Below are 45,337 nucleotides of genomic sequence, written 5' to 3'. Positions count from 1 at the left end.
CGATGTCAACGTGATTTTTGTCTTGCAAACGGGATGCGTTCATATAGCATAACATGACTGAACTGGAGCTAAAAGGCTGGCTAATCGAATACTTGACACCCTATTTCCAACGCCATAGTATTCCCATCGGTGAGCATGTTTCTTTCGATAGCTTGGGTCTGGACTCTGCGAGTAGGGTAACACTGATTAGTCAGTTAGAAAAAGTATTGCAGCGAAAGTTGGATCCTATTCTTGGTTATGAATATCCCACTATCCACGCTTTGTCTGAGCATATACTGCAATTGGAGCAGGCATCATGAAAATTGATTGTTTGATCGTTGGTGCTGGGCAAGCGGGATTAACACTGGCTGCTATTCTTAACAAAAAAAGAATCAATACATTGATTCTGGAACGAGACCAGCGTATTGGCGATGTCTGGCGCAGGCGCCCCGACAATATGTTGTTGTTCACTTCTCGCATGATGAGCCAACTTCCTGATTTTCCTTTGCCGGGTTCTCCAGATGGTTACCCTTGCAAGGATGAGATAGCGGATTATCTGGAACGCTACGCACATCATCACAACCTAAATGTATTAACGGGCATGCAGGTTGCCAGTGTTAAACATCAGGATGGATTGTTTACTTTGACAACTCAAAAAGGGGAGCAGTTTTCGGCTCCTTGTTTAGTTAATGCAACTGGTGCTAATCAAACCCCAATTATTCCTGACATGGCAGGCAATTTTTCCCCTTCTGTCCAGCAACTGACGGCTGACCGTTATCTGAACCCAGCGCAATTTCAAGTAGGCTCCCGAATTGCGGTCATCGGTGATGGTGCCAGTGGCCGGCAGATAGCACAGGAGCTTTCTTCTTCCATGAAAGTGACTCTATTTTGCGGTACTCCCCGGCCTCTCGTACCCAATAGGGTGCTGGGCAAAGATCTGTTCTGGTGGCTACATAAGTCAAAGATATTGTATGCAGATGTGTCGAGCTTGGCTGGCAAAATAGTGCAACGACGTAATCCAATCCCATGTGGTGAGCTTAATAACAAACATCTGTCCGCGCTCAATGTGCAAATAGCGCAAAAATTAGTAAAAGCTGAAAATGAAACACTGTATGACCAACAAGGTAAAAAATATCACATTGACGGATTGATTTGGTGTGTAGGGTATAAGGAAGCCACTGATTGGTTAACCTTACCTGGCGTTAGTAATGCGCAAGGTTTCATCTGCGAGAGCGGTCATATGAACGGGGGGAAAACATCTTATCCCGGTTTGTTTGTTGTCGGCAGAAAATGGCTCAGCAGTCGTAGCTCTGAGTTATTACTCGGTGCAGGCAGGGATGCACAACGTGTCGCACAGTGGGTGGAACAAGAGCTGAAATTTTAACCACATCTGATATGCCTGATAACAGTACTCAACCATGTCAGTTAACAACGAAATGGGTTCATACAAAAAGACCATGATTTCACGTAACAAAAAATGACTCCATTACGAGTGATTGCTCTCTACTACGGGGTCATTCCTTCCCTATTTCTTCACCGCAAGCTGATACGCCTTAGTATCACATTTCTGCGTTTCCGGGCACTGCTTGCAGCCTCCGCTGAGGCAGGAGGAAGTATCCACTTCCTCCAGTTTACCCATGATGACAAGCTGCTTGAGCATGGCTTCCACCATTGGCAGCGGTGCTGAAAACTGATGGCTCAATGACCTCGCGTCAGTTCGCCCATTGAGAGCAATAGCATCTCTGACTTTCAGCAGGTTAATCATTTATGGCTCCTCATGGCTCTGGCTAGTGACAGCTATTGTCTGAGCATTCGCAGTTACGGCGAGTCGCGTTGTTAAACGTGACAGTAACCCGGCTGCGGGCGCGGCGTAAGCCAATAATGATCAGAATGTTAAGCAGGATCACGGCGGCAATGGTAATTAGGCTACTTTGTGGATGAGCGGAAAACGTTGTCACTTGATAAAACAGCGCTGACAGAGAATAAGCAACGTTCAATCCCCACAAAATGGAGAATATCATCCAACCACGGCTGGTTTCACGGGCGATGGCTCCCATGACAGAAACACAAGGCACGTACAGCAGGACGAAAATCAGGTAACTGTAAGCGGAAATGGCAGAGCCAAATTTGGCGCTCATCGTTCCCATCGAACTGCGATCCATATTGCCATCACCTTTGCTGGCTTCAATCGGGTTAGAAAGTGCACTCAAGGTAAAGGTTTCTTTCAGGCTATCCCAGGTTTCTGCGACCGCATCTTTGAGTTGATCCAGTAGATGGAACTCATCTGGATTAAATGGCCCTTGCGTAATGTTTTCTGCGGTATAGAGGGTATTTAGGGTGCCCACAACCACTTCTTTTGCCATCGCGCCGGTAATCAGGCCAACGGTTGCTTGCCAGTTATCGGGATGCACACCAATGGGGTGCAAGACAGGAGTGAGCACTTTACTAACGGAAGCCAGCGCCGATTCGTTGATATTATCCACCGTCTTACCGGAGAAAGAAAAACTGTTCAGGGCGCCAATCAACATGCTCGCTGCGACAATCACCTTACCGGCTCGGATCACAAAACCTTTCAGTCTCTGCCATGTCTGGAGCAGCAGGGTTTTGGCATGGGGAACGTGATAGACCGGCAGTTCCATAACAAATGGCGAGGCTTCACCACGCATCAGGGTGTATTTGAGCAGCAGCCCTGTCAGGATAGCGATGACAATCCCCAATATGTACAGAGAGAAAACGATGCTGGCGCCATCTTTGCCGAAGAAAGCCGCAGCAAAGACGGCAAAGATCGCCAACCTTGCCCCGCAGGACATAAACGGAGCCATCATAATGGTAATCAAACGCTCACGAGGGGCATCCAGTGTCCTTGAACCCATCACGGCAGGGACGTTACAACCAAAGCCAACAATCAAAGGTACAAAAGATTTACCCGGCAATCCGATTGCCTGCATCAGCCTGTCCATGACAAATGCCGCTCTCGCCATGTAGCCTGAGTCTTCCAGAAAGGAAAGGAACAGGTACATCATGCCAATTTGGGGAACCAACGGCAGTGCCGTGTTAATGCCTCCACCCATTCCCTGGGCAAGGAATACCGTCAGCCAATTCGGGAAATGGAGTGTATGGCCGAGCCATTGCATTCCATCGATGAAAATGGCGGAGGAAGCGCCGTCAAAGATAGGCTGTAAGGCGCCACCAATATTGATGGCCAGCACAAACATCAGGTACATGACAAACAGGAAGACAGGCAGACCCAACCAGCGATTCAGGACAACGGTATCTAACACTTGGGTCAGTTTGTTTGGTATGGCTGTGCAGGTATCAATGACCGCCAGACAAATTTCACTGATGGTCTGATAGCGTGAACCTGCAATGGCGAGATCAGTCTCTTCAATTTGTTGTTTTTGCAGTCGTTCTTTGCTTTCTGTTAGTTGGGTGTGCGTCAGGCCGGCGACCTCACGGCCGTAAATATCCCCTTCCAGAATTTGCAAAGCCAGCCAGCGGCGCTGTTGTGACGTGAATTTCTCTGTGATTTGGCCGGAAAGGAGAGAAATTTCCTGCAATAACGTCTCAGGATAATCAACCTGTACAGGGTGAGTATGCTGCGGGTAATGGTCGATGGTTTTTTTCAGTGCATCTATACCTGTGGCACGGGTTGAAACCAGCGGGATAACCGGACAGCCAAGGCGTTTTTCCAGTGCGGGTATATCAATATTGATACGTTGACTTTGGGCAATATCTAGCATATTCAGCGCAATAATGCAGGGAATGCCCAGTTCAATCAATTGCAGTGAGAGATAAAGGTTACGTTCCAGATTCGACGCATCAACAACATTGATCAACATATCTGCCTCACCACTGAGGATATAGTGGCAGGCAATCTGCTCATCAATAGAAGTTTGCTCAGAAATAGTAGTAAGAGAATACGTTCCAGGCAGGTCGACAAGATCGACTTGATGGTCATGGGTAGTAAAGTGGCCAGTTTTGCGTTCTACCGTAACGCCAGCCCAGTTTCCCACTCGTTGGCGGGAGCCTGTGAGCTGATTAAAGAGTGTTGTTTTGCCAGCATTGGGATTACCAATCAGGCCAATGGTTAATTGTTTCATCATACTTTCTGCCAATCAGGAAAGCGAATTTCGTACCTTAGTGAATACTTTAGTACTCTGGTTATAAACGTGTCTGAACGAGGGTTATTTTGCTCCCAATTGATTTAGGATTTTGTTAGTTCAGATCTTCATGCAACATAAGAAATGCCAGGTCTTGTTTACGCAGAGTCAGGTTGACTCTGCGTGTCTCGATTTGTATTGGATCGCCCAATGGAGCGAAGCGAATAACCTGAAATGTTGAGCCAGGTAACAGGCCAAGTGACAATAATTTTTGTCGGTAAGCCGGGCTAATCTCTGGAGAAAATCCCAGAATTTTGTATCTACGTTCTGGAATAAGAACCATATAAATCTCCATTCTAAGTGAAAAAATAAGTGATTATAAGAATTATTATCCTCAATAAAGGGAGAACCACAAGAAAAAAGTACGGTAATTTCTCTGAATTCTAATTGCTAATGATAATAATACGCAACTGCGATGTCAGCTATTTATACCGGATAATAAGGGAATGAATTGATATTAATCAAATTAATGATGATTTAATTGCAAATAACGCATTATCAAGACGGATTAATACGTGGAGAAATGTCTTTATTAATAAGGCCTATTAATAAACAGGACTTATTGATTTTTATTTTTTTATTAAATTAGCCAATGATTGATGGGCGTTATATTCGCTTTTTGTATTAGGATATTATTAATAGGTGATGTTATGCACTAACTACCTATTATAACGTAGGTTATTGTGGATGGTTGACAGGTGACATGAATAAAAATATGCAGATGTTATCACTTATTCAAATTGATCACGTCAGCAATAAATAGCAACATCATGATGAAAATCATCGCTTTTTTATCTTTCCCGAACTGGCGTCATTGGCCAGTTCGGGAACTCATTTAATAAGCTAACATTTTTGCTAAATTAACGTTTGTTACCAAAAGCAGCAGCCAGTGCATCACTCATGGCGCTGTTGGCCAAGGGTGCAGAACCCGAACGCGAAGTTTGGCGATTCCTGCCATTATCATTGCGGTTATTACGGCCTTGGTCATTTTGACGGTTACCACCTTGAGAAGTACGGCGTGCTTGGGTTTCACCCGGTTGCTCATCAAGGCGCATGGTCAGTGCAATACGCTTGCGGTTGAGATCCACATCCATCACCTTCACTTTCACAATATCGCCTGTTTTGACGACGGTATGTGGATTCTCGACAAAGCGATCAGAGAGCGAGGAGATATGAACCAGACCATCCTGATGGACACCGATGTCCACAAATGCACCGAAATTGGTGACGTTAGTGACAGTACCTTCCAAAATCATGCCCGTTTGCAGGTCGTTCATGGTTTCAACGCCATCGGCAAATGTGGCTGTTTTGAATTCAGGACGTGGATCGCGTCCCGGTTTTTCCAGTTCTTTCAGAATGTCAGTAATGGTTGGAATACCGAATTTTTCTGTCGTGAAATCCAGAGCGTTCAAATGACGCAGATTAGCCGAATTGCCCATCAGTTCAGACAGGGTCTGCTCGGTCGTTGCCAAGATCTTCTCAACCACGGGATAGGCTTCCGGGTGAACGGTTGAAGCGTCCAGCGGGTTATCACCCTGATTGATACGCAGAAAGCCCGCACATTGCAGGAAGGCTTTTGGCCCCAGACGGCTCACTTTCAATAATTGATTACGGTTGTCAAAACGACCATTTTCATCGCGCCAGTTAACGATATTTTGGGCGACAGAGCGAGTCAGGCCAGCAACGCGAGTCAGCAAGCCGACAGAAGCGGTATTCAGGTCAACGCCGACGCTGTTTACACAGTCTTCAACGACGTTATCCAGTTTTTTAGCCAGTTGAGTCTGGCTGACATCATGCTGGTATTGACCAACACCGATAGATTTAGGTTCGATTTTCACCAGTTCAGCCAGCGGATCTTGCAGGCGGCGGGCGATGGAAACGGCGCCCCGTAGGGAAACATCCAGATCAGGAAATTCTTGTGCAGCCAATTCAGAAGCCGAATAGACGGAGGCGCCCGCTTCGCTGACCACCACTTTCTGTGCGGTGACGTCAGGATACTGTTTCTGAACGTTGGCAAAGAAACGCTCTGTTTCACGGGAGGCAGTACCATTGCCAATCGCAACCAGTTCCACTTGATGTTTGGTACACAGGGCGGCGACGATTGCCGCGGCTTTATTTTCCTGTCCGGTGTGCGGATAAATGGTATCGGTGGCAATCAGTTTGCCCGTCGCGTCAACAACGGCGACTTTTACCCCGGTGCGCAGGCCTGGGTCAAGACCCATTGTTGCGCGCATCCCCGCAGGTGCTGCCATCAGCAGGTCATTTAGGTTACGGGCGAAAACGTTGATGGCTTCGTCTTCGGCTTTTTCGCGCAGCGTGCCCATCAGTTCGGTTTCCAGATGCAGCAGCACTTTGATGCGCCATGTCCAGTTCACCACGGCTTTGCGCCAATTGTCAGCCGGTGCATTATTCAGGCGCAGGTTAAGGTGATCGGTAATAATTTGTTCGCAGTAGCTCTCTTTTACGGCTTCCTCAAATTGTGGATCAGCATTTAAAGAGAGTTGCAGGATGCCTTCATTACGTCCACGGAACATGGCAAGAGCACGGTGGGAAGGCACAGTCGCGATGGCTTCGTGGTGATCGAAATAATCGCTGAATTTCGCCCCCTCTTGCTCTTTGCCCTCGACAACGTTGGCGACCAAATGGGCATTTTTCCACAAGTATTCACGGACTTTTGCCAACAGCGTCGCATCTTCGGCGAAACGCTCCATCAGGATATAACGTGCGCCATCCAATGCCGCTTTGGTATCCGCAACCCCTTTGTCAGCATCAACATAAGCGGCTGCCGCCTGTTCAGGTTCTTGTTGCGGATCTTGCCATAACAGATCGGCCAGAGGCTCCAGGCCGGCTTCAATCGCGGTTTGTCCGCGGGTACGACGTTTAGGTTTATAGGGCAGGTACAGATCTTCCAACTCGGTCTTGCTTAACGTAGTGTTAATCGCTTCTGCAAGCTCAACGGTTAACTTTCCCTGTTCCTCAATCGATTTCAGAATAGTTTGGCGGCGGCTGGAGAGTTCGCGCAGATAACCGAGACGGTTTTCGAGTTGGCGAAGCTGTGTATCATCCAGACCACCGGTGGCCTCTTTACGGTAACGGGCGATAAAGGGAACGGTATTGCCCTCATCGAGCAGGGTAATGGCTGCTTGGACTTGCTGTGGCTGAGCCTGTAGCTCACCGGCAATGATTCGACTTAAAGATTCATTCATGGTCTGTTTTCTTCAACTTTCACTTTCTTAGCGTCTGTAGATATCCTGAGACATCATCAGACAGAACCGGATCAGATCAAATTTTATCTGAGACAGTATCGGCATGGTTCAAACTGGCTCCATTTATACGTGCTGAACGCAATAATTTCCAGTTTAGCGCGATATTTCGGTCACGTAGCGACAAAATTCCGCGAATATCTGCTGGATTGAGATTGAGTTGATGAGCGTTGAGAATTGATGAGATATAAGAATTGATGAGATATAGTACTGCGCCATTAATCATCTTTTCTCAAGTGAGTTTTTCATGACCAAAAGTCACTATATTACCCGCGAAGGTTGGCATGCGCTTGATCAGGAATTGAAATATCTCTGGAAAGTTGAACGTCCCAAAGTTACTCAAGCGGTATCAGATGCCGCTGCATTGGGGGATCGTTCAGAGAATGCAGAGTACATTTATGGTAAAAAAAGATTAAGAGAAATTGACCGTCGTGTACGCTTTTTGTCCAAGCGTTTGGATGTACTGCAAATTGTTGACCCTGACCCGCGACAGGAAGGAAAAGTCTTTTTTGGCGCATGGGTAAAAGTTGAAAATGAGCATGAGGAAGAGCACATTTTTCGGTTGGTCGGGCCGGATGAATTCGATCCCGCCAAGAAGTGGATCTCCATTGATTCCCCGGTGGCAAGGGCGTTACTGGGTAAGCAGATTGATGATGAAGTTACGGTGATGACACCGAACGGCAAGGTGACTTACTGGATACTGGCAATCAGCTATCAGCCTTTGGCATAAACCACAGTGGTTGTTCAGCGGAAATATAATTTGACGGAAATAGGGAGAACAAGGAGAGAAAACCAAAGCATAAGCAATGATTGCTAATGCCATTAGTGGCCTTAAAATACGTGAGGTTAAGTCTCTATTGGAATTATGGGTTTTCTAGTGATGGATGTTGCGGGCATGGAGCATCTTGGGAGCTGAAACATGCAAGAGAGTTATAAGATCCTTGTTGTTGATGATGATATGCGTTTGCGGGCACTATTGGAACGCTATTTATCCGAGCAGGGGTTTCAAGTGCGTAGTGCAGCAAATGCAGAGCAGATGGATCGTTTATTAACCAGAGAATCCATTCAATTGATTGTCCTGGATTTAATGTTGCCAGGCGAAGATGGATTGTCTATCTGTCGAAGGCTGAGAAGTCAGCATCATTCGATCCCAATCATCATGGTATCCGCGAAAGGGGAAGAGGTTGATCGGATTGTGGGGCTTGAAATTGGCGCTGATGATTACCTTGCCAAGCCGTTTAACCCGCGTGAACTGTTGGCACGTATGCGGGCAGTCTTGCGGCGACAGACCAATGAATTGCCGGGAGCGCCGACGCCGGATGATGCGGTGATTAAGTTTGGCAGATTTACACTTGATCTTGGAACACGTGAAATGTTTCATCAAGATGAGTTGTTATCTTTGACCAGTGGGGAATTTTCCGTGCTGAAGGTGTTGGTGACTCACCCCCGTGAACCATTATCACGGGACAAATTAATGAGTTTAGCCAAGGGACGAGAGTACGGGGCGATGGAGCGTTCCATTGATGTTCAAATTTCTCGCTTGCGTCGCCTGATTGAAGAAGAACCTAGCCATCCTCGCTATATCCAGACGGTTTGGGGGTTGGGATACGTTTTTGTTCCTGATGGAAGTAAGGTATGAAAAAGCGCAATGTGAAAAAATGTTGGTTTGCGCTGCGTACGTTGTTTTCTTATGCCCTGTATTTAATACTGGGCAGCTTGCTGTTCAGTGCCCTGGTCACCTTGCTGCTGGTGGTGCCGGAAGCACTTCCTTTTAATGCGGTATTTCCTTATCTCTTTATCAGTGTTTTTGTGGTGGCACTATTCGCATCTGCTGTGTTCTGGCGATATTTCGCTATCCAAAGACAGTCATTGCAGGCGATGCAAAAAGCAGTCACCGACATGGGAAAAGGCACAAAAGTATCACCATTGCCTGAAATGGGCGCTCCCGCCATCCGTTCTGTGAGCAGCGCGCTTAACCAGTTGTCGGTAGAGCTGAAATCACAGGAAAGTGAGCGAGCCGTATTGATGGCGGGCGTGAGCCATGACTTGCGTACTCCGCTTGCCCGTATTCGTCTGGCGATGGAAATGATGGAGGGAAAAGATGATTTTCTGATGGAATCTATCCATCAGGACATTGAAGAGTGCAACGCCATGATTGATCAGTTCATTGTTTATCAGCGGGCGGGACAGGATATGCCGATGACATGTTGTGAATTGAATGGGTTGCTTGGAGAGGTGATTGAGGCAGAACAACGTTGTGCGGCCGATGTCGATATTGAAAATCGCCTGTCTGCGGACTCGATTTTTATTTCAGCCCATCCCTTTTCCATCAAGCGAGTCTTGGTCAATATGTTCACCAATGCCCGACGTTACGGTAATGGATGGATTCGCATCAGTAGTGGCGCAACAGAACACTTTGGCTGGTTTCAGGTTGAGGACAACGGCAGCGGAATGACGCAAGAAGAAGCCGCGGTTTTATTCCAGCCGTTTACGCAGGGTGTTCGGGCAGGCTTGAATAACGGCGTGGGGCTGGGGCTGGCGATCATTCGCCGTATCATCGATAGCCACGCGGGGGATATTCAGGTAGCCAGTAGTGAAAAACAGGGGCTATCCATTCGTGTATCTATTCCATTGAGCGCAAAAAAATAAGTCACTGCTGAAACTGCCCATCATCAACCTGTCATAAAAATGTCATAATTCATACATTTTATTGTCATTGAATTCATCTATTTTTCTTCTCGATCTACTTTTTATTTTAAAAAACAAACTGTCAGTGATATCTGACATTTTTGTAATTGATGATGAGTATCACAGTCGGAGAGAGAGTATGAAATCAATGCGTACCACCGTGGCGAACATCATGGTCACTGTATTTGCCATGACATCCCTGTCTTCACTTGCTGCGACCAGCCTGACGGGAGCCGGTGCAACATTTCCAGCACCGGTCTATACCCAATGGGCGGATTCTTATCAGAAAGAAACCGGAAACAAAATCAATTATCAAGGCATCGGATCTTCGGGCGGCGTCAAACAGATTATTGCCAATACGGTTGATTTTGGTGCCTCTGATGCGCCCCTTTCTGATGAAAAGCTCGTGGCTGATGGCCTGTTCCAATTCCCAACGGTCATTGGGGGGATTGTGCTGGCCGTGAACATTTCCGGTATTAAAGCGGGTCAGTTGATTCTGGATGGTAACACTCTGGGTGATATTTATCTGGGTCATATCAAAAAATGGAATGATCCGGCGATTGCAAAGCTAAATCCAAATCTCAAATTGCCAGATCAAAACATTGCTGTGGTTCGTCGGGCTGACGGATCAGGCACTTCTTACGTCTTCACTCGCTACCTGTCCAAAGTTAATCAAGACTGGAAACAGAAAGTGGGCGCGGGTTCGACCGTCAAATGGCCAACCGGATTGGGCGGCAAAGGCAATGACGGGATTGCGGCCTTTGTCCAGCGTCTGCCCGGCTCGATTGGTTATGTCGAATATGCCTATGCCAAGCAGAATCATCTGGCTTATACCAAACTGGTTTCCGCGGAGGGTAATGTGCTGGCACCTACCGAAGAGAACTTCAGTGCCGCAGCGCAAGGGGCGGATTGGCACCGCAGCTTTGCTCAGGATCTGACAAACCAGAAAGGCGGTAATGCGTGGCCGATTACTTCCACCACCTTTATTCTCATCCACCAACAACCGGCAAATGCGGCGAAGGGTGCCGAGGTGCTGAAATTCTTCGATTGGGCTTACGACAAAGGTAAAAAACAGGCGAAAGATCTGGATTATGCCGCGCTGCCGGAAGAAGTGGTCAGTCAGGTGCGTGCAGCATGGAAGAGCAATATTAAAGACCGCGATGGCAAACCGCTATATAACGCAAAATGAGAATTAAACGTATGGCCGAACGTCAAACGGCAGAACGTAAAACGGTATTGAAAGCACCAGGCAAAAATGGCGATATTATTTTCAGCACGCTGGTCAGATTGGCGGCGTTGCTGACTTTATTGTTGTTGGGCGGTATTATCATTTCGCTGATCATTGCGTCCTGGCCGAGTATACAAGCATTTGGCTTTGCTTTCTTATGGCACAAAGATTGGGATGCACCCGCAGGGGTGTTTGGCGCATTGATACCGATTTATGGCACCTTGATGACGTCACTCATCGCCCTGATCATTGCAGTTCCGGTGAGTTTTGGTATCGCCCTGTTTCTGACGGAATTGGCACCGAACTGGCTGAAACGTCCGTTGGGGGTGGCGATTGAGCTATTGGCGGCGATCCCCAGCATTGTTTACGGCATGTGGGGTTTGTTTGTCTTTGCGCCGCTGTTTGCCACTTATTTTCAGCAACCCGTTGGCGATGCGCTCTCAAGCATTCCCATCGTGGGAGAATTGTTTTCTGGTCCTGCCTTTGGTATTGGCATTCTGGCGGCGGGTGTCATTCTTGCCATCATGATTATCCCCTATATCGCCTCTGTCATGCGTGATGTGTTTGAACAGACCCCCGTGATGATGAAAGAATCTGCCTACGGCATCGGTTGTACAACATGGGAAGTGATTTGGCATATCGTCTTGCCTTATACCAAGAATGGGGTGATTGGTGGCGTTATGTTGGGGCTGGGTCGGGCATTGGGAGAAACCATGGCGGTCACCTTTATTATCGGCAATACCTACCAACTTGACAGTTTGTCGCTGTACATGCCGGGGAACAGCATCACGTCTGCGCTGGCGAATGAATTTGCGGAGGCCGATTCAGGTCTGCATACCGCCGCATTGATGGAACTGGGGCTGATTTTGTTTGTCATCACTTTTATTGTGTTGGCGTTGTCGAGATTGATGATTATGCGTCTGGCAAAAAATGAGGGGCGCTGAGATGACAATCCCCGATAATCAAGCGTCACGTTCAGGCAATACAGTCAGCGCCGTGGACATGAAAAACCGCCTCCGCCGGCAGTCATGGCGTCGCCAGAAAAATCGGCTGGCGTTGATGCTCTCCGTGGCAACAATGGCATTTGGTTTATTCTGGCTGGGCTGGATTTTAATCTCCACCGTTACTAAAGGCATTGATGGGATGTCGCTGGCGTTGTTTACTGACATGACGCCACCACCCAATACCGAGGGCGGCGGGCTGGCAAATGCCATTGTCGGCAGTGGCTTGCTTCTCTTCTGGGCGACAGTGTTTGGAACGCCATTGGGAATTCTGGCGGGCATTTATCTGGCGGAATATGGTCACCGTTCATGGCTGGCAGAAATTATCCGCTTTATTAACGACATCTTGCTTTCAGCCCCTTCGATTGTGGTCGGATTATTTGTCTACACGGTGGTGGTCGTGAGGATGCAACACTTTTCGGGTTGGGCTGGCGTCATGGCACTGGCACTGTTGCAGATCCCCATTGTTATTCGCACCACGGAAAACATGCTGAAACTGGTGCCGGATAGCTTGCGTGAAGCGGCTTATGCACTGGGAACACCGAAATGGAAAATGATCTCGGCCATTACCTTAAAGGCGTCGATATCCGGCATTATGACGGGGGTATTGCTGGCGATTGCCCGTATCGCGGGTGAAACAGCGCCCTTGTTGTTCACTTCTCTTTCCAACCAGTTTTGGAGTACGGATCTTAACCAGCCGATTGCAAACTTACCTGTCACGATTTTCAAGTTTGCCTTAAGTCCATTTTCTGACTGGCAGCAGTTGGCATGGGCGGGAGTATTGCTGATTACGCTGTGTGTATTGTTAATTAACATTGTGGCGCGTGTGCTGTTTGCGAAGAAAAAACACTAATATTTTTTCAAAATTAACAGGCTATTCGTTGATGGAAAGTGATTAAAGAGACAAGTGCTGATGAATAAGGCTAATGACATCGCAGGAAGTAAAATTCAGGTACGTGATCTGAACTTCTATTACGGCAAATTTCATGCGTTGAAAAATATTACGCTGAATATCGCACAAAATAAGGTGACCGCCTTTATCGGGCCATCGGGCTGTGGTAAATCAACGTTACTGCGTACTTTCAACAAAATGTATGAATTGTACGGCGAGCAGCGGGCTGAAGGTGAAATGATTCTGGATGGCACGAATATCCTGACAGACAAACAAGACATTGCCTTGCTGCGTGCCAAAGTTGGGATGGTCTTTCAGAAGCCGACCCCTTTCCCGATGTCCATTTATGACAATATTGCTTTCGGGGTGCGGCTGTTTGAAAAACTGCCCAGAGCTGAGATGGATGAACGTGTCCAATGGGCGTTGACAAAAGCCGCGCTATGGAACGAAACCAAAGACAAATTGCACCAGAGTGGGCATAGCCTTTCCGGTGGTCAGCAGCAGCGTCTGTGCATTGCCCGTGGTATTGCTATCCGTCCAGAGGTTTTGTTGCTGGATGAACCCTGTTCGGCACTTGATCCTATCTCGACAGGGCGCATTGAAGAATTAATCAGCGAATTAAAATCGGAATATACCGTCGTGATCGTCACCCACAACATGCAGCAGGCGGCGCGTTGTTCGGATTACACGGCATTTATGTATCTTGGTGAACTGATTGAATTTAGCGATACCGATAGATTATTTACCACACCGAAGATGAAACAGACTGAAGATTACATTACTGGCCGTTATGGTTGATATCGGGCAGAGACAAGGCATAACGGTACGGGGTATAGGCGGCGCATAAACGGGGTATAACATAATATGGACAATCTGAATCTGAGCAAACACATCTCTGGTCAGTTCACGGCTGAACTGGAACATATTCGTACCGAATTGATGACCATGGGCGGGCTGGTGGAAGAACAGCTCAGTAAAGCCATTCTGGCGATGCACAACCAGGATGAAGTATTGGCACGGCAAGTCATTGAAGATGACCAGAAGGTGAATATGATGGAAGTGGCGGTTGATGAGGCGTGTGTCCGCATCATTGCAAAGCGCCAACCGACGGCCAGTGACCTGCGCTTGATCATGGTGATTTCCAAGACCATTGCTGAACTGGAGCGTATCGGCGATGTTGCCGATAAGATCTGCCAGACCGCGCTTGAAAGATTTTCACATCAACAGCAATCCTTGCTGGTCAGTCTGGAATCACTGGGGCGCCATACGATCCAAATGCTGCATGATGTGTTGGATGCTTTTGCCCGTATGGATCTGGAAGAGGCCATCCGTATCTACCGTGAAGATAAAAAGGTGGATCAGGAATACGAAAGTATTGTCCGCCAGCTCATGACTTACATGATGGAAGATCCCAGAACGATTCCGAGTGTCATGACCGCACTCTTTTGTGCCCGCTCTATTGGGCGCATTGGTGACCGCTGCCAGAATATTTGTGAATTTATCTTCTACTACGTTAAAGGACAGGACTTCCGCCACATTGGCGGTGATCAGCTGGAAAAATTACTGACCCAAAAAGAGTAGTTTATATATTCCAAGAGGGAATAAATATAGTTTTTTATATTATTTCAAGTGCTATAGCGAAATTGATAGCTTTTGTTGGTCTATAAAAAATGAATAACCAACAGGGGTGTACAATGAAGATTGGCAATAAATCTCGCGTCGCGGTGACGGCGCTGCTGACCAGCTTGGCATTAGTTTCAGGGGTGGCAAAAGCAGATAAACTGGATGACATTAAAAAAGCGGGTACGGTGCGCATTGCGGTATTTGACAGTAACCCCCCTTTTGGTTTTATCGATCCCCAAACGAAAAAGCTGGCCGGCTATGATGTGGACATCGCCAATGCGATTGCCAATGATTTAGGCGTGAAACTGGAACTGCGTCCAACGAACCCAGCAAACCGCATCCCTCTGCTCTCTTCCAAAAAAATTGACTTAATTGCTGCTAACTTCACGATTACGGATGAACGCGCAAAACAGGTTAATTTTTCCATTCCATATTTTGCGACCGGCCAGAAATTCATTGCCCGCAAAGGCGTTCTGACCAAGCCGGACGATATTGCCAAACTGCGTATTGGTGCAGATAAGGGCACGGTACAGGAAATTACCCTGCGTGAGCGTTATCCAACCGCAAAAGTGATCTCTTATGATGATACACCGCTGGCATTTGCGGCGCTGAGAAATGGCAATGTTCAGGCGATTACGCAGGATGATGCGAAACTGGTTGGCCTGCTGGCGAATGTCCCCGAAGCCCAGAAAGCCGATTTTGAAATCTCTCCTTTCAGCATTACCCGCGAATATCAGGCAGTAGCCGCTTATAAAGGAGAGCAACGCCTGGTTGATGAGGTTAACCAGACCTTGCTGAAACTGGAAAAAGAGGGTGAAGCTGAAAAAATCTATAACCGTTGGTTTGGCCCAGAAACCAAATCCGCCCAGCCGCGTGGTGATTTTAAATTCGCGCCATTGGAGAGTCAGGCAAAATAGCGAGTCAGGCAAGAGTGTCACTCAGAAAACAAAAACGAATTTAAAAGCAAAGACTGAAATTAGCCCCATCATCCTGGGGCTTTGTTGCTTGTTTATGCGGTGCGTATTTATGCGGTGAATGATATGTTCGAGCAATTTATTACCGAGCGCTTACTGGCGCCTGAATATCTGCAATGGCTTTGGCAGGGGTTTCTGATCACCTTGTGGCTCTCCGCCTGTGCCATTGCCTCCTCGACTTTACTGGGCTTTGTGGTTGCCGCGGCTCGGGATAGCCAACTTAAGCCACTGCGTTGGCTGGTCATGGCTTATACGACCGTATTCCGTAACACGCCTTTGTTAGTGCAACTGTTTTTCTGGTATTTCGCATCTGGGCAAATTCTGCCGCAACAGGCGATGATATGGTTGAATACGCCTCACGACACCCTAATTTTCGGTCTGACACTGGCATGGCCATCCTTTGAATTTTTGGCGGGATTTATCGGCTTGACCCTCTATTCAGCGCCGTTTGTGGCGGAAGAATTACGCGCGGGCATTCAAGGCGTCGGGCGCGGGCAGAAATATGCCGCTCATGCGTTAGGTTTAACGCCCTGGCAGGCCATGCGCCACATTGTATTGCCACAGGCACTGAAAATCGCCATGCCGCCCTTGTTGGGGCAATACATGAACATCGTCAAAAATTCATCATTAACGATGGCAATTGGTGTGGCTGAACTGTCCTATGCTTCTCGTCAGGTAGAAACTCAATCCTTACAAACCTTTGAAGCATTTGGCGTTGCGACGGTACTCTACATCGCCATGATTGCTGTGATGGAAGCCTGGGGACAATGGCGCCAGCAGAGAATATTGGCAAGAGGGTATTGATATGGATTTTACGGTTATTGCAGAAAACTGGCGTTATTTGCTATTAGGCACCTTTCCCGATGGGCCATTGGCAGGGGCAGCATTGACGCTGGTCATCAGCATCATGGCAGGGACTATCTCTATCGTATTGGGCACGTTAGGGGGAATTGCGCTGGCGATGCTGCGGGGCTTTTGGGTCAACCTATTGGCGGCTGTGCTGGGTTTTTTCCGCGCGATTCCGGTGATTATGCTGATTTTCTGGACCTATTTCTTGTTGCCGGTGGTATTAGGGATGGAAATTCCTGAAATGACGACCGTTGTCTGTGCACTGGCATTGATTACTTCGGCGTATTTGGCGCATGGCGTCAAAGCGGGGATTTTGGCGATAGGTGATGGTCAATGGCGGGCTGGGTTATCACTGGGTTTCAATCGTTGGGAAGTGCTGTGGCATATCGTCTTGCCGCAGGCACTGCGCATGATGGTGCCTTCCTTTATCAATCAATGGATTGCCTTAATTAAGGATACGTCATTGGCTTATATCGTCGGCGTGGCAGAATTGTCATTTTTGGCGACCCAAGTCAATAACCGCAGCATGGTTTATCCGATGGAAGTCTTTTTATTCGTTGCGCTGGTTTATTTCGTCATGTGTTTATCACTGGAGTTGATGGCCAATTCTATTGCCCGCCGCTTCTCGGTGAAACGCGAAAAAACTGCAATCTTCAGATTCTGGCGTAAAAAAACGTTGACTGGGGTTCCTCAAAATTAATATCTGGCACCTGGCAGATATTTTCGCTGTTATATTCATTCCCTACTTTGTGCGGTAGGGAATTTTTTTATCATTTACAGGCCAGTGAGAGTTATTGGTGTTGCTTTTTTACGAACCAGGCGAGCATGGCAGAAGTCAACAATAGCAATGTCCCTGCTGCGATCAATACCGACAAGAATGAGTGATTGAAAGCCTGTTGTGCAGCATGGATCAGCGAGAGTGCGGCTTCTCCCTTTAACCCTTCTGCGGCGATAAGTGCCTCATCAATACTGTTTCGCGCTATCTCTGGGATGCCTATATCAGCCGGAAGGGTGAATGAGGCAGAATAGACGGCTACCATCAGGCTGCCGAGCACCGCTATCCCGATTAAACTTCCCAGCTCATAGGCCACTTCCTCGATAGACGCGGCGGTGCCCGCCTTGCTTTCCGGCGCATTAAGCATAATGGCCGTGGAAGCGGCTGTCATTGCTGCGCCAGTGCCAAACCCAATGATGCTTAACGACACCATTTGCACCCACATGCCGGATTGCAAACCGATAAGATAACCAAAAATACCCAGTCCGGCGAGGGCGAGAGAAAGCCACGTGATCCGCCTGGAACCCAGTTTAGGTATGGCAAGTCCGGCCAAGGGGCCGGCAACAAAAGCAGCAACCGGAATAGGTAAGATAGCGAGTCCTGCTTGCAGGGGAGAAAATCCCATCGCAAGTTGGAAGTTTTGGCTGAGGGCGAGTTCTATGCCCACAATAGCGGCGGTGGAAACAAAAGCGGCGATAATTCCTGCCGTGAAGGAGCGATTGCGGAAAAGATGGAAATCGATCATGGGCGTTGATGAACGCTGCTGCCGACGAACAAAAATGATCGTGAAAATAATCCCAATAATGCCCGCTATCGCTGCGGTTTCCAATGACGGGGCTTGTTTACTGATTTCCTTAATTGCATAGGTAATACCGAACAACCCAAGCATAATTTGCCCGGAAGCAATCAGGTCAAAGGAGTGGCTTGGATTGTTCGGGCTTTTGGAAATAACGACCAGAGCAAAGCCAAACGCAACGAGGACAATCGGGACATTGATAAGGAAAACCGAGCCCCACCAGTAATATTCGAGCAGGAACCCGCCGATAACAGGGCCAAGTGCAGCCCCGCCCGAAGCAACGGCAGACCAGATGCCAATGGCAAGCGCCCTTTCGTTGGGATCTTCAAATGCTTGCCGGACTATTGCGAGTGTTGCCGGCATCATCATCGCCGCACCAAAAGCAAGAACCACACGGGCAGCAATCAGAATGGCAGGCGTGGGGGAAAATGCGGCCATCAGCGATGCAGCGCCGAAAATGGCCAGCCCGTGAGTAAACAGTTTCTTTGCCCCAAAACGGTCACTCAATGCCCCCATAGCGGGAAGTAAGCCTGCGATGGTCAACGTATAGGCATTCATGATCCACAGTTTTTCAGAGGCAGAAGCACGCAAATCATGTGTCAGCCGTGGCAAAGCGGTATAGAGAACAGTCATATCAACGACAACTAAGAAAAGTGCACTGGAAATAATAGCGAGTACAAGCCAACGGATATTTGATTTCATAAGCAAATTCACCAATATGGTTCGCGACCTTACCGAATCTTGACTGAATTGTTGGCGAACATTATAAATACATACGTATTTAATGAAAAGGAGGTTCTTATGGGACGACGCAAGAAAATTGATCGAGAAGTTCTGCTGGATGCCGCAGAGCAAATTGTCACAACACATGGCGCTGCGGCTCTCACCATTGATGCACTGGCGAAGGCGGTAGGTATTACCAAAGGTGGAGTACAATACAGTTTTAGCACAAAAGAGGGTCTTATTGATGCGATGTTTGAGCGTTGGGGGGCGAGTTATGACGAACAGTTTCATGAAATGGCCGGAGATAATCCACACCCCCTGACAGCAGTACGTGCACATATTGAAGCGACCAGGCGATCTGATGAAGCATCAACGGCAAAGGCGGCGGGTTTGTTGGCTGCGTTATTACAGACACCTGAACATCTCGAATCAACCCGAATTTGGTATCGACAACGCATAGCAGGTTTGGATACAGCGACGGAAGAGGGTCGGCAGGCGCGTTTGGCGTTTTTAGCGACAGAGGGAGCATTTGTTCTGCGTTTTTTCGGCTTAATGGATGTCACACAGGATGAGTGGGGAGATATCTTAAATGACATTCTGGCTGCCATGCCATCCCCTGATTCTTCTGTAAATACAACATCAGAAGCAGAGAAATCGAATAAAATATCGTCTGACAATGAATGTCCTCAAAAATCATAATGTTATTTAACCTATTGATTACACACACCGCAAACGTTTTCTTTTTTTATCGTTTCAGGGTAACGATTTGTAGGGGTTTCCTGTAGGATAGGCCGAAAACTTCGCTTTTTTGGGGAAACAATATTACATGAGCACAATCACTTCTGGCTCTGCTAATCGTCAGGGCTTGCTTCAGCGTGTGTTTAAATTACAGGAACATGGTACGACGGCGCGTACCGAAATGATCGCCGGGCTGACCACCTTTCTCACGATGGTGTATATCGTCTTTGTTAACCCGCAAATTCTGGCAGTGGCAGGTATGGATATTAAAGCGGTATTTGTCACCACCTGTTTAATCGCCGCTGTTGGCAGCATTATGATGGGATTGGTGGCGAATCTGCCCGTTGCCGTTGCACCTGCGATGGGGTTGAATGCGTTTTTTGCCTTTGTTGTGGTCGGCGCGATGGGCATTTCATGGCAGGTGGCGATGGGAGCGATTTTTTGGGGTGCGGTGGGGTTGTTTATATTGACGCTCTTTCGTATTCGTTACTGGATGATCGCCAATATTCCATTGAGCCTGCGTGTGGGCATTACCAGTGGCATCGGCCTGTTTATTGCGATGATGGGGCTGAAAAATGCCGGCATTATCGTGCCTAATCCCGACACGATTGTCTCAATGGGTAACTTTGCTGCCCATAATGTCCTGTTGGGGGCATTGGGCTTTTTTATCATTGCTATTCTGGCGGCACGTAATTTCCATGCCGCGGTGTTGATTTCGATCATCGTGACAACGGGCATCGGTTGGATGATGGGCTATGTGGAATATCACGGTATTTTTGATCTGCCGCCGAGTGTAATGAGCGTAGTGGGTAATGTCGATATCAAAGGCGCGCTGGATATCGCGCTGGCCGGCGTGATTTTCTCATTTATGCTGGTGAACTTGTTTGATTCTTCCGGCACATTGATTGGTGTGACGGATAAAGCGGGGATTGCTGACAGTAAGGGTAAATTTCCACGCATGAAACAAGCCTTGTACGTGGACAGTATCAGTTCGGTGGCTGGCTCCTATATTGGGACGTCTTCAGTGACCGCCTATATTGAAAGCTCTTCGGGCGTGTCTGTTGGCGGCCGCACGGGTTTGACTGCGATTGTCGTTGGTATCCTGTTCCTGCTGGTGATGTTTATCTCGCCACTGGCAAGCATGGTGCCCGCCTATGCTACAGCGGGAGCTTTGGTTTATGTGGGTGTCCTGATGACATCCAGCCTGACACGGGTGCAATGGCACGATCTGACCGAAGCTGTCCCGGCTTTTATCACCGCCGTGATGATGCCGTTTAGCTTCTCCATTACCGAAGGCATCGCGCTGGGCTTTATCGCCTACTGTGCCATGAAATTGGGCACCGGCAAATGGCGTGAAGTCGGCTCGTGTGTGCTTGTCGTGACGCTACTGTTTGTGCTGAAAATGGTATTTGTGGATGCCCATTAAGCACGATTGAAATAGTGATGAAAAAGCCTGACATCGTGATGCTGTCAGGCTTTGGGAGTAAAAAATGACCAAAGACAATATAGAAGAATTAATGCAAGAAAGTGGCTTTACTGCTAAGGAAATAAAATCATTAACATCCATAAATAAAAAATATAACACTACATTATTAGATGAGATGATTAATCTGGAAAGCCGTTTTTATAGGTTGGTATTTGTTATTCCCTTGTCATTTTTAGTTTTAGCGTTTTTCTTTCTAATAGCTGGTGAAGCCAATATCATAGGGTTTGTTATATCTGTTATTATTTTAATGCCGCCTGCTTTATTTATGCTGTCATTTAGATTATCTTATAGAGCGTTTATATTTATGAGAAGATATAAAAACGAATAAGTGTTATTTATGTAATTATGTGGTGTTTTGATAAAAATCAGAGGTAAATAACTATGGAAAAAACAACCGAAACATTAATGATGGAACATGGTTTTACATTAAGTGAAATAAATAAAATAAAGTCTGCTTCTCAGAGATCTGGTTACGATATAAAAAAAGAAATTTTGATTTTAAGTCATGGTTTTTATGGTGTAGTAATGGCTTTTGTTGTTATTTTACTTTGTTTTCTTGCTATTGTTTTTTTTGTTCCAAACGTTGAATATTTTAGTGTTACATTGACCTTTTTTATTGCTATTTTTATCTTTTTGTTTTTTTGCTCTCCTAAATTAAGGTATAAATCCTTTATGTTTATAAGAAAACATAAAGGATAGGTTTTTCTATATTCTTTATGTTTTATTGTAATTTGGGTCATTGTATATATCATAGGCCGATTTTATCGTAATCCCATCGGCCATTATTTCAAAGCCTAATGCATATCCATGCATAAGCTGGTAACTACGAACATAATCTTGGTTTATATAATGGAATAATCTCCATGCTTCTGGTTTTAATGTGCTTCTGAATAATCCATAACCTGAAAGCATTAAATCAACTCCACCATAAACTAGGCTTCCTGTTTTTCTACTATAACCTAAAAATTCAGCAGCATATTCATATCGTAAATAACCTTTGAAATTAGCATCATTTTCAATAATAGCTCCAAGATTTTCTTGAATGTTACCTATGCCATGAACTATGAGCGCAGCACCGGCTATGTTGCCAACAACTGAAGCTGCTACACTGGCATCTCCTGCGCTCATGATAGTTATTCCTGCACTGATTTGAGTTCCTCCTACAATAATACCAATTCCTTTTAGTATATAATCAGAAAAATCGAGTTTTTTTCTGATTTCAATAGTGGCATATTGTTTGTAAAAATTATATTTTAACAAATTCTCTTGGCGGATTAAATTTTCTGCTTCTGAATTAAGTGCACTTAATGCTTCTTGTTTTAAATCAAAGTATGATGATCCTCTATGCATATCAAGATAGTATTGTGAATATTTTCTTACTTCGTTTAAAAATTGGTTTTTTATATTTTCGTTTCTAATAAATCTAGATGAAGATAAAGCTATTTCATTAAGGCGTCTTGCAGATAATGGTATCTGTGTTGCATAATGATAATCTAATGGTTTTGTTCGGTAAAACATTTTAGTAAACCCTATCATCCCAAATACTGTATCCACTAGTTCCGGCTATATGATGTTGCCACGTTATGCTTTTATACTTTAAGGAAATGATTTCTTGTGGTTGAACATCATTATGGGTTAGCGAGTTAGGGCAAATAATATCGATGTTGTTTATGGTGGCATTTGTGATTTTTATTGTGAAGTAAAGTGCTATGCCACCATTACTTTCAGTTCTGTACACATCAAATATACATTCTAATTCCTCATTGTTTGATATTGCCACTCCTAATAATGGAGTGGATTTATCTAATGGTTTTTTGATTGTAATTGGAAAGTGATTTACATTTTGCTCTCTGGATAATGCGTGGCTTAATTCATAAATATATATTTGGTCTTCATGACCACGTTGATGAAGGTTACCAATTGAATCTTCTGACGAGCAACCAGCAGATATTAAACCTTGTTTTTTTCCTTTGATTGTTAAATAAATAATATTGGCCATTTTATTTTTTCCTTGATTTGTTTTTGTTCGCAATAAAAATACAAGGTAATACACTGATTTGTAAATAATATTTCTCGCCTATAAAGAAAAATTAATTACCTGTTAATGTGTGAATTTTTAGTTGTTTATATTGCGTTATGTGATTTTTGAATGATGATATTTTTACGAATAACGGATGTTGTTTTTATTTTATATGTGGCGATTTTTAATAATGAAGATTAATATTAATTGTTAGTCATGTGATATTTTATATCTGATATATTACACGAATGAAAACAGATGTACGCAAACTCACGATTGAAATCGTGATGAAAAAGCCTGACAGGACAGTTATGTCAGGCTTTGTTATTGGAGTGTAAATCGATTATTGAATCCCCTCCGGTGCCACAAAGCCAATGCAAACCGTGTCCCACTCTGCACTGGGCTGGGCCTGGAAGGCGAACTCTTCTTTATGGCTGAGGACTAAGGATGGCCATTCTGCCAGCGTATGCCGGAAATTTTCCTCCTCACAGCTCTTTCCCCGCTCTCCCACCAACAAGGCACCATATTCCACGATATTGCTCTCTTTGATATGGCGGTTATAGATATTGGGAGGCGCACCATTATCTAATTCCCAAGGTTGGATAGTTTCTGGACGATAGTGACTGTAAAATGTCAGCCATTGGTGCAGATATTCACCGCCAACATAACGTAATGGTGTTGGATACAGCTCGTTCCAACGTTGATCAAGTTGGCTGGCAAAGGTTTTGATTCCCACGAATTTTTGCCCGGCATCTCGGACATTCGCCATCATCACCCCGATGTAACCGATCAACACTAATACAGCAAATACGGTTAATCCCAATAATGTGCTGCGCAAGGATTTGTTGGGAAATACCGTGATCGATCCCACCAACAAGGCCGGCGAAACGACCATAAAAGGTTGTATCCACTCGGTTATGCGTCCGCCCTGATTGAAGGAAAACCAGCCGTAAATAATCAGCAAAGGCAGCAGAAGCACGATATTCGCCAGCGCATTGGATAGCTGCCTGGGCCAGCCAATCCGGCCATCCAGCAGATAAATAATGGCACTGACAATCAGTAACGGGTAGAACACAGAAAGTACCGCGCGGGTGGTACGTAGATTAAACCCTTGCTGAATTTGGGAATCCACCCACTTAAACGCAGCGAAGTCGTTATGCACCAGCCACCAAACGTTCGGTAACACCAGCGCGAACCAGATAACAATGGCGAGATAAAACAGCGGCTGCCGATAGTTGCGGCGTACTTTGGGCACGAACAGAGAGAGCAAAAAGACGGAGCCGACCAGAGCCAGCGAAGAATATTTTCCCATCGTTGCCAGCCCGGTAGTGATGGCGAATGCCAGCCACCATTTAGGATGATCGTCAATGGCACGCAGGAAAAACAGCAATGACCACGGCCAGAGCATGACCAAAAGGTAATTATCGTTATAAGGAATAATATCAAAATTGATGATACCGGATAGATTCAGGGTCAGCATGGCAAGCCATGCCAGTACAACTTTACCCGTCAGCCGAAAAGCCAGATGCCAAACTCCAAGCATACCGATGGCAATGGCAACAAAGTGGGTGAAATACCAATAAAAACTGAGAGAGATAGAGCTGACAGATATAGCGGGGAGCATGACGGCGCCCACTAACCACGGATTTTTGGGCGATCCCCATTCCCCATTCATGCCCCAGTTCAAAGCTTCTACGGCATCATAAGGAACGGTGGGATCGAGAGAGTAGCTTGCTATTATCCACAAAATCGCATAACCCGTGACCCAAAGATACAAGGGCATGCGATAAGAAGAGGTATCAAAAAAGCGCATGGTAGCTGATGATCATATTATTTAAGTTAAAATTACTTAGAATAGTAGCCGAACTTTCAAGGATAAGTGAATGTCATTGGATGTTAAAGGTCGTTTCTGTTAGATTCCGCCGAAAATATCTTGATAAAAATGAGTTGAGCCACAAGCTATGAGTCCGTTAAAGAAGAAATCACCAGTGAAGCCTTCCGCTGGTAAGCAAAAAAGAAAAAGTCGCGCAGAGCTGGATGCAGAAGGGCGCGAGCGTAAACGCCAGAAAAAACGCCGTGGTAATGGTAATGCGACAGGCAGCCGCCAGAGCGGGAATGACAGCAATAAAAAGCGTTCAGTCGCCAAGCAGGAAAAAGATCCCCGTATTGGCAGTAAGGTTTCGGTTCCTCTGATCGTGGGTGAGAAAGCAACGGCAGTGAAACCCGCGGTCAAACCGGCAGCAGAGCAACAGAAACCTCGCCTGTCACCGCAGGAAGAGCTGGCAATGCTGGAAAATGATGAGCGATTGGATGACTTGTTGGCACGTCTTGAGCAGGGTGAAAAACTGTCTCAGGAAGACAACGATTATGTCGATAATATGCTCGACCGCATTGATACCCTGATGGAAAAGTTGGGCATCAATCTGGAAGAAGAGGACAGCGAAGAAGAACGGCAGGAAGATATCATGCAGTTGTTGAAGGGTAAGTAATTCCTTCTCAATAGATTGCCATTGTAAAAGGCGGGTTCATTCTGATAACCACACTATTAGTATGTTATTTATCAGGGTTATTGGGTAAACTGTGGTGGTTGCGTTTTGATGGGCGAAAACAGCGGAAGGAATAAGCATGTCAGAGCAAGCCATTGTTTGGGATCTGCCTTTGATCCAAAAATACAACTCTTCAGGGCCTCGTTATACCTCATATCCGACAGCACTGGAGTTTAACCAACAGTACGATGTGGTTGCTTTTGCACAGGCCGCTGCCCGTTATCCTGATCGCCCGCTTTCCCTTTATCTCCATATCCCGTTCTGCCATAAACTGTGTTATTTCTGTGGTTGCAATAAGCTGGTCACGCGGCAAAAGCACAAAGCTGATGACTATCTGAATACGTTGGAAAAAGAGATTGCTGCCCGTGCTAAATTATTTTCCCGGCGGAAAGTCAGCCAGATGCACTGGGGAGGGGGCACGCCCACTTATCTGGATAAAACGCAGATCAGCCGATTGATGTCGATGCTGCGAAGCCATTTCCATTTTCTGCCCGATGCTGAACTTTCCATTGAAATTGATCCGCGCGAAATTGAACTCGATGTCATTGATCACCTGCGGCATGAAGGTTTTAACCGCCTGAGTATGGGCGTGCAGGATTTCAATAAAGAGGTGCAGCGTTTGGTCAATCGCGAGCAGGATGAAGCGTTTATTTTTGAACTGGTTAATCGCGCCCGTGAAACAGGTTTTACCTCCACCAGCATTGATTTGATTTATGGACTGCCGAAACAGACCCCTGAGAGTTTTGCCTTTACATTGCAGCGCGTGTTGGCATTGTCACCGGATCGCTTGAGTGTCTTCAATTATGCTCACTTACCGAATCTATTTGCGGCGCAGCGCAAGATTAAGGAGCAGGATCTACCCAGTGCGACACAGAAGCTGGATATTTTGCAGGAAACGATTTCGACCCTGACAGGCAACGGTTATCAGTTTATTGGTATGGATCACTTTGCCCGCCCGGATGATGAATTGGCGATTGCCCAGCGGGAAGGCATTTTGCACCGCAATTTTCAGGGATATACCACGCAGGGGGAATGTGATCTGCTGGGTATGGGCGTCTCGGCCATCAGTATGCTGGGGGATAGCTATGCCCAGAACCAGAAAGATCTCAAAACCTACTATGCGGCGGTAGAAGCTCAAGGCCATGCTTTGTGGCGGGGTTTAGCGTTGACACCGGATGATTGCATTCGCCGTGACGTGATCAAGGATTTGATTTGTAACTTCCGGCTGAACTTTGCGGATATTGAGCAACGTTATGGGTTGAATTTTGCGGATTACTTTGCCGAAGACCTGCAACTGTTGGCACCCTTGGCAGAAGATGGGTTGGTTGAAGTGAGCGAGTCTCAGATCCAAGTCTCCCCAAAAGGGCGGCTGCTGATCCGTAATATCTGTATGTGTTTTGATAGTTATCTGCGTAACCAGATGCGCCAGCGGCAGTTTTCGCGGGTGATATAAGAGCTTAATTTTCCATTCAGCCATTTATATAGGTTAACATTCACCAAATAATTGGTTAAAATTAATGCAGTGATTCTCGACTAACTAAGTATGGGGGATTTAATAACCTTATGGCACAGAGACCAGTTGGTGTGTTAGCCAAACCTAAAAAAACATTAAGGCCGATCGGTGTTTTGCTTGGGAAATTATCCGTACCCACAGAAGAAGAGTTTGCTAAATATGATAGTGAAATCCTTTCGATGTTTGAGGGGAGAGATCAGAACTAATGCGCTATTTGTTAGATACTCATATTTTGCTTTGGTATTTGGCTGCCCCCTCTAAGCTGAAAGAAGAGATCAATGAATTACTAAGAGATACAGATAATGAAATTTATTTCAGTGCTGTCAGTATTTAGGAAATCGCAATAAAAAGCCGACTGGATAAAAGTGATTATTTTTTTGAACCGAGAATTATCACCGATGTGGCACAAAATGAAGTAGGCTTTTTACCACTATCAGTAAAAATTGAACATGCTTTCAGTTATTACGAGTTACCAAAAGTAAAACATCGAGATCCTTTTGATCTTATGCTTATGGCCCAAGCAATATGTGAAAGCATGGTATTAGTCACAAACGATGAAGCGATATTAACTCAATTCGTTGATCTCTCAGAGTATTTGCTCAGTAATAGGTAATAGTTTGTAGTAGTATGTTGAACAGATTAGCGGGAACAGGGTTGTGTATATTGCTGCTTTGTACTAGAATTGAGCAGTATTCAGCATGAGCTGCAACTACAGATAGTAGGCTGTTATTTAAGTCATACTTGCTGAAGTAGTGCTGGTATGCCGCCAATGTTAATTGGTCTCTCGACGGGGTTATTTTTTTAACCTGACGGTCACTTGGGATAGCAAAGCGATTTGTGAAGAGGTGCAGCAGTTGAGTTTAGTATGTTTGTGTTAAAGCCCAGCTATTAGCTGGGCTTTAACACATCTATGGTTTAATCAAATAGTTCCAGTCATTTTTCAACATATCTCCTAATATCAACATAAATCTCCGTGATTCCTTTTTTAATTGGGCATTAATAGGCTCATTGTTTCTGTAATGTGCTGTTTCAACATATAAAAATAATTCTTCTTTTTTTACCTTGAGTTTCATGATGATATAGATTCCTCTGTGCGGATTATTCCTATCTTTTTCTTCTAACCTAATTATTTTTCCTTTTAATCTACTTTCTCTGCATATTTTATATGAAATATTTACTATAACCTCTAATAAAATAAAAGTATATTTATACCTCACGTTATCGAAAGTACGATATTCCTTAATTATTCCATTTTCATATTCTGTTATTAAAATTGTACTCTCCTCATCCTCTTGTATGGTTTTGGTATAACAATGATGACTAAATATAACTTTGACTTGTGATTCGCCTTTTACCTTATGCTTTAGACTATCGTTATATTCATATTTAATTTTGATTATCTTTGGTGCCATATGGGAGAGTTCAAATGACTCTTTTGTTTCAGGATGAATATAAGTTCTATTGTAATAGACTTGTTCATTCCACTTATAGGTTTTATGAATAAATAGTATAATCCTCATTCGTTTTTGTTTTTTTGAATATAATTAATTTTATTTTTATATTCAAATTATTTGTATTTTCTATTATTTATTAAAACGAATGGGTTATTTAAAATCGTAGCTTGTTATCTCAATTGTAATTTATTTTTCAATTTTACATTTTCTATATTAAATATCGTTTCAAAATGATAGGAGTAAATCTTGTCCCGCGCGCCGCGCGGGACAAGATTGCATGCTCTCACTATATTATGAGATTTCTTTACTCCTCGCGTCACAAGGAGTAAAGACGTGATCTACGATTTTGAAATGACATTGACTACAACCCCAACTCCTTTAATTTCCGTGTTATCGTATTCCTTCCCCAGCCGAGCAAACGGGCGGCTTCCTGTTTATGCCCATGGGTATATTCCAGCGCGCAATTAAGCAGCGTGCGTTCCAATAGTGGCAGCGCATCGGAAAGGAGATCAGTTTTTCCCTCTTTTAACGCATGTTGCGCCCATTCTGCGAGCAGTTGTGACCAACTATTTTCAGACGGCAGCGCGGAGCGTGAAAGAGGGGAATTTCCCGCTTGCTCTGTGGGTGGGTTGCCAAGCAGGTCAGCGGGCAGATCTTGTACCAGTATTTCCTTGCTTGCCGCCATCACCGTCAGCCAGCGGCAGACGTTTTCCAGTTGGCGGACATTGCCTGACCACGGCAGCCGCATCAGGGCAAGCTCAGAATCAGGATGCAGCACCTTGGCTTCAACGCCCAGCTCTTTGGCGGTTTGTTGCAGGAAATGGTGTGCCAGACGAGGAATATCCTCCACTCTGTCCCGCAAAGGCGGTAACTGAACACGGATCACATTCAGGCGATGGTAGAGATCTTCCCTGAATTTACCTTCTGCAACACGTTGCTCAAGGTTCTGGTGCGTGGCGGCGATGATACGGACATCCACCTTCACCGGGGCATAGCCGCCGACGCGATAGAATTGCCCTTCGGCCAGCACCCGCAGCAAGCGAGTCTGGATATCCAGTGGCATATCACCGATTTCATCCAAAAACAGCGAACCGCCATTGGCCTGCTCAAAACGCCCGTGGCGCACTTGATTCGCGCCGGTAAAAGCGCCTTTTTCATGGCCAAACAGTTCAGATTCAATCAAATCTTTCGGGATTGCTGCCATATTCAGCGCAATAAAGGGTGCCAAAGCGCGTGGACTATGGCGGTGAAGCGCATGGGCAACCAGCTCTTTTCCCGTGCCGGATTCCCCATTGATTAACACGCTGATAGAAGAGCGGGAAAGACGGCCGATAATTCGGTACACCGCCTGCATGGCAGGGGCTTCTCCGATCATATCTGAAACGGATACCGGCAATTGCGGATTGGCAGCGGATTGGTGTTGTTCCCGATAGTGACTTCGTGCCCGCTCAACCAGCGCCACCGTTTCATCAATATCGAAAGGCTTGGGCAGATAATCAAAGGCACCGTGTTGGTAAGCACTGACGGCGGCATCCAGATCCGAATGCGCCGTCATAATGATGACCGGAAGCTGTGGGTGACTCTGTTTTATCTGGTTGAGTAAAGTCAGCCCATCCAGTCCGGGCATGCGGATATCGGACAGAATAACTTCCGGATTACCCTGTGCGGCATGATCCTGTGACAGCGCGGCTAATACGGCATCGGCATTTTCAAAACTGATGCACTCTATCCCCGCGCTACTCAGCGCCCGTTCAAGTACCCAGCGGATAGAACTGTCATCATCAACGATCCAGACTTTTCCTCGTTGCATAGTCACCCTCTCCTTCTTGCTCAGTGGTTCCCTGATCGGTTATTTCTTGATAGGCAGGTAAATGGAAAACTCCGTATGCCCGGGCCAACTGGTAAATTCAATTTTGCCGGCATGTTGGTCGATAAGATTACGTGCGATGGATAAGCCGAGTCCAGTTCCACCTTCATAGCCACTGATCATGGGATAAAAAAGCGTATCCTGAATAGGGGGAGGAATACCCGGCCCGTCATCTTTAATATCAATGCGGGCTGCCAACCGGTAGCGTTCACCCTGTAAGGTAATCTGGAACGCGGTTCGCGTTCTCAGGGTGATGGTTCCTCCTTTCTGACCCAGCGCCTGTAGCGCATTGCGGGTGATATTCAGTAACACTTGCTCAATTTGGTCAGGATAATGAGCCAGTTCTGGCAAACTGGGATCATAATCTTTAATCAGCGTGACATTCTCCGGCATTTCCAGTGAGACTAACTGATAGACCCGCTCGACCACATGATGAATGCTCTGGCGGGTTTGGGCGCCCGGATGCTGCGGCCCCAGCAAGCGATCAACCAGATTGCGCAGCCTGTCTGCCTGCTCAATAATTACTTGGGTATACTCCCTCAAAGCGGGATCGGGCAGTGCCTTGGCAAGCAACTGCGCGGCTCCCCGCAGCCCGCCAAGGGGATTTTTGATTTCATGTGCCAGCCCCCGAACCAGTTCCCGCGCAGCCGCCTGCTGGGCTTGTTGTACCTGCTCTTGGCTTAACCGGCGTTGACTGTCCATAGATGCCAGTTCCAGCAGAATAAGCTGTTCGGAAATTGGTTGGGCACTGAGCGACATCACATGAGCGTGATTATTGATCACCAGGATGACTTCGTTATCGGTAAAGCCCTGACCGTTGATCAAACTGGAACGCATCAGTTCGGTATCCAGCGAAATATAGCTAAACAGGATAGGCAGAGGCGTACCGAATAATTTACGTGAACTTTGTGCCAGAAGTTGCATAGCAGAATGATTGGCGTAGCGAATAATCAAGTCATTATCCAGCACCAAGACGTTGTTAATCTGTGAGTCGAGAATATGTTCTGCTTTGGGCAAACTAACCATTGTCATTCCGTTCCTGCACTTTTTTGGTGCATTGTAGCTTATTTAACCATAATTAATGAACCCTTCCGCTCAAACTCTTATCGGGATGTGTATGTAAGGGAAAAGAGCCCATCCAAAGATGGGCCAAAAGTTTCACGGCAACAAAAAAATCACAGTCACGCCATCCGGCACGTGATAAGGCATGACCGAATAAGGTTACACACTGTAATACAGTTCAAACTCCAGAGGATGGGGTGTCATACGGACACGTTCAATTTCCCCCTGCAACAAATTGATATAAGCATCAATCGTATCATCAGTGAAAACACCGCCGCGTGTCAGGAATTCGCGGTCTGCATCCAGCGCAGCCAAGGCATCTTCCAAAGAAGAGGCCACAGTTGGGATCTCTTGTGCTTCTTCTGCGGGCAGGTCATACAAGTTTTTATCCATGGCATCACCGGGGTGAATTTTGTTGATGATGCCGTCGAGACCGGCCATCAACAGCGCAGAGAAGGCCAGATAAGGGTTCGCGGCGGGATCGGGGAAACGCACTTCAATACGGCGAGCTTTGGTGCTGGCAACCACCGGAATACGGATAGACGCGGAACGGTTACGGGCAGAATAAGCCAGCATTACCGGCGCTTCAAAGCCGGGCACCAGACGCTTGTACGAGTTAGTTGTTGGGTTAGTAAAGGCATTCAATGCGCGGGCATGTTTGATAATACCGCCGATATAGTACAGGGCCATTTCGGACAAGCCACCGTATTTGTCACCCGCAAACAGGTTAGTGCCATTTTTGGACAGCGACATATGGCAGTGCATACCTGAACCGTTATCACCCACCAGCGGTTTTGGCATAAACGTCGCGGTCTTGCCAAATTTATGGGCAACGTTATGCACCACATACTTATAAATCTGGGTCTCATCCGCTTTTTTGGTCATGGTATTAAAGCGGGTGGCGACTTCGTTTTGCCCGGCCGTGGCGACTTCATGGTGATGGGCTTCAACGACCAACCCCATTTTTTCCATTGTCAGGCACATGGCTGAACGCAGGTCTTGCGAAGAATCCACCGGCGGAACCGGGAAATAGCCGCCTTTAATACCGGGACGATGGCCTTTGTTACCGCCTTCATAGCGCGTACCGCTGTTCCATGCAGCTTCGGTATCATCGATATGATAATAAGAACCAGAGATGGAACTGCCAAACCGGATATCATCGAACAGGAAGAATTCGGGTTCTGGTCCAAATAAAACGGTATCAGCCAGATCGCTGGCACGCAGGAAATCTTCTGCGCGTTTTGCAATGGAGCGAGGGTCGCGGCTATAACCTTGCATGGTACCGGGTTCAAGGACATCGCAACGCAGGATCAGGGTGGCATCATGAAAGAAGGGGTCGATCATCGCGGTGCTTGGATCGGGCATCAGCACCATATCGGATTCATTGATCCCTTTCCAGCCACCGATAGACGAACCGTCAAACATTTTGCCATCTTCAAAGAAGTCTTCATCAACTTGGTGGGCAGGGATGGTGATATGTTGCTCTTTACCTTTGGTGTCAGTAAAACGTAAGTCAATAAACTTCACCTGATGTTCTTCAATCATGGACAACACATGTTCAACGGACATACTGGCCTCTCCTGGAAAAATTAAGGGCGATTATCGATCTCTTAGGGTCAATCTTTATGAAATCGCGATTGTTTGGGTAAATGCGAAAAGCGTGCCAGTTTTTTAAAATGTTTTAATATCAATGTTCGGAGAGACCGGAGACAAAAAATGAATCAGGGAAAAGCACAGTTTTAAATCGATTTGCACCGAATTTGGGAGTGATAACAACTCAAATGCACCATAATAGTGCACTTGAGGGCTGCCAATGATTATTGGTAGCCAAAATTATTCGTAATAACTAATGTTGCCATCAAGATACTGTTGTACAGAGCTGCTATTTCCGCCTCCGGCATAATCTCCCCAAGTAATGACTTTATTATCTTGTGTCAGAGCAGCAAATGCTTTCCCGGTCGCGTAGATAGCTCTTACATTTTTAAGCTGATTCTGCACTGCGGAAGAGTCACCGCCATATTCAGGTGATCCCCAAGTGGTGACAGTACCATCTTTGTGCAATGCGGCGGAGGCTTTTGCTGAACATGTCACTTGAACGACATTTTCTAATCCATCTATAACGACCATGCTGACTTGGAGTACGGAGTTGATTTCTCCGACAGTACCATCCATCAATCTTGACTCAAGAGTCGTTCTATTACCTGATATATCTGAAACAGATGAGTATGGAGACCCCTCTGCAAGGAAGGAGCTTTCAAAAATCGATAGAGTTATATCAGAGGGGTTGCGGTAACCGATGCCTGTACGAGGCGTCCTGTAATCCCATCCTATGGCAGGGACAATTTGTGCGATCTGAGCTACCCCGTCTACGTATTGCGGTTGGCCAACTATTGTTGAGGGTAGCCAGGGCCAATAATTTGTCGTTCCATCTTGCTTTATAATGATAAAAGTGTCTAAGACAGGGATAATGCCACGGAGATTTCTGTAGGATTCATCTTCTTGTCTCTCCATCCAACCCACCATGTTATTATGTCTGGTTGCTTGGGCTGGTCTGCTAACTATCAAGGATGACATCGCAGTTTCAGTATTAAAAGCAAGGACAGCAATATCATTTCCGAGAAGGAGAGTCTTCTCAGGGGGGCCTAATCTGGGAACAATATAGGGGCCAAAAGGCAATGCATCACCGGGTATCCAAGGGTTTCCCCAGGTACAGCCAGTTCCATCAGACCTTAGCGCGATAAAACAGGTGTTTCCCGCCGCAATATCAACGTAATCCGCGCCAGGGCAATAAGATGCGTAAATCGTATCATTTTCTGGTACTCCCCAAAGTGACAGGCTTCCATTATTTTTCAGGGCCAGGTAGCCGTATCCAGAGGCGAAAACTTTTTTTACGTCATTATCAACATGACCAGAATTTGCCGGATTCATATTTCCCCAAGTGACAAGGCTATTGTCATTGAGCAATGCCGCAAAACTAGAGGAAAAACTTTCCGGGGCACAAAACGGGGGTTGCCAATCATATAAGTGTGGTTTTATGTAGACAGAATCAGATGTTCCGCCATTACCAAAGATATTAAGGGGTTGAATTACGCGATGATATTTTTTATCAAGAGAGTAAACGGATATTTTGATACTTGGTGAAGTATCATAAAAAGTCGAGCTTTGAATAACACCAAAATTACCATTGGTATATTGCCAACTGATATCGACTTTGGGCGGTTCCATATATTCCCACAAGACTTCAACGGGTTCCAAGGTTTCCTTATCCAAGGCAACCAGGCACTGCGGCCCGTAGAGAGCGTTAGCCGTACTATAAAGTGTGGTGCGTGCCCCCATGACAATAAAGGCACTGTCATCTGTGGGGGGTATGACGGGGGGTTTAGTTGATGCTTGGTCAACAACGGTGATATTAATCTTAGGGGAGTATAATAGGTTACCGTATGTCTCCTCTATATAATAAACAGAATATTGCCCGACGGGGATTTTGTTTTTTGGAATGTTAATCGTGAAATAAGATGAATTTAAATCACTGCCTTTAACAACATAAGGGTCAATCTTAATTTGATTGAAATAAATAGTGAGTTCATCATTGATAGAGACATTAGGATAGGTATCGATTTCAACAACAATATAATCACCATTCAATTTTTCCAAATCTAACGTATTGTTAGTGGATTGTGGTAACCTTGGGCTGGATAATTTATTATTTATATCAGACATATTTTCCTCTCTAGTTATTATGTTCTTCGTCACAATCATCTGCACCATTCGCAGAAGTCACTATTCTTCCTGTCCAAGTACTAGAAGAAGAGCCAGCAGCTTGATAACTAAACTGAATAAGACCAGCATGACAATTTTGATATTCGTGGCACCCTGAAACATAATGTTTAGGTATTTCTATGGTAAGAATTGCTGTTTGACCATCGCCATTAGGGTCAGGTTTATCAGGCATCTTTTTACTAAGCACCTGATTGACATGCCTGGGGTTCGATTTGATAAGCAAAGTGAGTTTCACCTGACTACCTAATGGAGGTTTTGTTTTATCAGTAACATCATTCGTTCCTGTAATTTGAACAAATAGTGCGGCATCATTAGCATTATTCTTATGCTGAGATATTGCCGGGCAATTAACAATATTATTTGGATCTATGTTTTCACAATTATCAGGGGCAGCTTCTTGTATAATATTATTGGGTGAGTTTGTTCCAAAGCTAGAATAAACCACGCATTTATCATAATACGTCGGTTTAGGCCAGGATTCTCCCGTGTATGTCAATTTTAGTGAATTTGAATATAACGTTTCTCCACTTGAGAGAAAAACCAAATAGGAAAACTCAGAGGCCACGCCTATTTGAAACATATTATAAGGCAAAGATATGCTTGAATAATTACCAAGCTCATTTAATCCTACAAGAATATGATCGTATATTGTGGTCTTTCCATCAATACAGAATTTAATAATATCCCCAACTTGTGCATCAGAATAAAGAGGCACATTAACCAGAAAATTGGTTTGATTATGAGTGGTTAATTCTCCTCCATTTTCAAATCCATCAATCGCGGGGGCAGGGAGATAATTACCTGAACTTACGGGTTTATTGTTGACAATATGCAGTGGGCTATCCGCTATTACCTCGCTTGTTATGCCAAAGACTTGTGTGTATAACTCAAGAGTGACTGGTTGCATCTCTTTAGCATAAACATAAAAAATTAAATTACCAGATTGATTTGAAGATAATAAAACTCCCTCCCTGTATTGATATTTTTCGATATCAATTTTAGTGCTGTTATCATTTCCATATAAATCTATTTTTTCTATATCGTTAGGCGATGATGCAGAGATAAAAACAAAAAGGCGGGGTATGGGATTACTATGTTGATCTTTAATTCTCGCCATAACGCGAGTTCTGGATTCGCCATTGTTTCCATCAGGGGGTAAATTAGGTTGGCTAGGAACATCTAAATAAGATTTGTCATAATAAAGCCTTAACGAATCGTTATTTAATGTCCTTGCCGTATACTCGACACTTTGTGGGGGGAAAGTGATATTACCTGAGATGGAAAAACCAAATCTGACATAATCCCCATCAGTCATATTTGATGACATTTCCAAATAAAGGATGAATAATTCAGGGGATTCATCAGAATGGGTCGTGTCTAATAATGTGACATTATGAGTGTTGTCCAGATAGACAGTGGTATCAGGTGATATTTTATCATTAGATTTTAAAGTAACATGAAGTACTAATCTTTGCCCAATGATAACACTAGAACCCGAAGGAATAGAGACCTCAATTTGGTTGCTCATTATATTACCTTATTCAGAGTACATTTTATATATACCTTATAAGCTTCAAGTTGCAACTTGAAATCGAAAGCAGATTATTATCTCCCCGCAGCGCTGGGAGATAATAAATGCATCTTGAAGTGTGAAGAGTATAAGTCAATTTAACTTCACTCAATATCTGGGGTGTCTATATACCCTTCCCATATATTGCCATATGTGACACCATTATCAGAATCTTTCCCTATTTGATAATCAAAATAAATATCCCCGCCTCTGTTTGGATAAGATAAACAATGGGTTAAAAGATGATGAGGTATATTAAATATCACTTTAGCCGTATTATCACTGCTGTCGGGAATAAAAGGCATGGTTTTTTCAAAGGTATGAGTCACGGTTCTTGACTTGGAGTTAATATATAAATTTAAATATATAGTTGATCCCAGCGGTACTTTCCCTTTACCTGCTGCATCTTTTTCGCCTGTAATTTGGACAAATAACCCCGCATTATCTGGAGGGTTATTCCGATAATTAGATATTTCAGTACTGTTAACATAACTCCATTGTTCTAAAATATTTTCATCAGAAACGCCTACGCTGTTATATACTATACACGTATCATATGTTCTATCAACGTCAGTCCAGGGTTTATTGTATGGGTTTCCGTGATAAATTAAATCCTTCACTTGGGATGCAGCCATATACCCTGACCGGATGATGGAATAAGAAAATCTTGAAAGCTCATTCTTATTAAAGATACAGTAAGGTAAATCAATAGCAGTTAAGTCATCTTCGTTTTCAACTTGAATGGAAATTTTGGTATAAATGTCATTGACAAAGAATAAGATATGATCCCCAGGTTTAAAATCTGCATATCTTACTATTCCTATCGTAAATTTACTTTTTCCATTCGATTTTAGATCTTCGCCGTGAAAATTAAATATTTCAGGCACTATTAAGTCTTTAGGGAGACTCTCTAATGCGTGATTAGCGCAATATATCGTGTATTTTGCATCAATCGTATCGGTAGATCCTATGACTTGAGCGGTCAGATTGATGATTAATGATTCTGCCATAATAGGGTAGATATAAAACTTGATGTTGCCATCTTGATCGGTCGTGATATCAAATCCATTACTTCCCTTTTCAATAATAATTTCTTTATTATCAGCATCATAAATTTTTGCTTTTTGTAAGTTATCTATTAAATCATCTGATATATGTACTTTAAGATCAGGTAGCGGCGTCCCACTGACATTTCTCACCTTGGATGTTACTGTGGCGTATTGTCCTTTTTTCTGGCTACCCGATTGATCGGGGAATTCCAGAAATGGGTTATCAATATCCAATTCCAGTGTCCTAATATCGATGTCTTCTTTTTTCAGATAAGAGTTCATAAAGTTTTCCTTGTGAAAATGCAAATAATTTGATTCAAGATTATATGTTATAAATCAATTTCATTATTTCCAATCGGGATACCTACTCTAACCGTATCTATCTCTGCCGCCCAAACATGACCATAACCAATATCATTACTATCCTTTGATGTGAAACTATAATCAAATTTAATATCGCCGGAATCGATATCGACAAGATCATCATAGTTAATATTGAACTGTAAAATGCCATTTTTTGGCATCGTATCTTTCATAGATTGAATTGGCGGATTTTTATTATGCGAACGAATATAGATATTCAATGTGACTTCGGCACCTAAAGGCACTTTGGTATTATTATTCCCGGTATTACCCGAAATCTCGACAATTAAGCCAGTGATATTGGCAGGAGGGTATGAACGGATATAATCGTAATTAATCATGCTATCAGCGGGTATAATGGTTTTGGCACTGGTCATAACAATGCTGGCATCATATTTTCTGGTCACATTTGGATCGGGTTCATAGATGACTCCTCCCTTGTAAGTTAAACGTAACACATTAGATGGGATCATATCTCCTGCATGGTGCCTAATGACGACATAAGAAAATCGCGATAATTCGTTTTCTTTGAAGATACTATAAGGTAACTTAATGAAATAACTGCCTAGTTGTTTTGGGTTTTTAAGTGTTTTATAAATGCCTGTAAAATTAAGATTGACAAAGAATAGAATATTATCACCAATTTCTGGATTGATATAGGGGTTTATTCTGACGGAAAATAGAGGCGAACCATCTGAGATTAAATTGTCACGATTAAAACCTAAAATTCTGGGTTGTTGTAAAGGAGATTCAACCACGAATGGATCACTGTTAACAACGTAATAAGTATCGTTGGCAACGGTTTGATGAGTTACTCCTATGATCTGAGCGTATAGATTAAGAATAAGTGATAATCCCTCAATGGGATAAATATAAAATATAATCCCCCCATCCTTGTCTGAAAGTAATGTAAACCCATCATTGCCTGATGGCATTTTTGTGTCTATTTTTTGTGTATCTTTGTTCGTATCAAGATAGATATTAACTTTTTCAAAGGTGCCATTTGTATCATTAGTGATAAAGACCGGCACCCCCGACAATGCTTTTCCGTCTAAATCTTTGATGGTGGTATAGACTTTTGTTCGTGTGCCGTTAGGCGGCTTATTATCTGCCACCGGCATCGTTTGAAAAGGGTGTTCTACATTAAAAGCCAGTGATTTTGGATCAATGCTTCTTGCTAAGTACTGTACCTTTTTGGAAAAAACCTGCTGAGGATTATTGGTATCAGTTGCTTGTATTGTAAAGGTTATTGGCGTATTTTCAGTGATTTGATCTGATACTTTAAGCGCTATAGTGGCACTGTATTGATTATTTCCGCCATCAGAAGTTGCGAGCATAGTGATAGCATTTGTCGGTACATTAATATGCGTGGCAGAGTTAAAGGAAAGAATTATATTGCCAATTGCTGTCGTATCTAACGCTAAAGTGACAGTCAGCTCAAACCGTTGACCTATTATCAAGTCAGAATTATCGGGTACTGAAATACTCAATGCACTATTCATCTCATTACCTTGTTTTATTATTATGGTATGTATTTATTATCTCCCCGCAGCACGGGGAGATAATAAGCGGCTGTCTTCTTGCAACTTGAAGTTTATAGGTTCTATTTATCAGAATTAAATTAGTCCACTATATTATTGATATTAGTTATCATCACTTCCAATTGGAACCCCGAGTCGTACCGTATCAATTCTACCCTCCCAAATATTGCCATAACCATTAATGGATGCACCATGCGGGCCGGTATTTGATGTAAATTGATAATCGAATTCAATACTACCGGCTGCGCCATTATCGTATGCATCGATATCAATAAGATCATGGTAGTCAATATTAAAAAATAAAGAGCCGCTTGCAGGCATCGGTTGTGATAGGGATTTACGCGGTGGATTTTTGTTATAAGAACGTATATACATATTTAACGTGACCATAGCACCGATAGGCACTTTCTTTTTATCCTGACCAGTGGTATCGCCTAATATTTCGATAAATAATCCTCTTTTCCCTTGACTATTTGGATAACTTTTTATTGCATCATAGTTAATGACACTATTCTGAGGTAGCGTCGTTTTTACACTAGTCATAACGGTGCAGGTATCATAATCTCTTTGTATATACGGAAGAGGTTTATATATTACACCGCCCTTATAAGTTAAAGGCAATTCCTCAGAGGGTAAAATACTGCCATCATAGGCACTAATAACAACATAAGAAAAAGTGGATGGTTGATTTTCTTTGCCATTAAATATGCTATAAGGCAGGCTAATGGTATAGGAATTTAATTGTTTTTTATTTTTAAGGGTTATTTGTTGATTAGTATATTGTCCGTTGACATAAAATAATATATTGTCACCAGCCGTTGCGTTAAGATATTTTTCTATCTCTACCAGAAAGGTGAAGGAACCATCCGAGACAAAATCACCTTGCAAAAATCCCAAAATTTTAGGTAATCTCAAAGGATACATTATCTTATTTGGATTAGGATCAATAATATAACAGGTGGTATTAGCATGAGTTTGGTAAGTGGATCCCGTTATTTGGGAATATAAGTTAATTGCGAGTGATAATCCTTTAATTGGATAAAGATAGAATGTAATTATTCCGCTGCTATCTGAAAGTAAGGTAAATCCATCACTTCCTGATGGCAGTGTGGTATTTATTTTTTGAGCGCTTGCGGTATTGCTATCATAAATATTAACTTGTGAGAAATCACCATCATGGTCACTTGTTATAAACACAGGAACACCGGATAATGTAGCACCACTGAGGCTTTTAATGGTTGTCGATATTTGAGTATGTGAACCCTTCGGCGGACTATTCTCTGCCTTCGGCGTATCTTGAATAGGCTTGTTGATTGTGAGGACCAATGATGCCGGATCGATAATATGTGCGGTGTATGGCACGGTTTTTTGTATTTTTCCACCCGGAAAAGCGGCGTTATTTGCCTGCAAGTCAAGCGTAATCGGGGTATTATCGGGTGTTGTATCCGGTATAGTTAAATTCAGCGTTGCCGCATATTCGTTTCCTTGGCCAGCTTGCATAGTAATGGGGCTTGATGGACCCTGAATATTTATATTTGTAGAAGAAGGCAGAAATGAAAGCGTGACATCGGTAGCTAATTTCTGCCCTGCATCTAAAATCACAGTCAGTTCAAAAAGTTGGCCTGCTATCAAATCAGAATTTTCTGGTACTGACAATTTCCATAAGTTATTCATTTTACCACCTTATCGCTTAGGTATGTGTTTTATTATGGCATGTATTTATTATCTCCCCGCAACACGGGGAGATAATAATCGGCTGTCGTCTTGCAACTTGAAATTTATAAGGTCTGTTTATCAGGGTTAAATTAATTAAAAAATAATCATTCACTATGTTATTGATATTAGTTATCATCACTGCCAATGGGAACCCCGATTCGTACCGTATCAATTCCTGCCTCCCAAATTTTGCCATAACCATTAATGGCTTCACCATGCGGGCCGGTATTTGATGTAAATTGATAATCGAATTCAATACTACCGGCAGCACCGTTATCGTATGGAGCAATATCAACAACATCATGGTAGTCAATATTAAATAATAAAGAGCCGCTTGCCGGCATGGGTTGTGATAGGGATTTACGTGGTGGATTTTTGTTAGCAGAACTGATGTACATATTTAACGTGACCATAGCACCGATAGGCACTTTACCTTTTTCATGACCACTTTTATCGCCTAAAATTTCGATAAATAATCCCCTGTCTTTACTATTTGGATAACTTCTTATTGCCACATAGTTAATGACACTGTTCTGAGGCAGAGTTGTTTTTGCGCTAGTCATAACGGTGCAGGTATCATAATCTCTTTGTATATACGGAACAGGTTCATATATTACCCCCCCTTTATAAGTTAAGGGCAATTCATCAGAGGGTAAAATACTGCCATCATAGGAGCTAATAACAACATAAGAAAAAATGGATTGTTGATTTTCTTTACCGTTAAATATACTGTAAGGCAGACTAATGGTATAAGAACCCAATTGTTTTTTATTTTTAAGTTTTATTTGTTGCTTGGTATATTGTCCGTTGACATAAAATAATATATTATCACCAGCCGTCGCGTTAAGATATTTGTCTATCCTTACAAGAAATGTAAGGGAACCATCTGAGACGAGATCGCCATCATCTGAAAGTATTAGGATTTTTGGCAATCTTAAAGGATACATTATCTTGTTTGGATTAGGATCAATAATATAACAAGTGGAGTTGGCTTTAGTTTTATAAGTGGCTCCTATTATTTGGGAATATAATTTTATTGCGAGTGATAATCCTTTAATTGGATAAATATAAAATGCAATCATTCCGTTGCTATCTGAAAGTAAGGTAAATCCATCACTTCCTGACGGCAGTGTGGTATTTATTTTTTGAGCGCTCGCGGTATTGTTATCATAAATATTAACTTGTGAGAAATCACCATCGTTATCATTTGTTATAAACACAGGCACACCGGATAATTTGGTACCACTGAGGCTTTTAAGGGTTGTCGATACTTGAGTAGATGAACCACTCGGCGGAATATTCTCTGCCTTCGGCGTATCCTGAATAGGGTCAGCGATGGTGAGGACCAATGATGCCGGATCAATGATATGTGCCGTGTATTTCACGGTTTTTTGTATTTTTCCACCCGGAAAAGCGGCGTTATTTGCCTGCAAGTCAAGCGTAATCGGGGTATTATCGGGTGTTGTATCCGGTATAGTTAAATTCAGCGTTGCCGCATATTCGTTTCCTTGGCCAGATTGCATAAGTATGGGGGTTGATGGACCCTGAATCTTTATATTTGTAGAAGAAGGCAGAAATGAAAGCGTGACACCGGTAGGTAACTTCCCACCTGCATCTAAAGTCACAGTCAGTTCAAAAAGTTGGCCTGCTATTAAATCAGAATTTTCTGGTACTGACAATTTCCAAGAAGTACTCATTTTATCACCCTATCGCTTAGATATGTTATTGTTGAAATCTGTGTTTTCTCATGATTGCGTTATTTTTTCTATACCAGAATTTGATATCTGGAACCAAATTTTAGTTAGAATAAAACAGGCAATAATATCTTTTAAATAATTTATGGGGTAATGATGATATATAGCCACCATCACAATACAGAATAAAATGGTTTCCTATGTTATGCCCTGCTTTCTTGCCCTCTACCATAGTCGGTTTTTTTATTTGTATAATGAGAAAAGGTTATCAGGTGATAACTTTTTCCTATCGATTATCTGCATCAAGTTTTAAATGCTAAAAATAAACCATTAGTGGATTTGTTTAGAGAGAAACGGGTGGGGAGCGTTCGTTTTTTTGGTTTTATATTCTAGTGGCTATATCCAAAAATAGATATAGCCTACTAAGTTTTGTTAGGGTTGATTGTTAATAATAAGTTTGACTAATAAAACACCATGGTTAAGGTGTTTTATTGTAACGGTGTTTAATTATATTTACAAACTAATACACCTTTACTGTAAGGATCTGTATCAATAGTATCGGTAATAACATCATAGATAACATAATTATTTCTTGCTCGTGTATCTTTGGCTTTAATTTTAGCTTTATTTTGGGGTATTGGCTTGATCGCATCAAATAACCCCCATGCATAAAGATTGTTAAATTCGCTACTGAACGTTGTTGGTCCGTAAGAAATTTTAAGATCTTGTATGTTAATATCATGGTAAATCGCATCACCTGCATTTGGCTGATAATTATCACAATTAGTGCCACTGTTAACAGTCTGATATGGATCATTTAAGTTAACATAACTATAACCATCAACATAGCTTCGAATATTTAAATTATATTCGTATAATAAGTGTCTTCCATCTGACTTTTTAATATTGGCTTCTATCGTTACTTTTCCTAGTCCTCTTGCCACTATAGGGCCTTTGTTATTGACACCATATCTAATAAACCCAAGATAGTCCGTGACCGGTGGTGCTTTAGAAGAATAAGTGATTTCGTTTTTATCAAACGATTTTTTTGAGTTTGGATCTCTTAATTCAGCGTATAGGCTGGAGAAATAATTATATGGACCGGGTTCAGAAAAAGTTTTATTAACACTTGGATTAAATTGATTATAGACATACAGCACTGCTGGTTGAGAAACAGCAGCAAAAGTCACTGAATTATCCTTATTTGTCTTCTGAATCTCATTCCCTCCTTTTTGAGTCGGTATTGTTAATGTCACGTTAATCTCTTTATAAACCCCAACATGACTGTCTAATGTTGCATATAAATAGCCTTTATCATCTGTTTTCAATGAAACAGGTTTAGGTTCAGGTAAATCTGTTGTGTTAATCTGGCTCTCACGAGTCCATTGCACCTTATTGAATGGATATTTATCAAGTATCTTTGTGCTGCCTTTATGCGAAATCTTCGCCCTATATATATATCTACCTTTCCCTTTCTCATCACCAGTCAATGGATTGCTCGGATCAAACTTTTCCAGAGGGTCTTTAGGGTCTTTCCATGTCCCGTTTCTGTCAACGCCATAAACCTCAACACTGTTGATTTCAAAATCCACTGGCGGAGAGGTAAAATCTACCGTGGTCTCCTGAGCGCCAACCCCATCCACGGAGGCTTGTACAGTCACTTTCTGAACCTGAGTACTGGTTAATTTTGTGACCGCTTCACCATTCGTGTTGCTGGTACTCGTTACCGGATCAAGCGTTACCGCCTCCTTATGGGGAGCATCGATTATCGTCCAGTTAACTGTCTTACCCAGTTCCAATTTTTGACCAGTAGCATCCTTGACAGTGACGGTAAGGGTATAAGATTCATTTACCAATATCGATTTTGTTGGTTGAACGTTTATTGGCGATATCTGTTCCGGTTTGAAATCTACGGGTTTTGCCTGAACGGACTTGTGGCTTCCCACCGTCAGTGAAACCAAAACCCCGTTAAATGCCTTATTACTGG

At 43.9% G+C, this 45,337-nt stretch carries 39 protein-coding genes; 20 read left to right on the top strand and 19 right to left on the bottom strand.

The window, feature by feature from the left end; translation table 11 throughout:
* Window positions 1-53 precede the first annotated feature (53 nt).
* Entirely contained in the window at window positions 54-299 is a 246-nt protein-coding gene (locus tag PSI15_RS09320; protein ID WP_273583296.1) for an acyl carrier protein, read from the top strand.
* A complete protein-coding gene (locus PSI15_RS09315; protein WP_273583295.1) occupies window positions 296-1,363 on the top strand; it encodes a flavin-containing monooxygenase in 1,068 nt (355 codons plus the stop codon). Before PSI15_RS09320 ends, PSI15_RS09315 begins: the two co-directional genes overlap by 4 nt.
* 141 nt (window positions 1,364-1,504) lie before the next feature.
* Here the strand turns inward: PSI15_RS09315 and PSI15_RS09310 are convergent, their stop codons facing one another.
* From PSI15_RS09310 to PSI15_RS09295, 4 genes are all read right to left on the bottom strand, one after another.
* Entirely contained in the window at window positions 1,505-1,744 is a 240-nt protein-coding gene (locus PSI15_RS09310; protein ID WP_273583294.1) for a FeoC-like transcriptional regulator, read from the bottom strand.
* A 22-nt stretch (window positions 1,745-1,766) separates the two neighbouring features.
* Window positions 1,767-4,079 carry a Fe(2+) transporter permease subunit FeoB gene (feoB, locus tag PSI15_RS09305; protein WP_273583298.1) on the bottom strand — a complete coding sequence of 771 codons (2,313 nt, stop codon included), beginning with the start codon at window positions 4,077-4,079 and terminating at the stop codon, window positions 1,767-1,769.
* 115 nt (window positions 4,080-4,194) lie between these two features.
* Complete coding sequence (gene feoA / locus PSI15_RS09300) at window positions 4,195-4,422, bottom strand: ferrous iron transporter A (protein WP_273583293.1); 228 nt, start codon at window positions 4,420-4,422, stop codon at window positions 4,195-4,197.
* A gap of 577 nt (window positions 4,423-4,999) precedes the next feature.
* Entirely contained in the window at window positions 5,000-7,345 is a 2,346-nt protein-coding gene (locus tag PSI15_RS09295; protein WP_273583292.1) for a Tex family protein, read from the bottom strand.
* Between the two features lie 304 nt (window positions 7,346-7,649).
* On the opposite strand from PSI15_RS09295, the gene greB reads away from it, so the two are divergent.
* From greB to PSI15_RS09240, 11 genes are all read left to right on the top strand, one after another.
* A complete protein-coding gene (gene greB / locus PSI15_RS09290) occupies window positions 7,650-8,132 on the top strand; it encodes a transcription elongation factor GreB (RefSeq protein ID WP_273583291.1) in 483 nt (160 codons plus the stop codon).
* Window positions 8,133-8,321: 189 nt separating this feature from the next.
* The gene (gene ompR, locus PSI15_RS09285; protein ID WP_273583290.1) at window positions 8,322-9,041 is read left to right on the top strand and encodes an osmolarity response regulator transcription factor OmpR; all 720 of its coding nucleotides are present in this window, start codon (window positions 8,322-8,324) and stop codon (window positions 9,039-9,041) included.
* Window positions 9,038-10,051, top strand: a complete 1,014-nt coding sequence (locus PSI15_RS09280; RefSeq protein ID WP_273583289.1) for an ATP-binding protein — start codon at window positions 9,038-9,040, stop codon at window positions 10,049-10,051. Before ompR ends, PSI15_RS09280 begins: the two co-directional genes overlap by 4 nt.
* Before the next feature lie 178 nt (window positions 10,052-10,229).
* Entirely contained in the window at window positions 10,230-11,279 is a 1,050-nt protein-coding gene (gene pstS, locus PSI15_RS09275; protein ID WP_273583288.1) for a phosphate ABC transporter substrate-binding protein PstS, read from the top strand.
* Window positions 11,276-12,262 (top strand): phosphate ABC transporter permease PstC, encoded by a 987-nt coding sequence (pstC, locus tag PSI15_RS09270; protein ID WP_273583287.1) that lies wholly within the window; start codon window positions 11,276-11,278, stop codon window positions 12,260-12,262. The genes pstS and pstC overlap by 4 nt, the downstream gene beginning before the upstream one ends.
* Before the next feature lie 58 nt (window positions 12,263-12,320).
* Window positions 12,321-13,172 carry a phosphate ABC transporter permease PstA gene (pstA, locus tag PSI15_RS09265; RefSeq protein WP_273583297.1) on the top strand — a complete coding sequence of 284 codons (852 nt, stop codon included), beginning with the start codon at window positions 12,321-12,323 and terminating at the stop codon, window positions 13,170-13,172.
* 60 nt (window positions 13,173-13,232) lie between these two features.
* Window positions 13,233-14,009, top strand: coding sequence for a phosphate ABC transporter ATP-binding protein PstB (pstB, locus tag PSI15_RS09260; protein WP_273583286.1), 777 nt, complete (start codon window positions 13,233-13,235; stop codon window positions 14,007-14,009).
* Window positions 14,010-14,075: 66 nt separating this feature from the next.
* The gene (gene phoU, locus PSI15_RS09255) at window positions 14,076-14,792 is read left to right on the top strand and encodes a phosphate signaling complex protein PhoU (protein ID WP_273583285.1); all 717 of its coding nucleotides are present in this window, start codon (window positions 14,076-14,078) and stop codon (window positions 14,790-14,792) included.
* A gap of 113 nt (window positions 14,793-14,905) precedes the next feature.
* Window positions 14,906-15,751 (top strand): ABC transporter substrate-binding protein, encoded by an 846-nt coding sequence (locus PSI15_RS09250; protein WP_273583284.1) that lies wholly within the window; start codon window positions 14,906-14,908, stop codon window positions 15,749-15,751.
* A gap of 123 nt (window positions 15,752-15,874) precedes the next feature.
* Entirely contained in the window at window positions 15,875-16,612 is a 738-nt protein-coding gene (locus tag PSI15_RS09245; RefSeq protein ID WP_273583283.1) for an amino acid ABC transporter permease, read from the top strand.
* A gap of 1 nt (window position 16,613) precedes the next feature.
* On the top strand, window positions 16,614-17,357 hold the full coding sequence (locus PSI15_RS09240) for an amino acid ABC transporter permease (protein ID WP_273583282.1): 744 nt from the start codon (window positions 16,614-16,616) through the stop codon (window positions 17,355-17,357).
* Window positions 17,358-17,448: 91 nt separating this feature from the next.
* On the opposite strand, the gene PSI15_RS09235 is transcribed toward PSI15_RS09240, so the two are convergent.
* Window positions 17,449-18,930 carry an MFS transporter gene (locus PSI15_RS09235; RefSeq protein WP_273583281.1) on the bottom strand — a complete coding sequence of 494 codons (1,482 nt, stop codon included), beginning with the start codon at window positions 18,928-18,930 and terminating at the stop codon, window positions 17,449-17,451.
* Window positions 18,931-19,029: 99 nt separating this feature from the next.
* On the opposite strand from PSI15_RS09235, the gene PSI15_RS09230 reads away from it, so the two are divergent.
* The 4 genes from PSI15_RS09230 to PSI15_RS09215 all read left to right on the top strand — a co-directional run bounded on the left by PSI15_RS09230 (window position 19,030) and on the right by PSI15_RS09215 (window position 21,874).
* Window positions 19,030-19,650: a TetR/AcrR family transcriptional regulator gene (locus tag PSI15_RS09230; protein ID WP_273583280.1), complete on the top strand. Its 621-nt coding sequence runs from the start codon at window positions 19,030-19,032 to the stop codon at window positions 19,648-19,650.
* Window positions 19,651-19,777: 127 nt separating this feature from the next.
* On the top strand, window positions 19,778-21,115 hold the full coding sequence (locus PSI15_RS09225; protein ID WP_273583279.1) for an NCS2 family permease: 1,338 nt from the start codon (window positions 19,778-19,780) through the stop codon (window positions 21,113-21,115).
* A 64-nt stretch (window positions 21,116-21,179) separates the two neighbouring features.
* Complete coding sequence (locus tag PSI15_RS09220; protein ID WP_273583278.1) at window positions 21,180-21,503, top strand: hypothetical protein; 324 nt, start codon at window positions 21,180-21,182, stop codon at window positions 21,501-21,503.
* Window positions 21,504-21,556: 53 nt separating this feature from the next.
* Window positions 21,557-21,874, top strand: a complete 318-nt coding sequence (locus PSI15_RS09215; protein WP_273583277.1) for a hypothetical protein — start codon at window positions 21,557-21,559, stop codon at window positions 21,872-21,874.
* 15 nt (window positions 21,875-21,889) lie between these two features.
* On the opposite strand, the gene PSI15_RS09210 is transcribed toward PSI15_RS09215, so the two are convergent.
* The 3 genes from PSI15_RS09210 to PSI15_RS09200 form a co-directional block, all read right to left on the bottom strand.
* Complete coding sequence (locus PSI15_RS09210) at window positions 21,890-22,693, bottom strand: DUF4225 domain-containing protein (protein WP_273583276.1); 804 nt, start codon at window positions 22,691-22,693, stop codon at window positions 21,890-21,892.
* Window position 22,694: 1 nt separating this feature from the next.
* Complete coding sequence (locus PSI15_RS09205) at window positions 22,695-23,174, bottom strand: Hcp family type VI secretion system effector (protein WP_273583275.1); 480 nt, start codon at window positions 23,172-23,174, stop codon at window positions 22,695-22,697.
* A gap of 364 nt (window positions 23,175-23,538) precedes the next feature.
* Window positions 23,539-25,008 (bottom strand): glycosyltransferase family 39 protein, encoded by a 1,470-nt coding sequence (locus PSI15_RS09200; RefSeq protein ID WP_273583274.1) that lies wholly within the window; start codon window positions 25,006-25,008, stop codon window positions 23,539-23,541.
* 148 nt (window positions 25,009-25,156) lie between these two features.
* Between PSI15_RS09200 and yihI the strand changes: the two genes are divergently transcribed.
* The 3 genes from yihI (at window position 25,157) to PSI15_RS09185 (ending at window position 27,460) form a co-directional block, all read left to right on the top strand.
* Window positions 25,157-25,684: a Der GTPase-activating protein YihI gene (gene yihI, locus PSI15_RS09195; protein WP_045973161.1), complete on the top strand. Its 528-nt coding sequence runs from the start codon at window positions 25,157-25,159 to the stop codon at window positions 25,682-25,684.
* A gap of 136 nt (window positions 25,685-25,820) precedes the next feature.
* Window positions 25,821-27,194 (top strand): oxygen-independent coproporphyrinogen III oxidase, encoded by a 1,374-nt coding sequence (hemN, locus tag PSI15_RS09190; protein ID WP_273583273.1) that lies wholly within the window; start codon window positions 25,821-25,823, stop codon window positions 27,192-27,194.
* Between the two features lie 110 nt (window positions 27,195-27,304).
* Window positions 27,305-27,460: a hypothetical protein gene (locus PSI15_RS09185; protein ID WP_273583272.1), complete on the top strand. Its 156-nt coding sequence runs from the start codon at window positions 27,305-27,307 to the stop codon at window positions 27,458-27,460.
* 702 nt (window positions 27,461-28,162) lie between these two features.
* Here the strand turns inward: PSI15_RS09185 and PSI15_RS09180 are convergent.
* The 11 genes from PSI15_RS09180 to PSI15_RS09130 form a co-directional block, all read right to left on the bottom strand.
* On the bottom strand, window positions 28,163-28,666 hold the full coding sequence (locus PSI15_RS09180) for a hypothetical protein (protein ID WP_273583271.1): 504 nt from the start codon (window positions 28,664-28,666) through the stop codon (window positions 28,163-28,165).
* Window positions 28,667-29,069: 403 nt separating this feature from the next.
* Window positions 29,070-30,518 (bottom strand): nitrogen regulation protein NR(I), encoded by a 1,449-nt coding sequence (gene glnG / locus PSI15_RS09175; RefSeq protein ID WP_273583270.1) that lies wholly within the window; start codon window positions 30,516-30,518, stop codon window positions 29,070-29,072.
* Window positions 30,519-30,557: 39 nt separating this feature from the next.
* Window positions 30,558-31,607 (bottom strand): nitrogen regulation protein NR(II), encoded by a 1,050-nt coding sequence (gene glnL / locus PSI15_RS09170; RefSeq protein ID WP_273583269.1) that lies wholly within the window; start codon window positions 31,605-31,607, stop codon window positions 30,558-30,560.
* A 189-nt stretch (window positions 31,608-31,796) separates the two neighbouring features.
* On the bottom strand, window positions 31,797-33,206 hold the full coding sequence (gene glnA / locus PSI15_RS09165; protein WP_045973155.1) for a glutamate--ammonia ligase: 1,410 nt from the start codon (window positions 33,204-33,206) through the stop codon (window positions 31,797-31,799).
* A 264-nt stretch (window positions 33,207-33,470) separates the two neighbouring features.
* Window positions 33,471-35,405 (bottom strand): hypothetical protein, encoded by a 1,935-nt coding sequence (locus tag PSI15_RS09160; RefSeq protein WP_273583268.1) that lies wholly within the window; start codon window positions 35,403-35,405, stop codon window positions 33,471-33,473.
* Window positions 35,368-36,945, bottom strand: a complete 1,578-nt coding sequence (locus PSI15_RS09155) for a hypothetical protein (protein WP_273583267.1) — start codon at window positions 36,943-36,945, stop codon at window positions 35,368-35,370. Before PSI15_RS09155 ends, PSI15_RS09160 begins: the two co-directional genes overlap by 38 nt.
* Window positions 36,946-37,091: 146 nt before the next feature.
* Window positions 37,092-38,318 (bottom strand): hypothetical protein, encoded by a 1,227-nt coding sequence (locus tag PSI15_RS09150; RefSeq protein WP_273583266.1) that lies wholly within the window; start codon window positions 38,316-38,318, stop codon window positions 37,092-37,094.
* A 47-nt stretch (window positions 38,319-38,365) separates the two neighbouring features.
* A complete protein-coding gene (locus tag PSI15_RS09145; RefSeq protein ID WP_273583265.1) occupies window positions 38,366-39,901 on the bottom strand; it encodes a hypothetical protein in 1,536 nt (511 codons plus the stop codon).
* Window positions 39,902-40,042: 141 nt separating this feature from the next.
* The gene (locus PSI15_RS09140; protein ID WP_273583264.1) at window positions 40,043-41,614 is read right to left on the bottom strand and encodes a hypothetical protein; all 1,572 of its coding nucleotides are present in this window, start codon (window positions 41,612-41,614) and stop codon (window positions 40,043-40,045) included.
* 167 nt (window positions 41,615-41,781) lie between these two features.
* Entirely contained in the window at window positions 41,782-43,353 is a 1,572-nt protein-coding gene (locus PSI15_RS09135) for a hypothetical protein (protein WP_273583263.1), read from the bottom strand.
* Between the two features lie 500 nt (window positions 43,354-43,853).
* The coding region (locus PSI15_RS09130) for an Ig-like domain-containing protein (RefSeq protein ID WP_273583262.1) at window positions 43,854-45,337 on the bottom strand (1,484 nt) is incomplete at its 5' end.

The sequence above is a fragment of the Xenorhabdus sp. PR6a genome, from assembly GCF_028599065.1.
In the GTDB taxonomy this organism is placed as follows: domain Bacteria; phylum Pseudomonadota; class Gammaproteobacteria; order Enterobacterales; family Enterobacteriaceae; genus Xenorhabdus; species Xenorhabdus doucetiae.
This window is presented reverse-complemented; position numbering and strand designations above follow the sequence as displayed.

What these genes read in the sequence shown, in the direction of transcription:
- phoU (WP_273583285.1), top strand. Translation starts at nt 14,076, where the DNA reads ATGGACAATCTGAATCTGAGCAAACACATCTCTGGTCAGTTCACGGCT.
- PSI15_RS09140 (WP_273583264.1), bottom strand. Translation starts at nt 41,614, where the DNA reads ATGAATAACTTATGGAAATTGTCAGTACCAGAAAATTCTGATTTGATA.
- PSI15_RS09215 (WP_273583277.1), top strand. Translation starts at nt 21,557, where the DNA reads ATGGAAAAAACAACCGAAACATTAATGATGGAACATGGTTTTACATTA.
- glnL (WP_273583269.1), bottom strand. Translation starts at nt 31,607, where the DNA reads ATGACAATGGTTAGTTTGCCCAAAGCAGAACATATTCTCGACTCACAG.
- PSI15_RS09135 (WP_273583263.1), bottom strand. Translation starts at nt 43,353, where the DNA reads ATGAGTACTTCTTGGAAATTGTCAGTACCAGAAAATTCTGATTTAATA.
- pstA (WP_273583297.1), top strand. Translation starts at nt 12,321, where the DNA reads ATGAAAAACCGCCTCCGCCGGCAGTCATGGCGTCGCCAGAAAAATCGG.
- PSI15_RS09150 (WP_273583266.1), bottom strand. Translation starts at nt 38,318, where the DNA reads ATGAACTCTTATCTGAAAAAAGAAGACATCGATATTAGGACACTGGAA.
- PSI15_RS09185 (WP_273583272.1), top strand. Translation starts at nt 27,305, where the DNA reads ATGGCACAGAGACCAGTTGGTGTGTTAGCCAAACCTAAAAAAACATTA.
- yihI (WP_045973161.1), top strand. Translation starts at nt 25,157, where the DNA reads ATGAGTCCGTTAAAGAAGAAATCACCAGTGAAGCCTTCCGCTGGTAAG.
- pstB (WP_273583286.1), top strand. Translation starts at nt 13,233, where the DNA reads ATGAATAAGGCTAATGACATCGCAGGAAGTAAAATTCAGGTACGTGAT.
- PSI15_RS09320 (WP_273583296.1), top strand. Translation starts at nt 54, where the DNA reads ATGACTGAACTGGAGCTAAAAGGCTGGCTAATCGAATACTTGACACCC.
- PSI15_RS09145 (WP_273583265.1), bottom strand. Translation starts at nt 39,901, where the DNA reads ATGAATAGTGCATTGAGTATTTCAGTACCCGATAATTCTGACTTGATA.
- PSI15_RS09200 (WP_273583274.1), bottom strand. Translation starts at nt 25,008, where the DNA reads ATGCGCTTTTTTGATACCTCTTCTTATCGCATGCCCTTGTATCTTTGG.
- PSI15_RS09225 (WP_273583279.1), top strand. Translation starts at nt 19,778, where the DNA reads ATGAGCACAATCACTTCTGGCTCTGCTAATCGTCAGGGCTTGCTTCAG.
- PSI15_RS09210 (WP_273583276.1), bottom strand. Translation starts at nt 22,693, where the DNA reads ATGTTTTACCGAACAAAACCATTAGATTATCATTATGCAACACAGATA.
- PSI15_RS09315 (WP_273583295.1), top strand. Translation starts at nt 296, where the DNA reads ATGAAAATTGATTGTTTGATCGTTGGTGCTGGGCAAGCGGGATTAACA.
- PSI15_RS09245 (WP_273583283.1), top strand. Translation starts at nt 15,875, where the DNA reads ATGTTCGAGCAATTTATTACCGAGCGCTTACTGGCGCCTGAATATCTG.
- greB (WP_273583291.1), top strand. Translation starts at nt 7,650, where the DNA reads ATGACCAAAAGTCACTATATTACCCGCGAAGGTTGGCATGCGCTTGAT.
- PSI15_RS09220 (WP_273583278.1), top strand. Translation starts at nt 21,180, where the DNA reads ATGACCAAAGACAATATAGAAGAATTAATGCAAGAAAGTGGCTTTACT.
- PSI15_RS09280 (WP_273583289.1), top strand. Translation starts at nt 9,038, where the DNA reads ATGAAAAAGCGCAATGTGAAAAAATGTTGGTTTGCGCTGCGTACGTTG.
- feoB (WP_273583298.1), bottom strand. Translation starts at nt 4,079, where the DNA reads ATGAAACAATTAACCATTGGCCTGATTGGTAATCCCAATGCTGGCAAA.
- glnG (WP_273583270.1), bottom strand. Translation starts at nt 30,518, where the DNA reads ATGCAACGAGGAAAAGTCTGGATCGTTGATGATGACAGTTCTATCCGC.
- feoA (WP_273583293.1), bottom strand. Translation starts at nt 4,422, where the DNA reads ATGGTTCTTATTCCAGAACGTAGATACAAAATTCTGGGATTTTCTCCA.
- PSI15_RS09205 (WP_273583275.1), bottom strand. Translation starts at nt 23,174, where the DNA reads ATGGCCAATATTATTTATTTAACAATCAAAGGAAAAAAACAAGGTTTA.
- glnA (WP_045973155.1), bottom strand. Translation starts at nt 33,206, where the DNA reads ATGTCCGTTGAACATGTGTTGTCCATGATTGAAGAACATCAGGTGAAG.
- PSI15_RS09155 (WP_273583267.1), bottom strand. Translation starts at nt 36,945, where the DNA reads ATGAGCAACCAAATTGAGGTCTCTATTCCTTCGGGTTCTAGTGTTATC.
- PSI15_RS09235 (WP_273583281.1), bottom strand. Translation starts at nt 18,930, where the DNA reads ATGAAATCAAATATCCGTTGGCTTGTACTCGCTATTATTTCCAGTGCA.
- pstC (WP_273583287.1), top strand. Translation starts at nt 11,276, where the DNA reads ATGAGAATTAAACGTATGGCCGAACGTCAAACGGCAGAACGTAAAACG.
- ompR (WP_273583290.1), top strand. Translation starts at nt 8,322, where the DNA reads ATGCAAGAGAGTTATAAGATCCTTGTTGTTGATGATGATATGCGTTTG.
- pstS (WP_273583288.1), top strand. Translation starts at nt 10,230, where the DNA reads ATGAAATCAATGCGTACCACCGTGGCGAACATCATGGTCACTGTATTT.
- PSI15_RS09180 (WP_273583271.1), bottom strand. Translation starts at nt 28,666, where the DNA reads ATGGCACCAAAGATAATCAAAATTAAATATGAATATAACGATAGTCTA.
- PSI15_RS09250 (WP_273583284.1), top strand. Translation starts at nt 14,906, where the DNA reads ATGAAGATTGGCAATAAATCTCGCGTCGCGGTGACGGCGCTGCTGACC.
- PSI15_RS09240 (WP_273583282.1), top strand. Translation starts at nt 16,614, where the DNA reads ATGGATTTTACGGTTATTGCAGAAAACTGGCGTTATTTGCTATTAGGC.
- PSI15_RS09230 (WP_273583280.1), top strand. Translation starts at nt 19,030, where the DNA reads ATGGGACGACGCAAGAAAATTGATCGAGAAGTTCTGCTGGATGCCGCA.
- PSI15_RS09295 (WP_273583292.1), bottom strand. Translation starts at nt 7,345, where the DNA reads ATGAATGAATCTTTAAGTCGAATCATTGCCGGTGAGCTACAGGCTCAG.
- hemN (WP_273583273.1), top strand. Translation starts at nt 25,821, where the DNA reads ATGTCAGAGCAAGCCATTGTTTGGGATCTGCCTTTGATCCAAAAATAC.
- PSI15_RS09310 (WP_273583294.1), bottom strand. Translation starts at nt 1,744, where the DNA reads ATGATTAACCTGCTGAAAGTCAGAGATGCTATTGCTCTCAATGGGCGA.
- PSI15_RS09160 (WP_273583268.1), bottom strand. Translation starts at nt 35,405, where the DNA reads ATGGTGCAGATGATTGTGACGAAGAACATAATAACTAGAGAGGAAAAT.